Here is a 57,671-nt window from a genome sequence, read left to right as displayed (position 1 = left end):
GCAGCTGAAAAATCATGATACTTCCACGAGAATTACAAAAGATTTGATATCAACCTAAACACTTGTAGCATCATTAATAATTATTACAAAATAACTGAACACGTGGGGAACACACTAATAACAGTGTAAGAATAGTTCAAAAATCGCTTTAAACGAACGATTAATAATTATCAATTTGCCGCTTGTTGCTAAAAGATAATAATAATGTTGTAAGTACGCGAGTATTTGATTACCAATATAAAATAATAATAGGCTGTTTTGTAGGATTCTCGCAAAAATTATCTATATTTGACTGTCATTAATCGTTGGTTTAATGACATGGGGATGGCATGCAGCCTTTCTATTGAAAAACAGTAGAGTTCGCCTCCAAGTTGGTTGCAATTTCGTACAAAAAAGGACATGTTACATACTCACGGCATTTCATTTATAATGCCGTGGGCATGTTCTGTCAAAACAATAATTGTCTACACCCCGAAATCAGGAATCTCCGGAACGATCCGAAAGCCGTTTTCCCGGGCAACCTCACCGCAGAAATGCTCACAACCGTTTGTTATAGCGACGAAACGGGCTGCAATAGATAAATTATATTGAAAAGCTTGATCGAAAACGACCTGTGATAATGCCACGGAAGGAGCTTTGCACTCCACGATAAGATAGGGATTGGCTTGACGATCGTAACACACCACGTCAAAGCGGCGCTTCATCCCGCATACTTGTATTTCCTTCTCCACGGCGATCAATTGAGCGGGGTAATGCTTACACGCTACCAGAAAATGAATAAAATGTTGTCTTACCCATTCCTCCGGGGTCAGCACAACGTAACGCTTTCGGATAATATCGAATATCCAAATCTGTCCGTTCTGCTTCTTCACCTTGTAATCAAAAGAAGGAAGGTTCAAACTTTTCATTTTATTCCACGCTTTTAGTTGTCCGTACTTTCAAAAAACTGCTGTCCCCGTAACTCAGGAAACGGAAATCACGCGCTAACGCGTAGTCGTACACTTTCCGCCAATCCTCACCGATAGCCGCCGCAACGAGCAACAACAGGGTACTTTGCGGTTGGTGGAAATTAGTAAACATCGCCGAGATCACCCGATAAGTATAACCGGGCACGATAATAATCGTGGTCTTCGCTTTCAATAATTCCGTGTCGTGCTCGTCAAACCACGCCAACAACGCTCCCATGGCTTCCCGTACACTATAAGATGCCGGTAAAGAATAGACTTCCCATTGTTCCAAAGAATTGAAATCATCGACTCCCGTCAACCGCTTTACCCCCATCCAGTAAAGGCTTTCCAGTGTCCGCACGGAAGTTGTTCCCACCGCAACAATCTTTTCCGGGTGATGGTACAAACGCGATATGACTTCCCGACGCACGGATATATGTTCCGTGTGCATATCATGCCCGCCGATAGTTTCGCTTTTCACCGGGCGGAAAGTCCCGGCTCCCACGTGCAGTGTCAACTCTTCTATCGCGACTCCTTTCTCCCGCAAAGCATCCAGCACAGGGACACTAAAATGTAACCCGGCTGTAGGGGCAGCAACCGAACCCTCATTCTTGGAATAAACCGTCTGGTAACGGATTTTATCATCCTCCCCGGAGTCCCGGTTCAAATAAGGGGGAATAGGTATACGCCCGCAACACTCCAGCACCTCGCTAAAACTAAGCGAAGCATCCCACGTGAACTCGACAATCACGTCATTCTCTTCCCGTGATTTTAGCGTGGCAGCCAACCGGCAATCAACCCCGTTCACTTGATAATGGCAATATATCGTCCCCTCTTTCCATTTTTTCAGATTCCCGACCATGCATTTCCACTCGCATCGCCCGTAAGAAGCGAAACTCTGCACGTAATCGGCGGGCGAATGGGGTTCGAGGCAAAAAACCTCGATGACGGCACCCGTCGTTTTTTGAAAAAGCACACGGGCATAAATCACTTTCGTGTTATTGAATACCAGCATCATGTCCGGTTCCAGCATCGCGGGTACATCATAAAAATGCCTTTCGCCAATCTCCCCGTCCTCGTATATCAACAATTTCGAAGCCTCGCGTCGCTCCAAGGGAAACTTGGCGATACGCCCCTCCGGAAGATCATAAGTATAATCTTCAATTCGAATTTCTTTCAAATCCTCTATGCCTGCCCGAGAATTTTCAGCCGGTATTTTCTTTGTCATTCGGTAATAAAATCTTACTTTTAAGGCAACAAAAGTAAAGATAAAAGGTAAAAACTAAAAGGCAAAAACTAAAAGTTTGATGAAAACAAAGAAAGATATTGTAGACGATTGGTTACCACGTTACACGGGACGTCCGTTAAAGGACTTCTCGAAGCACATTCTGCTCACGAATTTCGATTATTACCTTGAACTGTTCGCGAAAAAATACAACGCCCCGATCTTGGGTGAAGACAAAAATATGCCCAACGTGTCGCACGACGGGATTACCATGATCAATTTCGGCATGGGGAGTCCTAACGCCGCCACCGTGTTAGACCTGCTCACGGCTATCGAACCGGAAGCCGTTCTATTCCTCGGGAAATGCGGGGGATTAAAAACCAAACACCACGTGGGAGATTACGTTCTCCCCATCGCGGCGATCAAGGGCGAAGGTACCTCGGATGATTATCTGCCGCGGGAAATACCGTCACTTCCTGCCTTCAGCATCCAGAAAGCCTGCTCGAAAGCGATCACGAGGCACGGCAAGCAATATTACACGGGAGTTATTTACACCACGAACCGACGGGTATGGGAATTTGACGAGCATTTCAAAGAGTATCTCGTGGGAACCAGAGCTCTAGGGATAGACATGGAAACAGCCACGATCTTTACAGTGGGATTTGCCAATCGCATCCCGACGGGAGCGTTGCTGCTGATTTCGGACAGTCCCATGATTTCGGACGGCATAAAAACCACGGAGTCGGACAAGGCGGTCACGCAAAACTTTGTCCGGGAGCATCTCGATATAGGTATCGAAACGATGAAAAATATCCGGGATAAAAATTATTCGATGAAGCACCTCATTTTTTAAAATTATATAGTACTTTCGTTGGCAAAATGAAAAATATGCTGAAAAGAATATTTTACGTGTTTTCGGGCATCGCGCTCTTGCTCTGCTCCTGCGAGGGGAAAGTAAAAGACAAACAACAAAACGAGAGTCCGGCAAGCACACGAACCGCGGTAAACGACTCTACCGCCACGGCAAAATTTGAAATAAAAGATAAATCTTTCAATTTCGGGGATATGGCGGAAGGCGAGATCGTGACACACACGTTTCATTTCAAAAACACGGGTAAAAAAAGTCTCGTGATCCTGAACGTGGAAAGCAGTTGCGGTTGCACGATTCCGAAGTACGACAAAAAACCAATCCCCCCCGGCGGAGAAGGAAAAATTGAAGTTGAATTCAACTCTTCGGGCAGATATGGTAAACAATACAAAGTAATTAATATCTTTGCAAACGTTCCGGAAAAAGTAGTGGAACTAAAAATAATTGCAAATATAAAAACTCAATAAAAAAGTAGATTTATGAACACAATTTTTATGCTGACATTACAAGAGACAGCTACTCAGGGCGGTGGCGCAAGCATGCAATTCATTTTCCTTATTCTTATCGTGGTTGTTTTCTGGTTCTTCATGATCAGACCGCAGATGAAAAGACAAAAGGAATTGAAAAAATACCGGGATGAACTAAAAAAAGGCGACAAAATCATGACGACCGGGGGAATCTTCGGGAAAATCGTGGAGATCAACGATTTCACCGTGATCATTGAGGTTGAAAGTCAAGCCAGATTAAAAGTAAGCAAGGAAGCTATCGTGAAAGACATGACAGACGTTCCCGCGGCTAAATAATACGATCAGTTACAAGTTACAGGTTGCAGGTTCAAGTAAAAAAACAACCTGTAACCTGCGACTTATAACCTGTAACAACAACAAGTATGCGTGGTATTATTGATAAGATTGTCAATTTCTTTAAATCCCATCACGATCTGCATATAAAACGCAACGTGATCACTTATGGGGTTTGCCTTATTATTGCCACGGTTCTATGGTTTCTCAACACGCTGAATAAAGAGTACACCACGGAACTCACTTACCCGATAAGATACACGGATCTCCCCAAGGGTAAACTACTCGTTTCGGAGCCTCCCAAGAACATGACATTAGAAATCAGGGCGCACGGTTTCACGCTGTTGCGTTACAGCATCGGTACCTCTTTTTTACCCATCGCGATCAACGTGAGTTCGCTCCTTGAGCGCAAAGATATGCTGGAATACACGATCAGCACGGTTGATATTAAAGAGCGAATCAGCGCACAACTCAATTCCGATATCAAATTAATTAACATAAAACCGGAAACCATCACGTTCCAGTTCTCGCAATTCGGAAGCAAGAAAGTCCCTGTCATCCCGCGAGTCGATTACACGCTCAAAAGACAGTACATGTTGAAAAACGACATTTCCGTGACACCCGATCACGTGGATATCAGCGGACCTGCCACGATTCTTGATACCTTGAAAGGAGTGTACACCACGCCATTAAAACTAAAGGACTTATCCAAAGAGGTGACTAAAAGTGTTTCCTTCGAAGAAATTCCCGGAACACAAATCTCGGAGAGCGGGGCAAAAGTGAAAGTAGAAGTGGAGCGTTTCACTGAAGCCAAGAAAAAGGCAACGATAAAAGTGAAAAATTTACCGGATTCGCTATTGATTCGCCTGTTTCCCCAGAATATAGATTTCACGTTTGATATCGGGCTCAGCCGTTACGAATCGGTATCGGATACCAGTTTCTCGTTCTCGGTGGATTACGACCAGATTGCAAGCAACCCGGCAGCCCTCAAAATCAGCGTGGACAAGCAACCCGCGCATATCAAATCTCTCGTGCTCATGCCCGAATCGGTTGAATATTTAATCGAAAAGAAAAAATAAAACCATGCTTAAAATCGGATTGACAGGGGGTATCGGTAGCGGCAAATCCACTATCGCGAAGATAATCGAAATCTTGGGATATCCCGTGTACATCAGCGACCGGAGAGCCTCTTCGCTCATGAACCGGAATCAAGATATCCGGCAAGCCTTGATACAACGTTTCGGGGAGAATATCTATTTGCCCGAGGGTGGATTGAATAAACAACAACTTGCTTCTATCATCTTCAACGACAAGCGTGCCATCACGGAAGTGAACCGCGTTGTTCATCCGGTTGTAACCCAAGATTTCCGCGACTGGTGCTCGGTACAAAAGAGCAAACTGGTATTTTTCGAATCGGCAATCCTCTTCGAATCCAAACTTGAATCTCTTTTCGATTACATTATTTTGATCTCAACGGATATGGAAACCCGCATCCGGCGAGTTGTCGCGAGGGACTCTACCAGCCGGGAGAAAGTGATGGAACGTATCAACAACCAAATGCCCGACAGCGAGAAATTGCCAAAATCGGATTTTGTCATTTACAACAATGACGACGATCGGATCGTAAAACAAATACACGATATCATTCAACAACTAAACAACCCGAATAAAAAACAATAATATATTATGGCAAAATACGGAAAATGGATAGGAGCGGGATTAGGATTCGCGATGGGAGGCCCCATAGGAGCGTTGTTCGGTTTCTTCATCGGATCGACATTTGATACCGCAACCGTGATCACGAATCAACAGCAATCACAAAACCCCGCGTCCGGTCCGACGGGCAGAGGTGATTTTCTTTTCAGCCTCGTCGTGCTGGCGACAGGCCTCATGAAAGCGGACGGGAAAGTGACAAAAGGCGAACTGGAATACGTCAAACGATTCTTCCGTGATAACTTCGGCGCGAAAGGCGAACGGGAAGCCGTGGCAATCATCAAGGATTTATTAAACAAGGAGATCGCTGTAGATCAAGTCGCCATGCAAATACGCGCGAACATGAATATCTACTCGCGTACACAATTACTGTATTTCCTGTTCGGGCTGGCAAAAGCAGATGGTAATGTATGCAACCGCGAAATAGCCTTACTGGATAGAATATCCGATCTTCTGGGCATAGACTCGACCACGTATCAGTCTATCAAAGCCATGTATTACGATGATTCGGATTCGGCTTATCAAGTGCTGGGCATAACACCTTCCGCCACGGATGAAGAGGTGAAAAAAGCCTATCGACAAATGGCAAGAGAGAACCACCCGGATAAAGTCGGGTACATGGGAGAAGACATCCGCAAAGCAGCCGAGAAAAAATTTATGGCCATCAACGAGGCATACGAGAAAATCAAGAAACAACGGGGAATGTAAAACAATTGAAAATGGAGAATTGAAAGTTGAAAATGAATTTTATTCAATTCTCCTGTAATGACACACGAGAAGCCTGCCTGCCTCGTCGTGCAGGTGCATCCCGTTTCCCTCGCAATAGCGGAACATGGAACAATCGGCACATTCTCCTTGACGAGCCCATTCCCTGTCACGGAAAGGAACAAAGCGTTCATTCCACACTTGCATGAAATCATCTCGATAAATATTACCTTGATTATAATTTGCCCGGATGCTGGGACATCCGGAAATAGAACCGTCCACTCGGACAGAAGCAACGGAGATACCCGCGTTGCAATGGTAGAAATAGTCGCGGGCTTTCATTTCATATCTTCCCAGAAAACCTTCACAAGCGAAATTCAGTTGTATTTTGCCTTCTTGACGGGTAGATACAATAAAATCCAGCAACCCGGTAAATTGCTTGTCGGATAATTGTAATTCAGGAACTTCTGCGGCTCGTCCAACCGGAAATATCGTGAATATACGCCAACGCCTCACCCCTATCCCGATAAGAAAATCACGAAAAGCAGGCAACTGCTCTATATTATTTTGATTCACGCAAGTCACGACATCCCAAATAATCTCCTCCTCCCCGGTAAGCATCCGAATCGCCTCGGTCGCCCGTTGAAAACTTAGCGGGTGACAACGGAGCCAGTTGTGAGCATCTTCAAATCCATCAAGACTGACGGTGATTGAATGCATTCCGGCTTGCAATAAAGAATCCAGACGCTGACGGGAAAGATGCAAACCATTCGTCACAATTCCCCAAGGATACTCCCGCCGATACAATTCACGTCCGCAAATCTCCAGATCTTTTCGCATCAAAGGTTCCCCGCCCGTGAATATAATAAACACACGGTGCGTATCCACGTGTGGAGTAATAGAATCTATCACCCGTAAAAAATTTTCTTTCGGCATATCCGCCTGTTCGACGCATGCACGGCAATCACTCCCGCAATGCCGACAGGCAACATTACAACGCAACGTACATTCCCAAAATAAAGTACGCAGCTCGTGCGATTCCTTCTGCTGTTGCCGCTTAGCCCTAAAAGACTCTAATCCTAAACGTTGCCGTAAACCCGGTTTATTACTCATCTGCCTTCTCTTTCAAGGTTACGGTAATCTCTTTCACTACATTTCCCCGGTTCCACTCGTTATCATTCTTATCCCGTTGTAACTCGTCACGTGTAAAAGTTACTTTTAACGTATCCGGCTCGCAGGCAGGCACTCCCGCCAGCGGATTCACATCGTAAAATTGTAATTCATACCGCACGGTATCCGTCGGGAAATCATAAAACCTACGCCCGAAACGCCCTTCCTCGTCGGTATACAAGGTATCACGTCTTTCTTCCGTGATTATCGGATAGTCCGGGATAAAACTCTCCGTGGCAACCTGATAGAATTCCACCTTAGGAATAACAACCCGGACACCCGGCAATGCATGCCCGGCAGAATTCTGTACTTTACCTTTAATAGAGAAGGAAGCTGTCGGGGTTCCATACATAAGAGGTATATCCTCCGGTGAATCGGCAGAACCTCCACAACCGGAAAATCCTAATACTGCCAATAAAGAAGAGAGCAGCCCACTCCAACTTTTATCTAAATAACTTTTTAAGCGTTTCATTTTCCTTACTTTTAATATTATCATTCATCCCGTTTTTCTTCCAGCACAACGGTTATATTTTTATCGGCACGTCCGAAATACCATGAATTGTCATCATCTTCACCCTTTATCAGTTCATCCCGAGAGAAACTAACCTTTAAAGTATCTGCTTGACACGCATCACAACCTTCCCGCGGGTATATATCGTAAAATCGTAATTCAAAATCCTTCCCTCCCGGGTAATCTACACGTTCCCAAAAAAATTGTCCTCTTTGGTCTGTATATAACGTATCGCCATACTCCTTTTTCACGGGCACACCTTCCACTGTATCACGAACCTCATACAAAGGTATTACAATTTGAACTCTAGGCAAGCCCTGTTTAGCACTATTTTCAACTTTTCCCTTAATAACAAAAGTGGCATGAGGAGAACCATACATAGATGCTTCATATTCTTCTTCACAAGCCGTAAATCCAAATACAATCCACAAAGAGGAAAGCAACCATTTCCAAGCACCTGTCATATAACTTTTTAATCGTTTCATATTCTCGTGTTTAAAAGTTTAACCGCAACCCCAGTTGTCCCGTAAAATTGAATGCATTCTCGGAACGAACGGTTTCAATTGTTCCCCTGTAATTAAAATAGTAACACATTCCACCCTCCGCGTAGATCGAAACAAAACGGATTAGCGGATAAGCAATTCCCACGCGTGTATATGTTGTCCACAATATTCCCGGCACACGTATATCTTCATGTCCATACGAGTTTTTAAGTCGCCCCGCGACATTTACCTCTGCCAATACTCCGGCATTGAAATAACAATATGGACGTAACCAATTCGTGAGTCTATAATTTACCGAAACAGGTATCCCGATAAAATGCAGCGATTGTTTTTGAACAACCCGACTACTTGATTCATGTTTCCATTTTGAACGTAAATACGTGTATGTCAATCCGGTTTGAAAACTCCAACGTTCATTTAACGGATAAGACACAGAAAGACCTATGGATACAGGCATTAAATGTTTTACCCGAGTCGACTTTTCCGGTTCATAACGGGGTGTCGATGTTGCCCTGGACAATGGCTGTCTATCGTTATCTTCAGGATCCGTATTGTTTCCCAAATCTTGCGACGGAGCCATATTATCTACATTATTCAAAGAAACGCCTGCCAATCCTAAATTGCCGCTTCCCACTCCAATTCGCCACTTACGTGCCTTCTTCTTTATCGAAGGAGTAACATCACAATCGGCTAATATCATCGCGGATTCGCCCTCGTGTTGCAAAGCCACCAAGTTTCTATTTATCGGACTACACGCTTGTACAAATTCCCGCGATACACTATTTTCCTTGCAAGACACCGGCTTCAATTCCCTTATTCCAGCAGCCTCCGCGACTAATACAATCTTCTTCTCGCTCGTGATTAACGGTACGGGACTCATTTTCTCGTTTTGTAACACGGTAACGGGAGAAAAATTATCTTCACCCTCGTGCCACAAATATAAAATGCTCCCGCTAACCACAAGCAATAAAACCGCCGCCACGGCAACCACCCGGTACACCCGCTTATGGACAAAACGACGACGTGGAAGACGGGCGGCAATCCCTTCCCAAGCGGCTTCCGTCGGGTTATACTTCAAATCGTATAACCGCTCCCGGAAAATATCGTCAAATCGCTCTCTTTTATCCATAATCAATACATCTTTCTGATCATTTCCTGTAAACACTGTCGGGCTCTGGCATATTGTGACCGGGAAGTACCTTCCGTGATATGAAGCATCTCCCCGATTTCCTTATGCGAGAATCCTTCGATTGCAAATAAATTAAACACCGTACGGTAGCCCTCGGGCAATAACCGGATCATTTGCAACATTTCCATTTCCGTCAACGTCTCTAATACCGAAGGTATCGTATCCTCCACATCAATCTCCCCTTCTACTACTCTGGAAAAAATCCTCTCCTTACGAATCCTCTCCAATGCGCAATTGATAAATATTTTCCGCATCCACCCCTCGAAACTACCAACCGCCATATATTCATTCAATCGCATGAAAACCTTCACGAAGCCATCCTGCAATAAATCTCCTGCCGCATCCCGATTCCCGGCATAACGGATACACACGCCCATCATTCTGGGAGCGAAATATTCATACAGAGACTTTTGTGCTTTCGGATTACCTTTCCGGCATTCCTCTATCACCCACGCTTCGTCCATTAGTCACGTTTATTATCCTTTTTCACAAGCAAGATGCACTTTTTTATCCAAACGTTGCACGAGAGTGCGAAAAAATAAACAATTCATTGTTTTTAGTTTTAAACATTGATTCGTATTTTTGTCCCTCATTTAAACACAAAAAGAAAGCAATATGTTGAAAGAAATTTTATCCATCTCAGGAAAACCGGGATTATACAAATTAATTAGCAATACATCGAATGCTTTAATCGTAGAATCATTACTTGACGGAAAACGCTTTCCTGCTTATTCTAATGCGAAAATTATTTCTCTTGAAGATATTTCCATATACACGGAAGATGAAGACATGCCTTTAAAAGAAGTATTCAAACGAATCTACAAAAAAGAAGAAGGCAAGCCGACAATCAATCACAAGGAAGCCTCCAATGTTATCACGAATTACATTGAATCCGTCGTTCCGGAATATGATGCAGACCGGGTTTACGTGTCAGACATGCGCAAAATGATTCAATGGTACAACTTACTATTGGAGAAAAACATGCTAAACCTCGAAGAAGAAGAGGAGAAGAAAGAAGAAGAAAAATAGTTTATAAAGTTTATAAGGTTCATAAAGTTTATGAACCTTATAAACTTTAAGCCTTGCAAAGGCAACTAATTATGGCAAACGATTACTTCCAATTTAAACAGTTCACGATCCGTCAAGACAGATGCGCGATGAAAGTCGGCACAGACGGTGTTCTTTTAGGAGCGTGGGCAGACTTAACCGACACACACCATTTGCTGGACATCGGGACCGGGACAGGACTTATAGCTATCATGGCAGCTCAACGAAACCCGGAATTACAAATAGACGCCATAGAAATCGATCCTGCCGCCTGCAAGCAAGCAAAAGAAAACGTGCAAGATTGCCCGTGGAAAGAGAAAATTCAAGTTTTCCAAGGACGGGTACAAGATTTCAAACAGGATTACCTGTATGATATCATCACGTGCAACCCGCCATTCTTTATCAACTCCACCCAAAACCCGGAACGAAGCAAAACAATGGCACGCCATTGCTCGACTCTCTCGCACGAGGACATATTAAATGTTTCCGAAAAACTACTATCCCCGGAAGGAAAAATTTGTATCATCTTACCGATTCCCGAAGCGGAGCATTTTATAACACTAGCGCAATCGCACAAATGGTTTATTAACAAATTTACAACAATTTGCCCAACCCCGAACAAGCCCCCGAAGCGTAAGCTCATGGAAATTTCCAAGCGACAAAAAGATATTGTAAATAAAACAATTACACTAGAAACCGAACGTCACGTTTATCACGAGAGTTACGCTCGATTAACAAAAGATTTCTATTTGAAACTCTAAATTTGATCGTGTTTTTATTGCATTTCGTTTATCAGATTTAAATCTATATACACAAAAGATTAACGAACTATTAACTATTAAATCATAGAATACCCCCTATCTTTGTAATGTAGAAAACAGATAGAAGACACAGTTTTTTTTCATAAGTTTGTATGTTTAGGTTAGTAGTTAGTAATTAAATAAGAGATCGCCCCATCGGTCTCTTATTTTTTTATTACCTTTAACCGCGTTAAAAATGCAAATCATGTTGTTGTCAAATTTATATATTATTTATGCAAACTACTGTCTCTTTAGGTATTGACATTGGCGGTACCAACATCGCTTTCGGAATCATTGATAAAAATGGGAATTGTCTGGCAGACGGATCTTTATCCACCACGGCATACAATACTCCACAAGATTTCGTTCTGGACTTACATAAAGCGGTAAAAAAAGAACTCTCCAAACTGGACGTTAAACTGGTCGGTATCGGTGTCGGTGCCCCAAATGGTAATTATTTCAACGGTACGATCGAGAACGCAGCCAATCTATCATGGAAAGGCACGATTCCCATGGTAGAATTACTTGTAAGACAATTCAACGTACCCTCCTTTATCACGAATGACGCGAAAGCCGCGGCTATCGGGGAAATGGTGTACGGCGGGGCGAAAGGCATGAAAGATTTCGTGATTATCACGCTGGGAACCGGACTGGGTAGTGGAATCGTGGTGAACGGAAAACTCGTTTACGGGCACGATGGTCTGGCCGGTGAAGTAGGACATACGCTCGTGTGCGGCGGTGACAGGTACTGTAATTGCGGTCGTCGGGGATGTTTGGAAACCTACGCATCCGCTACCGGAATCAAACGCACGGCTTGCGAGTTGCTCGCTCTTGAAAATACCCCCAGCACACTCCGGGACATTCCTTACACGGAAATCACGGCAAAGAAAGTATACGATGCCGCTCAAAAAGGAGATCCCATCGCTCTTGAAGCTTTCAAAATCACCGGGGAACAATTGGGCAAAGCATTGGCAAATCTGGTTGCTATAATCAGCCCGGAAGCCATATTCCTGCAAGGCGGCGTGGCAAACGCCGGTGAATGGTTGTTCAAGACCACGCAGGAACAAATGGAAGCCAATATGTTGTATGTATTCAAGCAAAAAGTAAAAATACTTCGATCGTCACTACCCACGAATGCCGCCATTTACGGGGCATCCGCGCTTGTATGGAATGAATTAAACGCCTAGAAACGAATATCATGAAAACACGACTCCTTCTACTCCTGCTTTGTTTTACCGGGTTCTTTACATCCTGTCGAAAAGAAAAAGAAACACGAGTAACGGACTACGTTGATCCATTTATCGGGACTGCCGGACAAGGACATTGCTTCCCCGGTGCGGCAGTACCTTTCGGGGGGATTCAACTGAGCCCGGATAATCCGCGCAGCGGTTGGGAGTGGTGTTCCGGCTATCATTACAGTGATAGCATCATATCCTCGTTCTCACATTCACATTTAAGCGGAACCGGAATCGGCGATTTGCAGGATATCCGACTTCTACCCGTCACAAGACGCCCGCAACCGGGAGAAAAAGCCATCGACTTCATCACTTCCGGGTACGCCAAATACTCTCATGCCAACGAGACAGCCGAACCCGGATATTATAGCGTAACTTTCGACAACGGTATAAAAACCGAATTATCGGTCACCAACCGTTGTGGAATGCACGCCTATCAATACCCGTCTAATGCTGTCCACGGGCTGACACTGGATTTAACCACGGCAAGAAATTGGGATCGCACGGTAATGACCTCTATCAAGAAAATCAATAACCGCACGATACAAGGCTATCGAAAATCCACCGGTTGGGCACGGGAACACAATGTCTATTTTTTCATGGAATTCTCGCAGGATGTTGACATCTGGGCGGGTGTTGACACGTTGCAATTATTGAGAAACGGACAAAAAATCGTTTCCGATAAAGGATATGCATGGATTGATTTCGGTACGGTAACCAACAAAATATTGGTCAAAGTCAGCATTTCATCTGCAAACTGCGAGGGAGCCGCGGCAAACCTTGATCAAGAACTCCCGCACTGGAGCTTTGATAAAGTGCGCAGAGAAGCCAAACAACAATGGAAACGGGCTTTATCGCGTATCAAAGTCGAGGGCGGCACAAAAGAGGAAACACGCACATTCTACACGGCTCTCTATCACGCGTACCTTGCCCCTTATTTGTTCTCTGATGCACACGGGAATTATAAAGGACCGGACGGAGAAATTCATAGCGTGGGGAAAGAAAATCAATACACGGTATTCTCCTTGTGGGATACATTCCGGGCATCACACCCTCTCTTTACCATTACTCAAAAAGATCGGGTGAATGATATGATCAACTCTTTCATCCGGCATTACGAGATTCACGGGTTGTTACCTAACTGGGAACTAATGGGTAACGAGAGCCACTGCATGATAGGCAATCACGCCATTCCGGTTATCACGGAAGCCTATTTAAAAGGAATCCGGGGGTATGACGTGGAAAAAGCATACGAGGCGATGAAAGAAACATCCCTTTCCAAAGGACACGGACTGGGACTTTTCCGGGAATACAATTATATCCCGTGTGATCTGGAAAAAGAATCAGTATCCAAAACCCTTGAATTTGCTTATGACGACTGGTGTATCGCGCAAATGGCAAAAGCCTTGGGGAAAGAAAACGATTATCTCTTTTTCATGGAATCATCTAAAAATTACAAGAACCTCTTCGATCCTTCAACCGGATTGATGCGGGGCAAATTAGCGGACGGCAGTTGGAGAACTCCTTTCTCCCCTTTCTCGTCCACGCATCGCAACGACGATTACACGGAAGGAAATGCTTGGCAATACTCGTGGTTTGTTCCCCATGATATCGACGGCTTTATCTCTTTACACGGCGGCAAAGAAGCTTTCGCCCGAAAATTAGACAGCTTGTTCACCCTGCCTTCCGTCATCGAGGGCAGCAACGCTTCTCCCGACATCAGCGGATTAATCGGACAATACGCCCAAGGAAATGAACCTTCTCACCACGTGGCTTATTTGTTCAATTACACGGACAAACCATACAAGACTCAATACTATATAGACAAAATTCGCCGGGAACTTTACACGGATCGTCCCGACGGTCTGTGCGGTAACGAGGATTGTGGTCAAATGTCCGCGTGGTATGTATTCTCTGCCCTAGGATTCTATCCGGTCAATCCTTGTGACACCAAATACCAGTTAGGGACGCCCTTATTCAAGAAAGTAATTATCAAACTCGGGCAAGATCGCCGTTTCGTGATAAAAGCCAATAGGGAAAACGATCAATACATTTACGTGAAAAGAGTTTTATTGAACGGAGACCCCTTGGATCGCACATGGATTACGCATGATGAAATCATAAACGGCGGCGAACTGGAATTCGAATTAACGGATTCTATAATTGCCGATTAAATCTACCTTTGTCAAACCTCTTAAAGATTGAGAAACTCACATTTTCAATTTTCAATTATAATGAAGAGCATTGGAGTAATTCTGGCCGGTGGTTCCGGTCGACGATTAGGCAGCGAACTCCCGAAGCAATTTATCACCATTGCAGGGAAAACAGTATTGGCTCATACACTCGGAGTATTCGAGCAAAACGAACTTATTGACGAAATCATTATTGTTGTCCATAAAGATTACTTGAATGAAACTCAAGAGATTGTTACCAAGGAAAGATTTGGCAAAGTAAGAATGATTATCCCGGGTGGCAAAGAACGTTACCATTCCACTTTAGCCGCCTTAAACGCCTATCAAGACACGAATTGCAAATTCATCATTCACGATGCCGTGCGATTATTAGTCACCCAACAAATGATCAGTGACACGATTGAGGCTCTCGACAATTGTGAAGCCTGCACGACAGCCATTCCTGCCACTGATACCATTTTGCAAAGTGATGCCACGAAACAATTCGTGAACGCCATCCCCGATCGTTCTACCCTATTTCAAGTACAAACGCCACAAGGCTTCCTAGCAAACACGTTGCGAGGAGCTTATAATAAAGCACTTACAGATCCCTGTTTTTTCAGCACGGACGATTGTGGTGTCGTGAAACGCTATTTACCGGAGATTTCTATCAAAATTATCCAAGGCTCACCTTCTAATGTTAAATTAACCTATAAAGAAGATATTTCTTTGATCGAACGATGCCTTTTAGGCTAGAAAGAGATACATTTGTCGCTGAAGATTAATAATAGACGTGCATAAATCGGCGACATGAGGATTTTTTTGGTATGTATCCTTGTAACCCTGTTTTCTTTTTCAGGCCAAGGACAAAAACGAGATGTAGTTTATAACGCATCTTTATCGGGATTCGCTTCCACACAGAAGACATTACCCTTTTGGGCTGTCAGCAATCGGCATGGACTTATGCCTAACGGGAACGGAACCTTATTGGAACTAGGGTTCTATTCCGATTTCACGAACAAACACAAGATTCAATTCGCCTATGGGGTATCCGCGGGGGGATATCTCTCCAGTCCGGGAAATAAAATTATTTTAGACCAACTTTTTGTAAGTGCCCGCTGGCGTAAACTTCGGCTCGATCTGGGCATGATTCAACCGGAAGAAGAATATAACGGTGTTTCTTCTACCAACGGGGATTTTGTCCGTTCCGGAAATTCCCGAACTTTCCCGGGTTATAACCTTAGAAGTGATTTTATAGATATTCCCGGCACAAAAGGAATCATCGCTTTCCAATTTAATTGGGCTGATTATATGATGACTGACAATAGTTACGTGAAAGATATTCGCTTGCACAACAAATCTCTTTACGTGAAAATCACCCCTCATCGCCGTTGGGAAATCATTGCCGGATTGGAACATTGGGCACAATGGGCAGGCAAACATCCCACTCTAGGAAAACAACCCGGCTCTTTCAGTGATTACGGCCGCATCATTTTTGCCGATGGCGGCGGTGCGGGAGCCACAACCAGCGATTCTATCAATGCCTTGGGAAATCATTTGGGACGGGAACATCTAAGAATTAATTATCTTGCCGATAATTACATATTATCATTTTACCACGATATCCCTTTCGAAGATGGCTCGGGGACAGATTTTCGCTCCTTCCCGGACGGAACTTATTGTTTCTATTACGGTTCAAAAAATCCGCAACAATGGATATCCGACGTCATATATGAATTCTATTATACCAAATATCAATCCGGCTCTCGCCATGACAGACCTGCAACACCGGAAGAAATAGCGAAACAAGACCCGAACAGTCATTTCTACGGGAGGAAAGTACTCGGAGGATGTGATAACTATTTTAATAACGGTGAATACGCCAACGGATGGACTCTATACGGACAAGTTATCGGCAGCCCGTTCATGACACCCGGTTTAAGCGATAACCTTACTAGAATCATCAATAACCGTATCATTGGACACCACGTCGGGATAAAAGGTATGGCATGGCAAACAACTCCTTACAAATTATTACTCTCGTATTCAAAAAACTACGGAACATACGGAAACAAATTCAATAAAGATCAGTTCTCCGGTGCATTGGAAGTGACTCTTCCTTTCCACAAATTACCGTTTACAATAGAAACAGGCTTATACAGTGACTTGGGCAAACTTTTCAAAGACAATTTCGGCTTCACGATCAAACTCAGCCGCAAAGGAAAGCTTATCAAATAGAAGGCTTTTCTTCTTGGGGAATATCGTTTTCCAATTGGGAGAACATATCCCCGTAGAAATAAAACATGGCAAGAAATATCAACATCAATGCCCGTGAATTTGCCCACGATAAAGTGACACACGAATTACTGACAACAAGAAAGACCAATAATACAGATAGAATTAAAAACGAGAATTTCTTTCTTTTAATCATTTGATAAAGTGGTGCAAAAAACAAAAAGATCATAACAGCTAAACCTACCAATCCTGCCGTAATCCAATATTGAAGGAAAGTATTATTCACATTATTAAAAACCGCAATATTCAAATCCGAAGCTTCATACCATGCCTTTATTCGATGTTTTGTAGTTACACCTAATCCCCACAAGGCAAACTCATCCCAGTGCCTGAAACTCTCCTTTATAAACGCAAGCCGCGGAGCAACTGTTCCGCCTACAAACTTCCCTTCACGTACATTTTGCACCTCAATTCCCACTTCATGTATCCGTTCTTCATATTTATTTAAATCCATCAATAAAGTTAAGCTCAACACGAAAACCAAAGCACCGCCAACAAACAAAAATTGTCGCTTGAAAGAAAGTTTTCGAAACAAATAAAAATTCATCACGATAAAACCTAACAAGAAACCCAATATAGCAGATTTAGTGACGGTAAAGGATAAAAACACCACAAGTACCCCAAACATACACAACAAAAGTCCTCTCTTTTTCCACGCCTTTTCTATTATTAGTAAGAAATAGACAATCAATGCAGAAACAGCTAAAAGCATCGCTTGAACTTCTAACCAATATTTACTCCCTAATACATATCTATTTTCACCGAAACGGTTGTTATACAAATATTCCAAGGCCTCACCCGGAGATGTAAATAGTTTATCTCCAACCACAAGAAATAATATATATATATTTAGCAACAGGCAACCCGAACAGAAATACAAAAGGAATTTTTTAATCAGGCCGAGAGTAATCCATTCTCGCCACGTCGCAACCCACATCGGAATTAACACGAAATTAAGTATTAAAACCTCAAACGTCCCATAACTAGGCTTCGCTATCGGATTCCCTTTCAATAATACAGCCACGGTGTGTACTATAAAATAAAGCAAGAATACAACATTCACCCCGATATACAATCGTTCCGCCAGTAAAGTCTCCCACACTTTGCTTTTCCGCTTCCATAACATGAATATAACCAATATCAACAACAGGAAGTTGAAAACATTACCATACAAGGGTATAATACTTCCCAACAGGAAAGCAACAGAAAGAAAAAAATATTTCTGAAACTTCACCATCCAACTCATATTATACATTCGGCATACAAATATACAAGATATATTCTCTTTATAATATCGGGACGATAAAAAATTGCTTCCTAAATGAATCTACCGGGTAATAGCCTTTTCTATTTGCCGAAAAGTATCTCCATAGTAATAAAACATAGAAAGTAATAACACAATTATAAACCGTGAATTATTCAGATCCAACAGGATAGTTGAACCATTTGTTATAATAATGACAACCATCATTGAAGCAATCAAATATGAGAATCTTCTATTTCTTATCATCATGTAAAATGGAGCTCCAAAAAGAAATATCATGATTGCCAAACCAAACACTCCTCCCTGTATCCAATAATGTAAAAATGTATTATGCACATTCCTAAACTCACCAAGCCCTGCATCGGAATTTTTAAACCATTCTTTCACTCTATTTTTAGCATACACACCCAATCCCCAAAAAGCGAATTCATCAACATGTATATACGCCTCTCGAATAAAACCGACCCGAGGCGCTATTGTCCCGCCCGAGTATACGCCATGTTTGATATTCCCCAGTTCTACAATAATTTCACCTGTCCTTTCTTTATACTTTTCCCTAAAGCCATCAAACACAAATACGCCGGAAACAAACAAAAAAACACAAGCTAATAGCGTCAAACGCATTCGCCATGTTCTTTTTTTTAGGATATAAATATTTACGAGTACAAAACCAGCCGTAAATGCTAACAACCCGGCTTTCGTTACAGTAAATGACAGAAAAAACAATAATAACAACAACATCATCCCGCACAAAATTTTCATTTCCCACCGACGTTCAATAAAAATCATTATATATGAAATTAATGCAGTCAAAGCAATAGTAAACGCCTGTGGTTCCAATAATAAACTTCCTCCTAAAAGCGACATTTTATTATCACCGAAACGACTTGTATACAAAAACTCGATAGTTGATTGCATATCCGTAAACGCTTCTTTTCCCACAAGATAGAACACGATATACAAATTCAACAACACACACCCGGCACAAAATAAAAAAAGGAACTGTTTCAATAGTCGAGAAGTCATTATCTCTCTCAATGTTGCCACATAAACAGGTACTAAAATAAAATTGAGTGATATAGTTTCAAATATTCCGAAATAAGCCTTATCATTTACCCCGGCATTCAAAAATATGGTTTGCAAAGAGATATACAACAAGTATACAATAAATACCAAAATATAATCCTTCCCGCTCCTCACTTTTTCGATAAAAGAATTCCAGTTCGAGAATGCGAAGAAGATAGCTACAAAAAGAAGAAAATAATGAAATGTCATCCCATACAATATACCCACGCTCCCTAATAAGCCTCCCATTGCCAGAAAGAATATCTTCTGCACTTTCTTCATATTATATAACTTCAAAGTGGTGATTCCGATACTCGTTCTATAATCGTTGCTTCATAACCATCATTACAGATTCTCTCCCTGTAAGAAGTATTATTTTTAGCTTCATTGACATATTTCCCATTAATATGAATTTTATCTTTTGCCCCACGCAAAAACCATTCATACTCAACGTCCACATGCCCGATATCAATCGCCCAATACCCCAATTTCGCCAGATCATAGCTCAATACAGTTGCCGTTTGTCCCAATGCAACAAGGATTAATTTTTTATCTCCATGCTTGACCGTCATATTCAAAATATCATCGTATTTTTCATACGCATCTTTCGCGGGACACAAAATACGCTGTAACGAACGTACTCCTTCAAAAAGATCATTATTTACACCTAAACGACTATATTCTCCCTCAACCAGAAGCACATCCTGATTCGACCAAATCTGTTTGATTTTTTCCAGATATCCTTTACACACGCTTTTGTCTTTATACGCGAAATAAAAACGTGTAAATGAAGCATCATAATACACTTTTTCAGGTTTCAGATTACGGGCAAAAACATCATGTGCCTTGATAAAATAGCCTAACCAAAAAACTTTCGTGCGTAGATTCAAATTCTCCCGTGACACCAGAGCGTAAGGCAAACAAGTAATATGATTGGGAATTTCGGTAATTAATATTTCTTGCAATCTTTCCGCCAAAGAAGAATTATAACGACAAAATCCATTCCCTTTTTCACGTATAAGATTTAATTCCCCATCACCATACCGACTGACAGAACAATGGTCCCGCAATATTTTATCCAAGGTTTCATCCGTTGATTTTATATCAAGAATAAAACCCAATGCCTTTTGTTTCTTCCGAAAACGTAGTTGATACTTCACAAGTCGGAAACGATGTTCCAAATAATATAAAAAACTTTTCATCACGCTTCTTCTTGTGTATCTTCTTTCAAATATTGGCTTACTCCACATTCACACCAAGTTGCCTTCTCTGCCACTTTGTCAAAATAGTAATTAAAATTCTTTTCTTTATTATCCATGTATTTATCTTCATGCCATAAATGAAATCCAATAGCCGCAAATTTTAACGCTAATTTTTGACGACCAATATTCTGTAAACGTATACTCAAATCATAATCTTCACCACCCCAACCTACATAATATTCATCATACCCATTCACCTGAATTAAATCCTTCTTCCAGAAGGACATATTACACCCCAACCCGGGACGCGTCTTTCGACGAGGAGCAAGATATTTAGCTAGTGACAAGCAACGAATCGAATTCTCTCTTCTCGTCAATCCACGAGAAAAGAATCCCAAAGAAGTGTACGTTCTGTCCTTGCATAACTGCTCCGTTCTAGATTCCATAATATTCACCCGTCCACCTTTTATATAACATCCTTCCTCAGCACATGCAATATGATCTGCAACAAAATAAGGGTTCAAAATAATATCCCCATCGATCTGAATAATATATTCATATTTGGCTTTCGCGATACACTTATTACGACATTGTGCTAAACGAAATCCTTTATCCTCTTGCCATATATGTAACAACGGTACAGGAAAATCTTTCTGGAAGCTCTCGATCAAAATTCTTGTATCATCTCTCGAGCCATCATCACCAACAATAACTTCATCAGGGAGTTGTTTCTGCCTTCTAACACTTTCCAAACACAACGCAAGAGCACATGGTCTATTATAAGTGGATACAATAAGAGATGTTCGTAACATTGATAAATAAAATTAATGTTTCTATTAGTTTACAGCTGATTTTAAACAATCAATAAAGGATCGTTTAATGATATTAACAGATATATCGTTCGCTATTATTCTTGCAAAAGTGTAAACACTTAATTACTAGCGCATAAAAAATATCAACCAAAACGAGGATAGGATACAAAAATGCTGTATATTTGTATCCTATTAAACGATCGTTTATTAACAGCAAAAGTGTATGAAAACCTACGTGATTGGCTTCTATCTCGAAAAATTATACTACTCTCCGCAATTTGAACCCGTTATCAGAGAACTTATCAAACGTGAAGTTCCCTATGTCGTGATTATTCCAAAGACGAGAGATCGTGATGAGATAAACCAAAGGGAAGAATCTATCAATTATTGCAAGCAAAATAACTTCACTTATATACTTGAAGAAGAAGATTGTTTCTGTAACACGCTCGTGTTCGGGAATACTCCTCACCATATACATACACAATTCGATAAATCCGCTTTTATTAATCATGGAGTATGGGGCGGTAAGACTATGAATATCGAACCGGGACTTAATGAAGTCGATGTACGTTTCCTTGATGGCAAATTCTTGGAAGAATACTTGATCGAACTCTACCCCGAGAAAAAATCAATCTTTTATGTTTCCGGTTATTCCAAACTGGACAACTATTTCAAGTTGACAGACGATGACCGGAAAAGATTTCTTCAAGAACGCCACTTGGATACCAACAAAAAAACAATACTTTACGCCCCGACATTCTATCCCTCTTCCGTATTGAAAATGGGAAAGAAATTCCCCGAGGACTTTGCCGAATACAACATTATTTTAAAACCGCATTCGCATCTTTTCCTGCGTAAAAAATACCGGAAAGATTTGCACTTGTTACAAACATGGGCAACCTCGCCCAACGTGTATCTGGCAAATTTCAACGAAACCAATATTCTTCCGTTTCTTCATGCCGCAGACTTATTGATTTCCGATATGTCAAGTGCGGTATTTGAATTTTCGGGGGTAGGCAAACCTGCTATTATCAATATGTTTCTACACTATCGCCCGATAGACAGATTATTCCCACACAAGGTGCGCAAACGACTGGATATCTCGAAATTCTACTTGTGGGAAGTCGGGGATACCCCGAAAAACTACAAGGAAATGGTACAATATGTCCGTGAAAACTTAGCAAATCCGGACAAAAATAAAACCAAGCGAGAAGAATTATCCCGTTATGTCGTCGGAGAAGTTGACGGAAAAGTTTCCGAAAGAATAGCGGACAAACTTTTAGAACTGGCTAAAATTTAGATAAAATCGTGTATCTGTCCCGGATAGTTTTTGCCCGGGCAATAATCCGAGCGATCTCATCACTCGAAAAGTGAAGGTCATGCTCCAATTCGTCTGTGATCTTCATTCGGTCAAAGAATAGCCGCAATTTCTCGAAGTCATCATCATCTTGGCGATAATCCCGTTCTAACAACAAATGCCCCCAAGCCACTTGCAACCCGTGTAAAGTCGTTCGCATCGGGTAAAGATCATCAATCGCATGACTGACCAGATGTTCCCCACCACTCGCCGGACGTGAACTATTCGCCAATACCATCGCCAATCCCGAAATCACCAGTCCATTCGCCAGATCCCCGATAAACCGATTCGTTCCGATATCGTCTATCGTGTAAGACATCACGGAATTACCACTGAGAGTTGCCAAAGTCAAAGCGAAATTATTAATATATTCGCCTTTTTCCGCATTCGCCAATCTCCAATCCTTCACGGCACTGGCATTAGACACCAAATCCCCCACCCCTGCCAATAACAATTTTCTAGGCGATCTCCTTATAATCTCAATATCCGCTATAATACCTAACGGAGCCTTTACCCCGAAACTTTGCTTTTTCCCGTTTTGAACAAGCCGAGCGATTGGTGAATAAATGGCATCGTTTGACAACGTGGAAGGTGCTGTAATATAACTTAGATTCAAGTCGTTCGAAATCATTTTCACGGCATCAATAACACTTCCGCCCCCGAAAGCAACCAAAAGTGCATCCTTATTTGTGATATTTCCCATCACCTTGCGGGCTTCTTCATAAGAACCGCCTTGAATAAGCATGATCTCATCAAACGATAATTGCTCTATCTGCTGTTTGTAAAGTTCTTTCAACTCCGGGGAGGTCACTAAAATTTTCTCCTTGAAAAAAATATGATTACGCTGCAATATCTCATCCATATGAATGAAAATATTCTCCCCGATCTCAAGAACTATGGGTACATTTATAATTTTAGAATACATTATTTCGTGCTTCTTATCTTTTCAACCAATTCCGACGTGCTTATTCCTTTCGTGTAAGGTAAATACACCATCTCCACATGATGCTCTTCCAGAAATTCCGGTGTCACCCGAATCTGTTTCAGATACCCCTCTCCATCCCAATCATCACCATGCACGATAACATTAATCCCGTATTTCTTGATATATTCTTTATTATCGTATTCCCGAATGATAAAAGCCTCGTCCACGTAACGACACGCTTTCACGACTTCCAGTCGATCATGCTCGGACAAAAAAGGCCTGCGTTTGTAAGAAGCAACCATATCATCTCCATTAATAGCCACGATCAAACGATCACCTAACGCCCTCGCGCGTCTTAGCAACTCGACATGACCGAAATGAAACAGGTCGAAAACCCCTATCACGTATACATTCTTCATATTATTCATTTTACTTACCACAATTACGGCACCAAAGATAATGAATAATACGGTATCTAAATATCCTTCATCATTTTTCTTAACATGGAATCCAACCGCCCCCACACCTGATCTTCGGTAAGACGATCGAATATCTCTTTATCCGAAAGCATACCCCTTTCCGATTCAGGCATAAAATCCAAAGGACTCACCCCTTGATAGCGTTCGTCACGGGAAGGCAGCCACTTTTGCATGTTCACCCAAGGCGGGTATATAGCCAGACCGGGAACTCCGCAAGCCTGCGCCATATGACGAGGACCGCCTTCATTCCCGAAAAAGAAATCAGATAACGAGATCATGGCTACCAACTTCCGCAATGTATCAGCTTCCACGTTCACGAAGATATGCTTGTCCTGTCCCATTTCATCAAATAAACTTAAAGCATCCGCTTTCTCTTCTTTCGAGTAATTAAAAATCAATTGAGCATCGTATTTCCAGACCAAACGGGACAACACTTCCTTCATCTTCCGGATATCCCACTTTTTATCCACCACGCGGGTAAAAGGGGTACATAATATAACCAAACGGGAAAAATCAATCCCTTGCTCGATCATGTATCTTTTAAATTCTTCCTTTTCTCCTTCCGTTACTTGCAAACGAAAATCCGCATCATACACCAAAGGTGCTTCTTTCTCCAGCGGCTTTACCAACAACAAATTACGGGATACTTCGTCCAAACTTTCGTTTTGATGATTCCTTATCCGGTAGTTATGAAAGAAAAGATTATAATATTTCCGCGTACCGATACGATATTTTGTTCCCGGAGAGAGAATACTAAACCATAATGTTTTCAACGTGGAGCGAGTATCTATGATCACGTCATAATGTTCTTCGCGCATCAACCGGAAGACTTTCTTCACGTACGTGAAAAAATGATCGTTTTCCCGACTGGAAAACGTGATTACCCGGTCAACATCCGGGTGATCTTGAAATAAAGGTTCCAGATAATCATTCACGACATAATGGATCTCCGCCTCGGGAAAACTCTTCCTTATCGTGCTGCATATCACAACAGATAACACGGCATCGCCTATCCGCCGGAAGCGAATCACCAAAACTTTTCTTACACGCATCGTGAAATCTCTTTTCCATATAATACAGGATTCAATTCCGGATCGTTATACATTTTCATCTGCTTGTAAACTTTCATGTATTTTCTCCCGGCTTCAATATCCTCCAGTAACAGATCGATTGCAACAATCAAATCACGTTTCTGTTCCAATAATATATGCATTTTATTCTCACATCTACGCACGTGCCCTTGACTCACGTCTACCCGTTGCGTTTCCTGTTCCATGTGATATATCTTCAAACACAAAATAGATAAACGGTCTAAAGCCCAAGCCGGACTTTCCGTGTTTATCGTGGCATGAGGCAACAAGATCACATTTTCATACTTCTTCCAAAAATATTCATCCAGCAACTCCACCAAATCCGTACGTTTTTGATTCGACTCGTCAATTCGACGCTTGATTTGCAAAGCAAATTCAGGCTCAATATCCGGATCACGTATGATATCCTCCAAGTGCCATTGAATAGCATCAACCCAATTCTTTTGGAACAGATAATACTCTATAGATTCTAACTTGTATGGATTCTTGATGTCGGCATCCGTGCTATCAGCCACATGATAACACAAGGTTGCCCTCTCAAAAATTTGATAACTTAATTCTGCAAATACCATGTCCCGCTCTTTATGGTTTGTTACATTTACAAATATAGCAAAAAGTATTCCAATTTTGAACAATAAAACACACGATTAGATATTTAACAAATCGAATCTTCGGATTTTACTATTCCAAAATTTGTCCGGACATGTTTTAAACACACGGTATCCTTCCGAATCTTTTTATTTTTTCGCAAGGCACTCTCATTCACATAGCCCCGTGCATGATCCAGATGCAAGCAAATAGCCGAATAACGTATTTGCAATCCCCGGATTCCGGCATTTACCAATCTTTCCCCGAACTCCCGATCCTGTCCCCCGTACTCCATTCTCTCGTCAAAACCATTCACCCGGATAATATCCTCCAGCCAACCGGAAGCGTTACACCCGTTCCATGTCGCCCTCGTCGTTGTCAAGAAATTCAAGAGAAAGGCTTTAAAAGAAGAACGAGTCAATTTATTATTACGGAAAGAATTTCTCATCCCGTGCTGTTTTAGCCAGCGGATATTAAAACAAGCCTGCGACTTGATATCCCGCGAACGAATCTCACGGGAAGTATCCATCGACAACTTGTGATACCCACCTGAAAGAAAGTACCCTTTCTTCCTGAATTTCATGTGCTTCTCAATAAAATCATTCCTCGGGATACAATCTCCATCAGTAAAAACCAAATAATCCGTACTCGCCGCCAAAATAGCTTTATTCAATATTTCACATTTCCGGAAACCTCTATCCTCATGCCACACGTGCTTTAGCGGGTAAGATAGTTGGGGAGTCAACCGTTCCAATACTTCCCGCGTAGCTTTACCGGACCCATCATCCGCGACAATCAACTCAAATTCTTTAAAACTTTGTATATTATATCCCCATAATACTTTTTCTAACCATTCCGGCTGATTATAAGTAGAAACAATAACAGAAACCTGCATTTTCAACACCATATTTTAGTTTAAAAAAATGATCGTTATTTAATTTTCCTCCAAGGCATACGACCACAATTCCATGATATTATGATAGTAACTGATTACTAGCACAAAAAAATAAAAATGGTTTGTAGGAGATACTCCAAAAATTAGTTACTTTTGGCTATCATTAAAGGATCGTTTATTGATATCTATTTATAAACAAACCGGACGAATAAAAAAGTCTAAGATATATTTATTGTATTGATGAAGAAAGAAATAACTTACCTCGACCGTAATGAATACAATTACGGACCGGCACCCGAAATCGGCGAAGTGCTGAAAAACTTTGATCCGAATAAATTATGCTTCTACACCCGCATTTACGACGAGGGTAAAAAAAGCATTCTATCCGATTACATCTCTGAATTGTACGGGATTCCGGAAAAACAAGTAATCCTAGGATACGGGGGTGAAGACATTCTGAAACAAGTGGTACACTGTTTCTTGGCTGGCGGTACGAAACAAAAAACGCTGCTTATTCCTAAATTCTCGTGGTGGTACTACAAATCCATCGCCGACGAAGTAAACGGAAGAACCATTTTTTACCCGTTGTTCGAGGAAGGCAACACTTTCAAGTACGATATTCAAAGTATTCGCGAATCGGTAGAAAAAGAAAAGCCGGAAATGGTGCTTATGGCATCCCCCAATAACCCGACGGGCAACTCTTTGACAAAGGAAGAATTACATGAGATACTTTCTTTCATTCCCCGTGAAACGGTGATCGTGATTGACGAAGCTTACGCTTCTTTCGCGAACAAGGATACCAGCTATATCAAACCGTTGATTGAAGAATTCCCGAATCTTTTGATAATCCGCACGCTATCCAAATTTTACGGACTGCCGGGTTTACGTCTTGGATTCGCTTTCATGGGCGCAGACTTATCCGTGTTCTTGAACTATAGTACGAAATATCTCGGCTACAACCGAATCACGGAAGAAATTGGAGTTGCCGTGTTCAAGGCAAGTGACTACTATCAACATATAGCAGACTTGATGGCAGAAGACCGGGAATTATACATGAAAGAATTAAGCGTGCTTGACGGCTTCAAAGTGTATAAATCAGAAGCCAACTTTATTCTTGTGAAATATCCTATTGCCATGAAAGCTAAACTTCAAGAAGCCTTAAAAGCAAAAGGATTGATTGTCAAATTCATGAACGAGGAAGACATCAATACCCATATGCGTATCACCTTGGGAACTCAAAAACAGAATCGCTTGGTCATAGATACGATCAAAGAAGTTATGCTAAATTCTAAATAATTCCATATACAGAACCACATGACAGACCGGTCATGTGGTTCTGTTTTTTAAAGAAACGTATGAAAGCTGTTATCCTCGCCGCGGGAATTGCTTCCCGATTACGCCCTCTCACGAACGACCGCCCGAAATGTTTGCTAAAAATCGGCAATCGCACCCTACTGCAAAGAGCTATTGACGGTCTGTTAGTCAACGGTATCGATGAAATTGTGATTATCACGGGCTATTTAAAAGAAATGATCGAAAATTTCGTGCAAACGACCTATCCGAATCTCCCCGTGAGATTCATTTACAATGAAGTCTATGCGTCAACCAACAATATATACTCGTTATGGTTGGCCAAACCGGAAGTTCTGCAAGAAAAAGAAATCATCCTGCTGGACAGTGATATTCTGTACGACCCGCGTATGATCAAAACTTTACAGGACGCCCCGTATAATGACTGTCTGGCATTAGACAGCCATAAACTGGGCGAGGAAGAAATCAAAGTCATCGTGAACGAGGAAAATCAAATCACGGAAATCAGCAAAACCTGTTCCATCGAGAAAGCTATCGGCGAATCTATCGGTATCGAAAAAATATCGAACGCTTATCTTTCAGCTCTCTACACGGAATTGGCACAAATGATCGTAAACGAGGGACTGGATAATGTATTCTACGAACTTGCTTTCGAACGCCTGATCACGCGAGGACACTATTTTTATCCCGTGGACACGAGTAACTATTTCTCCATGGAACTCGACACCGTGGAAGATTTTCAAGACGCTATCAATCGAATACCTAAACATCTACAGTAATGCGCATCGTATTATTCTGTGAGCAAAAATACGCCATCAATATTCTGCAACCTATTGAGGCAGAGGCAAACAAAGAAGGAGAACACTCCATTTTGTGGTTTGTTCAAGAAAAAAACATCCCCGAATTTCCGTTAAAGGACGAAGTAAAATGGACAAACAGCATCCAAGAGATTTATGATTTCTCCCCCGAAGCCATCTTTGTCCCCTGCAATATCGTGCCTTATTACCTGCCGGGAGTGAAAATACAAATATTCCACGGTTATGCGACCGAAAAGAAAGACCATTGGGTCATACGCCGCTATTTCGACACGTATTTTACCCAAGGTCCCTTATTCACGAAAGGCTTCACTGCTCTTGCCAAGAAATACAAGGATTTCGAAGTCGTGGAAACAGGCTGGCCTCGTCAAGATTGGATTTACGAAAATCTTCATACTTTCGATGCCGAGAAAAAAGCGTTGCTGGAAAAACACGGTAAAAACAAACTCGTGCTGTATGCCCCGACTTTTTCACCGTCACTGACCTCGCTGCCTTTCATCAAAGAAGGGTTAGTAAAATTGGCAAAAGAGAAAGACGTGCTATTAATCTTGAAATTCCACCCCTTGACAAAAGCCGAGTGGATGCAGGAGTACAAAGAGCTTGCCGCGCAACACGACAATATGCTTTGGGTAGAAGATCACAATATCACGAAATACCAGATCATGTCCGACGTGATGATCAGCGATACCTCTTCCACCGTTTACGAGTTTCTACTACTGGATAAACCGGTTATCACCTACAAGACCATAGCGAAAGACATCTATTGGCTAGACATACAAAACCCGGAAGAACTCCCCGAGGCTTTGGAAAAAGTATTACACGACGAAGAATATATCGCCAAACGCAAATGGATCATTGAAAATTACGATCCCTATCTCGACGGAAAAGTCGGACATCGGATGCTTGAAGCCGCACGGGATTATATCACTCGCCACGGGGTGCCAGCAAAACGGAAATTAAATCTTTGGCGAAAATACACGAGTATCAAGAAATTCGGGAAAATTAAGAGGGCATAAAACGCACTTTAGTCCATAAAGTCCGTAAAGTCTATAAAGTCAGAAGGTCAAAAATATACCCGGGAACAATCCAAATCATTTTTTTTCGACTTTAGGAACTGGAGGTTCGACCTTATGGACTTTACGGACCTTACAGACTAGAGGGTGCGTTAGAACGCACCTTATTTCTTTTCTCTTTCCGCTTACGCACCCGTTCATCATGAGCATGAGTCCATTCCTTGAGCAAACGAATCATCTCCTTGGAATCCGAATGAGTCAAACGGGCATATTCATCTGCGATAATCTCGATCATATCATCCGTAGCATTCAACCGATAGAAATTCTTTAGCCCCACGAATGGAGATATATGCATGAATTTCACCCGATTCAAATCAACCAAGCTAAATTCCACACCATTACTCGTGCGCTTTATTAACGTGTTGCCCGGGGAATGATCCACGAAATAGACTGATTGTGAATGAAAATAATGTGTAAATCGGGTAAACTCTCTCAATATAAATTCCAGATCAGCCGGACGTTTCTCCCGCAAATCCCGAAACAAATAATCATAGTCCACCTGCAAAGAAATATAATAACTCCGGGTAACCCCCCATGCGTTCCGTTTCACGATATACGCCACCGGTTCGGGCGTCCCGATACCTTTTTCCCGGAACAAATTGGCATATTCATAAGAACGTTGAGCCTTTCCTTTCCGGATATACGCGTAAGCAAATTGGTTGATTACATTCGGCACCTTGAATGATTTCACATTCACACGCACCCCTTCTACATCCAGTATTTTGATTACATTCCGGTTATCCTCGATCACCTCCCCCTCTACCTCGAATCGACGGGGAATATCAAGAATGGCTTTCTCCAGTGATTTGTATTTCGGGTTGATCCGGTAATCCATTACTTTATCCGCTCGTAATCAATAAAGGTGTAATCAAACTCGTTCTTCTCGTCCGACGCGTGAGCTTCCCGGAATACTTCTTTCCATTGATTCGGATCCACAGAAGGAATTAACGTATCCCCCTCGCACTCCTGATGCACGACAGTAAGATACAATCGATCCGCCTTACCCCACAATTCCTTGTAAATAGTACCTCCTCCGGTCACGAAAACCTCATCTTCCCCCTTTGTCAATTCCAAAGCCTCCTCCACACTCCGAACGACCTCACAACCTTCCGCTTTATAATCCGGGTTCCGTGAAATCACGATATTTCTCCGGTTAGGCAATGCCTTCCCCACGGACTCGTAAGTCTTGCGTCCCATCAAAATCGTGTGTCCCGTTGTCAACGCTTTAAAACGTTTCAAATCAGCCGACAACCTCCACACCAACCCATTATCCCTACCGATAACATTATTCTCTGCCGCAGCTACTATAATTGATAAAACCATTCTAATTTTACATTTTAAATTTACGATTTTCTCCCACTAACCCATTTTTAACCGTAAATGATTTCATTTTCAATTTTCCACTTTCAATTTTCAATTAAACAGATATCGCCCCCTTTATATGCGGATGCGGATCATAGCCTTGCAACTCGAAATCCTCGTATTGAAAGTCAAAGATACTTTTCACCTCCGGGTTGATTACCATACGGGGCAAACGACGAGGTTCACGCGATAATTGCAATTTTACCTGTTCAATATGATTCAAATAAATATGAGTATCACCCAACGTATGCACGAACTCACCGGGCTTCAAACCGCAAACCTGTGCGATCATCATGGTCAGCAGGGCATAAGAAGCGATATTAAAAGGTACCCCCAAAAATGTATCCGCACTCCGTTGATAGAGTTGACAGGAAAGCTTACCGTCCGCCACAAAAAATTGAAACAAGGCATGACAAGGCGGCAATGCCATGTTCTCGATATCTCCAGCATTCCATGCACTAACGATCAGCCGCCGCGAATCAGGCGTATTCTTTATTCCTTCCACGACTTGCGTGATCTGATCCAAGAAAGTTCCGTCAGCTTTAGGCCATGAACGCCATTGATAACCGTAGATATGTCCCAAATCTCCGTTCTCGTCAGCCCATTCATTCCAAATCTTCACGCCATGTTCTTGCAAATACTTCACGTTCGTGTCGCCTTGCAGGAACCACAGCAATTCGTATATAATAGATTTCAAGTGTAATTTCTTCGTGGTCAACAAGGGGAAACCCTCTTCCAAGTTGAAACGCATCTGGTGTCCGAACACGTTGATAGTCCCCGTACCCGTGCGGTCTTCTTTTACAGTCCCCTCTTTCAAAATTCTATCCAACAAATCTAAGTACTGCTTCATAATAATTGAAAATTGAAAATTGAAAATTGAAAATTGAAAATGCACATTCCAACTTTCAATCGGATGATTGAACAAAGATAGCTTTTAATTTTAGATTTTAGATTTCAGATTTCAGATTTTCTTATCACCATCAACCCATGCCGAATAGGAAGTAATAGATTTTCCACCCGGGGGTCAGCTTGTATCATATCGTTAAAATCCAGAATACCTTTCGTTTGGGCATCCGGTTTCACATTAGGATCGGCGACTTTACCATCCCACAACACGTCATCGGCAATGATTAACCCTCCCACCCGGACTTTATCAAATACCAGACGATAATATTCCGAGTATTCCCTTTTATCCGCGTCAATAAACACCAAATCAAAAGTTTCATTCAAACGGGGAATAATTTCGCAAGCATCTCCCACGTGAAAAACGACACGTTCCTGCAAGCCGCTTTTCTCGATAAACCCTCGCGTGAAATCCTCCAATTCGTCATTCACGTCAATCGTGTGCACCACGCCCCCTTCCGCCAAACCGTATGCCATAGAAATCGCCGCGTACCCCGTGTAAGTCCCAATCTCCAACACCCTTCGGGCAGCAAGCATCTTGCACATCATCTTCAAGAATTGCCCTTGCAGGTTTCCCGACAACATCCTCGGGCGCAACACTTGCAGATGAGTCGCACGGGACAACTCGGCCAACACGTCGCTCTCCGGTTCGCTGTGTGCCAAAATATATTGCTCCAATTCCGCATTCAGTTCCAACATACCGACCTCCTACTTATACAATAAAATCGATTGCTTTTCTATATCAAATACATCTTTCGCCACTTTCAACAACACCTCCGGGGTAATCTCATCCACTTGGGTATAAATATCTTCCAGACTGTCCACCTTATCGTAAATCAGGAAACTCTTCCCGATAGACAACATCAGATTCTCGTAATTCTCGGAAGAAATAGCCAACTGCCCAACCATTTGCGCCTTCGCGCGCTTCAATTGCACGGGTCCCAACTTCTCCTCGTACAAAGAGCGCATCTCCTTCTTGCACAAACTCAAGCACCATTCCGCATGCTCCGGGTCGCACCCGAAATAAATCATGGCAATCCCCGTGTCCGAATAAGGCGTGTAGGAAGCCTCGATATTATAGGCAAGCCCGTGACGTTCCCGTATATTCAAATTAAGACGAGTGTTCATTCCCGCCCCACCCAACAGATTAATCAGTAAAGACAATGCCAACCGGTTATCCTGCGTGTAATCATAAGCGATATTCCCGATAATACAATGACACTGGTGCGTATCCTTGTCCAGCTCCACGAACCGGGGTGTGTAAATTTCAGGCCTCACCCGCATCTGCAAGGAAGGACCGCTCTCGTAACCGGCAAAATACTTCTCCACCAGACGTACCAACTTGTCAAAGGCAATATCTCCCACCGAACTAATCACCATGCGATTCGGGAAATAATTCCGTCGCACGAAATCAAGTACCATTTCACGGGACATTTGTTCCACGGAAGCCTCGTCGCCCAAGATATTCCGCCCAATCGGGTAACCGGAATAAACCAGCTCCTCGAAATCATCGAAAATCAATTCCCCGGGATTATCCTTGTACGAGTTAATCTCCTCCAGCACAACATCTTTCTCCTTCTCTATCTCCTTCTCCGGGAAAACGGAATGAAACACGATATCCGCAAACAACTCCAATGCCCGCTCGTAATCTTTCGCCATAAACGTGGCATACACGCATGTATCCTCCTTGGTCGTGTACGCGTTCAACTCCCCCCCCACGTCTTCCAGACGACTCAATATATGATAGGCCTTTCGCTTCTCTGTTCCCTTGAAAATAACGTGCTCGATAAAATGAGCCATCCCGAACTCCCCCGCCTGTTCATCCCGGCTTCCCACGTTAATAATCAGCCCGCAATAGGCGGCTTTATTCGGAACATAATTATGGATCAAGCGCAATCCATTTGGAAATATATGTGTTTGATACATTTTACTGAATAAAAAGACTTCCCCCCGACATATTCAAATTCACTCTTCCCGAAAACTTCTTATCGCCGACAAAACCTGTTTCCAAAACAGCATTTTTATTCGTCGTCGGTTTGGTTTCCAAAACAACGCCTTGCGGTAACTCAACTTTCAAATTCTTATTCCTGTTGATTTCAAGCGCATACCCGCACCCCTCCATGAAAGTCAAACCCACCTTTGTTGAAGAACTCTTTACCTCTACCGAAGAGAATGAAAGATTGATATTCCTCACGTTCAATTCTCCCCAACGCGTATCCATCCATAGGCTACCGCCGATATCCTGCACCTCGTATTTCGTGTAAAAAGAATTCCCGCTCAAATTCTCGATCATCCCCAAGTAACAAGTACCCCCGGAAGTCTTCAGCGTGAGATTATTCGCTTCCATCAACTGCAACCCCGTGGAATTACAATCCAATTTCATATCCGTACCCTCACCAATCTTTACCTTACAGGATTTGAATTCACCATTAAACACGGCTACTTTCTCCACTTCAAATTCCCCCTTGGATTGCTTCACAGAAAACTCGCCACCCAACACCGTGTTTGCCTTAAAATTTCCCGACACGATCTCTACACTCAAATCTCCCGTGAAATCGCTCATAGAGATGCCGCCATCCGTACTTAATAAACGCACCTTCTTTCCTTTCGGAACTTTAATATGATAATCCACGCTAACCGTAACGCCGGAGAACGTCTGTTTCAAACTCATATCCTTTTTAAACACGGTTTCCACGTTCAATGCCGCTCCCCGTTCCTTGGCTGTTATTGCGATATACTCAAGTATTTCATCCACCTTGGCTTTATTCTTTGCCTCCACCCACACGCTCGCGGTAATAGCAAACTCCTCTCCTTCCTGACGTATATCGATATTCCCGTAACGATTGGACACGATCAATTCATTAAAGGAAGCCGCCGGAAAACTCTGTTTAAATTCCTTGGTTCCCTCTTCCGCCCGTGCGTTCAAGACAAACAAAACAGCTATCGTGATAAATAATATTCTCTTCATTCTATTGTGATTAATCAAACATCTTTTCTTCATTCTCTTCTATCGCCTTGTATTTCGCCGCCAGATAAGCAATCATCCGGCTAAACGATTCCATAGCCATGGCTGTCTGCGAATTTATCTCTTTTTTTTGTAAACGCAACATCAAATGTCCATAAAGAGCATGAAGTGCCAATTCCACATCGGACACCTCTTCCGGCAAATTCGTTTTCCGGCGGTAATCCAACAAATTGTTCGCGGTCATCATGAACAACTGCTTGTATTTCATATCTTGCGATTCATGCAACAGGTAGTAATGCAACTCCGTCAATTCATTCACCATATTTTTGACCACTTGTAGATGCCCTCCTTTTACCACCTCTTCCCTCTTCATCATCTCAATCAAGTTATCATACCACTCCCTAATCTCCTTCCGGGTGTCCTCATCTACTTGAAACTGGCTGACCACATTCCTGTCCACTTGCCGAATATCCATCTGCATCGCTCTCAGCATATCCTCCACCTGCCACATATACAAAATATATTCAGCCACATTACTCTTTCTTTTTTCCCGCGCAACTAACATACTAATTTGGGATTTATGATTTATGATTTATGATTTATGATTTATGATTCAAAGACATTAATCTTCAATCCAAAATCATAAATCTAAAATTTTAAAGTTCTTTAAGTTTATCAATCAACCTGCGGTCCCGTTTTGTCGGACGTCCCGTTCCTCTATCACGGGATTCAAATTGCATGTGAGTACCTCGCAGGATATCCAACCTTTCCTGTGGAGTGGTTTCTTCCACGAAATCGACCGCCAATTGTGCAGACATCCGTTTATCCGTTACTTGCTTCACCAGATATTCCCTTTCAATCGGGGGGACCCGCACCTTTACCGTGTCCCCGGCTTTCACTTCACGAGAAGCCTTCACGTGCGCATCCCCGATAGACACGTGTCCCTTTCCACAAGCCTCGGCAGCCAATGAACGGGTCTTGAAAATCCGGACTGCCCATAACCATTTATCTATTCTAACCTTCTCCACTGTCTATACCTTTAAATTACAATACTCAAGTTGTAAACTTACGATTTAAAATCATAAATCTTAAATCTCAAATCGTAAATTATTAAACAGACTCATCGTTTTATCCACCCCGATAAAAACAAAATTTTCAATCACCTCGCCACAATGTTTTAACATGGCGGGCAGGCGCTCTTCCTCTTCATCGCTCCATTCCCCCAACACGTAATCCACCTGTCTTCCCTTGGGAAAATTATCACCGATACCAAACCGCAAACGGGTATACGCCTGTGTTCCCAACAATTGGTTGATACTCTTCAACCCGTTATGCCCCCCGTCACTACCTTTACTTCTCAGGCGTATTGTCCCGAAAGGCAAAGCCAAATCATCGACAATGATAAAAAGATTCGATAAATCAATCTTCTCCTTCTGCATCCAGTAACTCACGGCTTTCCCGCTAAGGTTCATATACGTGTTCGGCTTCAACAGTACCAGAGTCCGCCCTTTCAACTTCATCGTGGCAACAGCCCCGTAACGCATATCTTCAAAAACAGCATTGGACGCCTTGGCAAAGGCGTCCAACACTCTAAATCCGATGTTATGTCGTGTATTCTGGTATTCGGGACCAATGTTCCCTAATCCCACAATAAGATATTTCATCTTTCTACTCTTTCAAACAATTATTGAGCGTTTTGTGCAGCCCTTGCAGCTCTTGTCAACTTCACTTGAGCCACAACCACACTCTTCGCATTCACGATATCGATACCTTCGATGTTAATATCCTGAACCTTGATAGATTTACCAACACCCAAAGAAGTCACGTCAAGCGTAATTTCATCCGGCATATCCTTCGGAAGAGCTTTCACCTTCAATTTACGGGTAATCAATACCAACTTACCTCCGGCTTGAACTCCGGCAGCGTGTCCCGTGGTCTTAACAGGTACTTCAATCACCACCGGTTTATCCTCAAACGTCTGGTAAAAATCAATATGTAACACTTTATCCGTCACCGGGTGAAATTGGATATCTCTCATCACGGCGTCATAGGTTTTACCCTCAAGAACGAGCTTTACCAAATACACGTTAGGAGTATAGAGAAGTTTCTTTAAATCCCGGTCTCTTACAGCGAAATGAACGTTAGCCTCACCACCGTAAAGAACACACGGAACTTTTTCTTCGTTTCTTACCGCTTTAGTAGCTTTCTTACCTAAATCGTTTCTTACTTCTCCTTTTAATTCAAATACTTGCATATCATTTAAATTGTTGTGCTACTCAAACACGGATTGTTGCCCCGGGGTTCTAAGCCATATCCGCGCTCCCATCACACGTTTTAAAATTTCCCCCGTACTTTAAATGCGCCGCAAAGGTATAAATTATTTCTCGAAACCACAAATCAGGGCGAACACGTTCGCCCGGTTTATAAAGTTGAGCTTTCAGCTCCTAAAGTTTATAAAGTTCATAAGGTTTATGGACCCTAGCGGGCGCTCTGTCCATGGCAGCAAAGCTGCCGGTAAACCTTGTCCGAAGGACGCCCGTTACTTTATAAACCTTATGAACTTTATAAACTATTCCATTTTACAATGGGTATAAATAAGGGCAAATAAATCTTATTAACCCCGAAAAATTTTTTTGTTTCAATTATAGGTTTTACTTTTGTGCCATTATTAACAACAAAATTTTTTAGAAATGGCTTACGTTATATCTGATGATTGTATTTCTTGTGGAGCATGTGAATCAGAATGCCCGGTAGGAGCAATCTCTATGGGTGATGACCACTACCAAATCAATGCTGATACTTGTATCTCATGCGGGGCTTGCGCTGGTGTTTGTCCTGTAGGAGCTCCGAAAGAAGCTTAATCATCATAAAAAAAGGAACATCAATGGCTGTGTCGGAATCGATGCAGCCATTTTTTTTATATCATAACCTAAACAGAACCCACAGTATTCCTAAGGTTTTACCACCTCTTGCCCCTTACCCCACCCTTGCATCCCTCTCGCACCATCGCCGCCCAAGGGTGATGCAACAATCACGCAAGAGGCCTGCAAGCCGGATAAGATAGTATAACCCTAGGAATACCAGAGGTTAATGGTAATAGAACACATAAATAGTGAAATATTCTTTTACCCGTGTACAACCAAGTCCATGCGCACGTCCAACGCATCGACAGGCACTTCCTCCACGAACTGGAAATCGAAACAAATGCCGACCTTCTTTGCCGCGCGGGTTTCTTTCAATATCTTGTCATAGTATCCTCGTCCCCGTCCCAAGCGGTTCCCTTGACGGTCAAAAGCGACACCCGGCACGACAATCATATCAATGGAATCGTAATCCGTGTACAATTCTCCCACGGGTTCCAGTATCCCGAAGGACTCTCCCGCTTTCAAAGACTCCATACCCTCGAACACCCGCAATTCAAGCACATCCCCTTTCACGCAAGGAAGCAAAATTCTTTTCTCGCCCGCCCATTTGACCACGTAATCATGAGTGAACACCTCGTCATCCATCGACCAATACGCCAAAAGGGTACGAGCCTCCTTGAAAAAAACATTTTGTTCCAGTTCATCCCAAATCGGACGGGACATCTCGACCTTCTGTTCCGGGGAATATTGATTTTTTAAAACCTTTATCTGCTTACGCAACTCTTTTTTATCCATTATCAACAAAGTTCATGAATAACTTATTTATTATCTTGTGCAAAATTCGTACTTTTGTGACAAATAACAAAGTGAGCTGCCAAAGAGTTATCATTTTAATTTATCAACCATCCCCGCAAGGGATATAACGTGCAGGATACAATGAAAATAGCAATACCTCAAATAAACTATCATATCGGCGACATCTCCAAAAACAGGGACCTTATCATTGCCGCCATACAAAAAGCAAAATCAAAAAAAGCAGACCTGGTCGTGTTTCCCGAACACGCGATATGCGGTGCATACCCGCAAGACCTGTTCGAGAAAGAATATTTCGTGAATGAATGTCGCATCAGTATCGAAAAAATTGCCGGACAATGTACAAATATCGCCGCTCTAGTGGGTTGCCCCAATCTTGATTTGGAAGACGGGGTACTTTACAACGCTATGTTCTTCATGTATGACCGTGAAGTACGGGGCGGAGTCAACAAAACCGTGCTAAGCGACTACGATATTTTCGACGAGAGCCGCTATTTTATCGCGGACGAATCGAATTCTCCCTTGCGGTACATGAATCAAAACATCCGTGTCCTTTTCGATGAATACGAATCAAACGTTATCGAAAAGCCCGACACGCTAATCATTCACGTGGGACCCACACCGTTCACCACGGAAAGTTACGCTTATCGCAAAGAAGTATTCTCTTCCATCGCCCGGGAGCACAAATGTCCCGTGATAGCGTTAAATCACACGGGAGCCAACAGCTCTATCATATTCGACGGGAACACTCTCGCGTTCAACAAGAAAGGCATGCTTGTAGCCAAAGGAGCCGCCTTTGACGAAGATTTCATACTCATCGACACCAACGCTTTGGAAAACCTAGCCCCGGTAAAAGAGGCTGCACAGGATTCTATCGCACTGATTCACGACGCTCTCGTGGCGGGCATCAAGGATTTCTTCCGGAAGAACGGGTTCAGCAAAGCCGTCTTAGGTCTTTCCGGCGGAATTGATTCCGCACTCGTTGCCGCATTAGCCGTCGAGGCACTCGGGAAAGAAAACGTGTTAGGCATACTGATGCCTTCCCGCTTCTCGACCGACCATTCCGTGAAGGATGCCGTCGATTTGGCAAGGAATCTGGGAATAGCACATGAAACTCTCGCGATAAAAGAGATATACGACACGTTCCTTTCCACCTTGCAACCCGTCTTTAAAGACGCACCGTTCAACGTGGCGGAAGAAAACCTGCAAGCCCGTATCCGGGGAACACTCGTGATGGCAATCTCCAATAAATTCGGGCATATTTTGCTCAACACCTCAAATAAAAGCGAGGCTGCTGTCGGCTACGGCACCCTATACGGGGACATGTGCGGTTCTCTTTCCGTGTTAGGCGACGTGTATAAAACCGACGTGTACAAACTGTCCCGGTATATCAACCGGGAACGGGAACTCATACCCGAAAACACCATCACGAAAGCCCCCTCGGCGGAACTCCGTCCCGAGCAAAAAGACCAAGACTCGCTCCCCGAGTACGATATTCTGGACGCAATTCTAAAGTTATACATCGAAGACAATCAATCCAAGCAAGATATCATCAAACAAGGATTCGCACCCGCGCTCGTGGAGAAGACTCTTACGCTGGTAAATCGCAACGAATACAAGCGGGCGCAGTGTCCCCCGATTCTCAAGGTAAGCAAGAAATCCTTCGGAAGCGGGCGTCGGATGCCACTCACCGCTAAATTGTAAACGACCGACAAAGAACAAGCCATGAGAACGATTAAAGACAAAGAACTACATAAAAAATATTGCAACATTTGCATTGACAGTCCCAACTCTCTTTTTGCCAATCTTGACGAAAGCAGCAAAAGTATCATTCGCCAGACCACCATCTGCAAAATGTACCGGAAAGGCGACCTGATATACGAGGAAGGCAATAAACCTTTCGGGTTACTTTGTCTTATCACCGGAAAAGCCAAGATTATGAAAAAAGGAATTGCCGGCAGGGAACAAATCGTTCGCATGGCAAAGCCCGTGGGTTTCATCGGCTATCGGGCTTTCTTCGCCGAGGAAAACCATATCGCCTCGGCTGAAGCCCTTGAAGATTCTATCGTCTGTATCATGAAAACCGAACTGGTATTCGGTATCGTGCGCAGCAACTCGGATGTTGCCATGAACGTTATCCGGGCACTTGCCACGGACTTGGGATTCTCCAACCGTCGCACGGTAACCCTCACCCAAAAGCACATCCGCGGACGTCTGGCAGAAGCTCTGCTCGTGCTGAAAGATACTTACGGGTTCGAGGATGACAACAGCACGTTGAAAATCTGCCTCTCGCGAGAAGATATCGCCAACTTGTCGAACATGACCACCTCCAATGCCATCCGCACGCTATCCAACTTTGCCTCGGAAGGTATCGTGGAACTCTCCGGCAAGCAAATCAAAATCACAAACTTGGACGCCCTAGAGAAAGTGAGCGAGATGGGATAAACACCGGCTCACCGTTTCGTACTCGAAGCCCCGGCTCAGGGCAAAACGAATGAGTTTAGCTTTTCGCTTATAAGGATCCTCGTCCTTTATACTCTTGTTCTTCTGACGCAACAACTCCATACAGGTGGCATCCGTATCTTCCTCCGGTAACGCGGCAAGCGCTTGCCCTATTACACTATCCGCAACTTGTTTCCGGCGCAGCATTTGCGCTATCTTCAATTTTCCCCAGCGATTAAAACGAAACTTATCCCGGGCATAGGCCTCGGCAAAACGGGCATCATCTAAAAATCGATTCTTCACCAGAAATGCCATAATCTCCGCGATATCTTTCTCCGGCAACTCCCAACGCCGCAATTTAGCCAACACGTCGGCACTGCAATATTCTTTCTTACTGCATTGCCCCGCCACTATATTTAAAGCCTTCTTCGCATCCACTTAATCAAATTTAAAATCTAAAATCAAGAAATCGTAAATCATTGAATCACTCCGTCCATCTCGCTTTCACCATCCTGTCCTTGTCATGAATATCTTTCCGCAACTCCACTTCACGGTATCCCATACCCGAGAGTAAATCAACCATCTCTTTGCCGAAAGCCTCATTAATCTCGAAAAACAGGAGTCCCCCCGCTTTCAAACGCGAACACCCGAATTCCGCTATCACCCGATAAAATACCAACGGGTCCTCGTCCGTCACGAAAAGCGCCCGATGCGGCTCATACCCTAACACCCGCTCGTGCATCAAAGCTTTCTCCGAAACCCGCACGTAAGGGGGATTACTCACGATAACATCAAAATCCGACCAATCCCACGTTTTATGCCGCAAAATATCCCTTTCATAGAAATGCACCTCTACCCCGTTTGCCCGGGCATTCTCTCCCGCCTGACGAATTGCCTCCGCGGAAATATCCACTCCATGCAATTCCAAACCCCGCAGCATTTTACCCAAAGTTATAATAATACACCCGCTTCCGGTGCCCACGTCGAGTACTCGCGCACCCTCGGGCAAACCGCTTTCAGCAACCCACATCACCAACTCCTCCGTTTCCGGACGCGGAATCAATGTTTCGTTATTCAACCGGATATCAACACCCAGAAACTCGGTTTCACCCAACACGTACTGCACCGGTTTGTTCGTTTTCAACTCCTCCACCATCGCCACAAAATTATCTACAAACCTTTTTTCCAATAATTCGTGTTTATTAAGATGTATTTCTATATTTGTACAATGCAATATTTTACACAAAAGATACGAGCACAAGTATTTTATTTCGCGTTCGTTGTATGTATCTTTTAATGCTGTTAATGCGTATTGCTGTAAATTAAATATTGTGTTCATGCAAACAAAGATACGGTTTAATTGAAAATTGAATATTTAAAATTGAAAATAATTTGGGAAATTGGGCAAACATAGTGATTAATCTGGGCATCGTGCTATACGCATTCGCAATACTGGCGATAATTTACACGATTATACTGGAAAACAGGAATCCAGTACGCACCTTGGCGTGGATACTCGTGCTCGTGCTTGCGCCCGGACTCGGATTACTTTTCTATATCTATTTCGGCATGAACTATCGCAAGGTCAAGATGTTCTCCCGAAAAGGATTAGGCGACTTCAAGTGGTTGCAGTACATGAGCGAAGACCAGAAACAACGCATCCAGAAAGCCGAACTACTAAAGAAAGCCGACATGGAAGCCGTGAAGCCCTTGATGACCTTGCTCCTCAATAACAGCAAAGCACTTCTCTCCCGCAACAACACGGCAGAGATACTGAACAACGGGGAAGAAACTTTCAGTTCTATTTTCAAAGCCATAACCAAAGCTAAAAAATACATCCACCTTGAATATTATATCATCGAGAAAGGAGAACTCGGCGACAAATTGAAGAGCCTGTTAATCCAAAAAGCGAAAGAAGGCGTCGAGGTCAGAGTGATTTTCGACGACGTGGGTTCATGGCAATTACCCCAAAGCTATATCCGTGAAATGCGGGAAGCGGGCATACAGATTTACCCGTTCCTTCCCGTGCGTTTTCCCTTGTTCACCAACAAGGTCAACTACCGCAATCACCGCAAAATCATCGTCATTGACGGTGACACCGGATTCATCGGCGGTCTGAACTTCGCGGACCGTTACCAACACGGGTTGCCCGGCATCGGTATCTGGCGCGACACCCACCTAAAAGTCAAGGGAGAAGTCGTTACTTCGCTTCAAGTCGTGTTCCTTTTCGACTGGTACTTCGTGCGGCAGGAACTTTTACTGAACAAGGCGGAATACCTCCCGAACAAAAAGGCGGACGGCAACGTGGTGATTCAAACCGTGGCTTCCGGACCCGACAGCGACTGGACTTCCATCCAACAGGCTTACTTCACGCTTATCAACATGGCGAAAAAATACGTTTTTATCTCCACGCCTTATTTCATGCCGGGGGAAACTACCATCAACTCGCTGAAAACTGCCGCCATGAGTGGAGTAGATGTCCGTATCATGATACCGTATAAATCGGATTCCCTACTGACCTACTGGTGCACCCGTTCCTATATCGAAGAACTGTTGGAAGCCGGGGTCCGGGTATTCCAGTATCGCAAAGGATTCAACCATAGCAAAGTAATCGTCATGGACGGGCTCGTGTCTTCCGTCGGTACCGCCAACATGGACATCCGCAGCTTCGAGCAAAACTTCGAGGTCAACCTCATCCTCTACGACCGCAATGTCAGCCGCCAACTCGGGTCCGACTTCCTCAACGACTTGAAAGGAAGCCACGAAGTCAGCCTCCATCAATGGAAATTCCGTCCGAAAAGAGATAAAATCCGCGAATCCCTCGCCCGTCTTTTCGCCCCATTACTCTAATTGAAGCCCATTCATGCGCCTACACGCACGCTATAAATTTTCCCCTATAAAATCTGAAATCTAAAATCTAAAATAAGTAGCTTTGTTGGCGTATTTTCAATTTTCAATTATGAAAGAGATTGCCGACATCATACAGGGAGAATTACGACAAGGTATTCCGGTCGAAATCACGGAATACAGCATTGACAGCCGTTCTATCATCACCCCGGAACACACGCTGTTCTTTGCATTAAAAGGGAATAACCACAACGGTCACGACTATATACAAACACTTTACTCTGACGGAATAAGGGCTTTCGTCATCAGTGAATACCGGGCGGAATTCGACCATCTTCCGGAAGCGAATTTCAGCCTAGTCAAAGATGTCCTAACAGCCCTACAACAACTGGCCGCCTATCATCGCAAACAATCACGGGCGGAAGTAATCGGTATCACGGGAAGCAACGGCAAAACGGTCGTGAAAGAGTGGTTGTATCAATTATTGGCTAACGACCACACCGTGTATCGCAGCCCCCGGAGTTACAACTCGCAAGTCGGCGTACCGCTCTCTTTGCTAGGAATCGACACGAAAGCAGACATCGCCATTATCGAGGCAGGTATATCCCAAAAGGGAGAAATGCAACGACTCCAACATATGATTCGTCCGGATATCGGGATATTCACACATCTGGGTGATGCCCACGACGAGAATTTCTCTTCTCGGGAAGAGAAACTGGCGGAAAAAGCCCGCTTGTTCGCCACGTGCCACTGGATAATCGGACAAGCGGGAGATGCCATGCAATTCATCCGCACACAAGTACCTTCCACCACTTCATTCTTCACGTGGAGCGAAGAAATTGAAGCCGACGTACAAGTGCAAACCGTGAATATGGCTCCCGACCGCCGGGAAGTGAAAGTTACACACGGGCAACAGTCGTTTATTCTTGACATCCCGTTCGCCGACATCGCTTCACTCGAGAACTGCATGAATGCGGTCTGCGTCTTACTGCTGAAAAAATACGCTCCCGAAGTCATCGCTTCCCGGGTAGCACAACTCTCGGCAATAGCCATGCGCCTTGAAATCAAGGAAGGCATCAACAATTGCACGCTCGTGAACGACTACTATAACTCGGACCCTTCCTCGTTTCAGTTAGCCTTAAACATTCTGGCCACACAAGACGCCTCGAAAGAACGGGTAGTCATCCTTTCCGATTTCATGGATTCCGGCAAAGAAGCCGACGATTTATATCCTTCCATTGCCGAAACACTACGACAAGCCAATGTTTCGCTATTTATCGGTATCGGTAAACATTTAAGTGACCACCGCCATGACTTTGCCCCCAATTCCCGCTTTTACGAGGACACGGAACATTTCCTGCGCCAAGAAGAACGGGAGAATTTCAAAGATCAGGTCATTCTGATTAAGGGGGCACGGGTATTCCAATTCGAGTTTATCGCCGGATTCCTGCAAAAACAATCCCACGGTACGATACTGGAAGTCGATCTGGACGCCATGGTTCATAACCTGAATCATTTCCGTTCCCTGACCGACGCGCACATCGCCGTCATGGTGAAAGCGTTCTCGTACGGAAGCGGCTCCCGGGAAATTGCCTCTCTATTGCAATACCATCGAGTGGACTATCTCATGGTGGCATTCGCGGACGAGGGCATTGAATTACGTGCCGCGGGAATCACCATTCCTATCGCCGTGATGAATCCCGAACGGGAGGCGTTCGACAATATGATCATGTTCAACCTCGAACCGGAAATATATGCCTTGGATATTCTTGAAGACTTCAACCGTTCACTGGCAAAACACGGCATCAAACGTTTTCCCGTGCATATCAAACTGAACACGGGCATGAACCGCTCCGGTTTTGACGAGAGAGATTTACCCCGGTTGTTGGACTTCTTCCGCTCGGAACGCTCCGTCTATATCCGGTCGATCTTCTCGCACCTCGCCGGAAGTGACGAAACGATACACGACAAATTCACGCTCGGTCAAATCCAGTTATTCGAGCGTATGACGGAACATATACAAGCCCGATTCGATTACAAGATATGGCGTCATATCTTGAACTCCGCAGGTATCGAACGTTTTCCGCAATACCATTTTGACATGGTGCGCCTCGGCATCGGACTACACGGGATCAGTGTCACCAATGCCCCCCTCCAACCCGTGAGCAGTTTCAAGACATACATCTCCTCTATCCGGGAAGTACCGGAAGGACAATCCATCGGGTACGGTCGTAAAAGCTTTACCACCCGTCCCTCCCGTATCGCGGTCATTACCGTGGGATACGCCGACGGTCTGAACCGCCACTTGAGCAATCGTGTCGGACACGTCTTCGTGAAAGGAAAACGGGTACCCATCATCGGGAATATCTGTATGGATACCTGCATGATCGACGTCACCGACACGGATGCCACCATCGGTGATGAAGTGGAAATATTCGGGAAACACCTCCCCGTCACCGAATTGGCGGAACAACTGGGAACCATCCCTTATGAAATTCTCACGGGTATTTCCCACCGCGTAAAACGGGTATATTACAAGGAATAAAAACAAAACCCTTCCCAATGTTCTCTTTTAGAACCGGGAAGGGTTTTCCGCTGCATGTTTACGAGAAACTATTATTTTTCATAACGATCTCCCAAATGGTCGATCAATACAATATCCAATTCTGACCCTCGCACTTCACGAGCGATAATCTTTCCTTCTTTATCAAGGATCAAACAGAAAGGGACTCCATTCACTTTATATTTTGTTACCACGTCACCCGACCATCCCTTATTATCATTCAACTGTATCCATTTCATACCTTCCTCTTGAAGAGCCTTTTTCCAATCTTTATCCCGTTCATCAATCGAAACACTGATCATATTCAACCCGTCATTCCCCTTTCCATAGACATCGTACACGTGGCGCAAGTGAGGTATTTCTCCCCGACAGGGACCGCACCAAGAAGCCCAAAACTCCACCATATTGTATTGCCCGGGCTTCACGTAATCGGACAACTTCACCTCCTTGCCGTTCTCGTCCAACAAGTTAATATCCGTGTATTTCTCTCCAATAGCTGTAGGATAGAGAGTTTCAATGAACTCTTTCAATTGCTTGTACGCCGGAGTTTCATGCAAGGAAGCATCAATAATTGCCAACAAATTATCCATATCCGCTTTCGAGAGAGTCCCGCCAAATACTATATTTTGTGCGACATCTACCGCCACGGGCGAATTAGAATGGGTTTTCACAAAATTCATCTGCATTTGTTCCATTCCCTTGTGAGCATCCTGCATCTCCCGCACCAAAGCGATTCCCTCGCGGGTGTTAAACACGCCGTCGAGAGCCGGGAGATGGTAAACCTTCAAGTACTTATTCCATGCTTCATTATGCTTTACCCCGTACGGCTCCAATTCTTTCTGGAAGCCCATATACAAATCATGCGCAGGAGAACCGGTAATAGTCACCATTCCTTTCACTTTCCTCTTGAAACTCAATCTTGAAGGCAAAGAATCAATAGAGGGGCTATCGTAGCGAATATTCGTATTATCTATGAAGATATCCGTTCCACGTAAATCTTTCTCATAATCCTCTTTCAATTCAGGCGACAGATCAATCCATAACTGATAACGCACAGGAACATCCACTTTCCCTTTCAATACAAATTTACCATCTTTCACCACGGCAGAATCCACCGGGGTATCCCAATCATATAAATATGCCTTTATCCCGTCAGGAGTTCCCGGTACTGAACCGGAAATTCGGTAACCAACCTCTTGTTGACATGCAACAAACAAACCTAAACAAATAATCCCATACAGTATTTTCATTCCATTCATTTTTCAAATTTATTACTTAAAAATTCCATCAATATATTGATCTCCTGTATCTTATTTCTCATTCGCAACAACATTACCGTATTTGTTTTAAATCAAAAATAGGAAAACCCGTTCTTGCATCTAGTCAATAGTTACCGTTAACCAGGATTTGCCAAAAGTTTCCAAGTCAAGCTTCAAATTCTCTTTATAGTACTTTATCGTTAAATCATATTTCAATTTAACCAATGGATAATTATCCAATGCATTTTGTCTTTCCTCTAAAGGATTATTAACAATCCACGTCGCATAAGTTGTCATATCAAGAAACTGATATTTATCGGAGCCGGATTTAATCATTCCAAAAGGATCCACAAAACCATTGCTCATGAGAAAATCCATATTCAAATCACCATCTTCCGTGAACAGATTATCAAATACTTCTGATTGCTCCTCGTCCGTTGTATAATCATATAAATATTTTCCGGCACTTACATTTGCAAATTCACTCGGCACAGGCAAATAGTTATGAAAATATGTTGATGTCCTCGTTTCAAAATAAGCAGAAGTTATACTATATTTCCACAAATCCAATTGCTCTCCGATTTCATCAGTCATATCCCCCCAATAAATAATTCCCTGTTGAGCTTCATCCGTGTAAGCAATAGTCAATGGCCAAGGAAGATAATAGTCGTCTTGCACAAGATTACACTTTACCAAAACATGGCGTTTAGAAATACTTTTTGCTAAATCCTCCGGCAAAAGATCGAGAAACTTTATCATTAACTTCAAAAAAGATTCCGAAGTCATCTCGTCCGCAGCCTGCATCGGATAAATATCCGGGTTATAATATTCGGCATAATACTCAAACATAGCCGTCTGAGTCCACCCCACCGGAGTTCGTAATGCTTCGTCACCGGCCAAAGTATAATAAGTATGCAAATCATACTTCTGATACAAACTATAACACAGTTTCTGCGCCTCGGAAGGTCCGTCAGCAATTGCCGGGATTGGTCCGTCATACTCGTATTCCGATTTCAAAGAATCTTCGTCATGACATGCAATGAATGAAACGATCATTCCTAATAACAATATATATTTACTTTTCATATCTATAGTATTTATCTAGGATTAATACCTATTTCAGGATTAACATTCAGCTCTTTTTGAGGAATCTGCAACACATAACGAGGATCATTTTCTATCAATGACGCTTGCTGTGTTCCATAACCTCTACGCTCCATGACCGGACGGGTTGTACGCCGCAGATCGAACCAACGGTGTCCCTCGAAACAGAGTTCCAACCTTCTTTCCAACCAAACTCTATCAAGAATAGTGTTCTGTGTATAATCTTCCTCCCGCAATTCATTATAATCTTCTGCAATGTATTTTGCCTGTCGCAATGTATTTAAAGCGGCAATTGCATTTCCGAGTCCGCCACTCTTATGAGCGTAAGCCTCTGCCAAGATCAGATACATTTCTTCAGTCCGGATTACACGCGAATACCCTGTAGATCCGTTTATTTCAAACGTAAAATTACCAATAGGATAATCTATATATCGATTCTTGGCAAAAATATATTTGTACACCATTCCATCGTCACCAAACTCCCGGACTTGTCTTATAAAATAATTTTGACGTATATCACCATCCTCATACAAATTATGCAAATCCTCATTAACAGCAAAAGCAGTCATGTAACTACGCGCCGCAAAAGCCATGATATTTTCGGTAATTCCGCTTACAAACAACACATTCGAATTATCCACGGCTAAATAATCTTTCCCAGCCATTTGATCTGACATATAATAAGCACTTAAAACATCGCTGGCATTTATCGACGGATTTTGCAGATATGCCACATTCAAATCAAATAAACTCGAATTCTCCTTTAACACGAGATTCGCTTGTTCAATCGCCAAATCCCATTTCTGCATGTACAAGTAAACTCTAGCCAGCAAAGCTCTGGCAGAAAGAGCATTAAAACGGAGTTTCGTACCTCTGTCATATGGATTTTCCTCCATTAAACGAATACCTTCTTTCAAGTCTTCCTCTATAAGTACATATACTTTTTCCACCGTGCTACGCAAATAAGGCTTTCTATCCACATCTGTTGTCAAGTTAATAGGAATTCCCGGATCGGTCGCACAAGTTGACGGATTATATGCAGGAGCATACAAATTAACTAAATTGAAATACGAATAAGCCCTCAAAACATAAGCCTCCCCCTTCAAATTTCCCTGCAACTCTTTTGTTTTTTCCTCGTCTGTATTAATACCGGTTGCCTCATCTATATTTTCAAGCACCACGTTGGCATAATAAGCACTACTATAAAATGCTTCAAATGCTTTATCTCCATCCGGCATCGATGTTTCGTGACTGCTACTCCACGTGTAAGCACTCGCGTAAATATCAGCAGCACGAGTATTACTCAATGTAGCAGAAAACTCCGGAACCAAAGTCGCATCATCAGACAAAACGTCCAAATACGGCATAATTTGTTTCGAAATATATCCCCTGTTCAGCAATTGTTCGTAATCATCAATGGTCGTCGGCTTTAATTTATTCTGTGGTATTTCGTTCAGATAACTATTACAAGCACAACACAATACCCCCACCAACAACAAATTATATAAACTATTTTTTCTCATAACTCTTCGCTTTAAAAATTAACGTTCAAGCCAAATGTAAATGTTCGGGGCAAAGGCAATGCTCCATAACCATTTGTCGTGTAATTTACGGTCTCCGGATCATATCCTTTCAATTTTTTATTCGCCACCACAAACAAATTCTGGGCTTGAAATTTCAACGCAACATTTCCCATAGTACGACCGCCCAATACAATCTTATCCAACCACTTTCTAGGCAACTGATACTCCAGCATTAAATTCCTAAAACGCAGATAATCTCCCGGCACGACAGCCTCTTGACTCTTGTTATACATATCGATCACATATACATCTTCAGTTCCGACAGTTACGTAATTACTTCCCGTGTTCAAACGAGGAATTGTTTTCCCTGTGTTATCCTGCCCGGGACGCCAACGGTTCATAATGGATTTGTTTGCATTCTGTTCTCCGTCCGGATAGTTATCATAGGCTAACTGGGGTAAACGAACCACATTCTTCAAGCCGAAAGCAAACAACATGGATAGACTCAGATTCTTATAGCGAAGATTGGTGTTTATTCCTCCCGTCAAAATCGGATCACGCTCGCCTTCGTATTTTAAACCCGCCACATCCATCGGAATACTCAGGAATTCAGCATCATCCACACCGTAAATATTCCCGTCTGCAGCATAGAACGTCGGGGTTCCTCCCTCATCCAGTCCGGCAAAATGATACGAGAACATGGCATTCATCGCTTTTCCTTCCATCACATCACCCGGGGTATATGTACTTCTCACCAAATTTTTTGCTTGAGGCGTCACGTAAGATTTTGTTACCTTATTTTTCACGTATCCTAGGTTTAACGCCAATACCCAATCCCAATTATTCTTCTGTATTAACCTACCGGTCAGAGATATATCCACACCATGATTACGCATGTCTGCATAATTCACGTTACGTCCGCTAAAACCGGTTACAGAAGAAACATCCAAATAGGCAATTAAATCTTCACTCTTGTCCAAGTAATAGTCTACATCCAGCATTAACCTGTTCTTAAATAGTCCTAATTCCAACCCAATATTCAATGAAGATGTCGTTTCCCATTTCAAATCACGATCAGGAGCCTGTTGTATTTCCATTTCCAATAATCCGGTATTAGGATTAGGCGGTAAAGCAGAAGCTATTAATAAAGGACTACTGTCTTCCACGATATTCCCTCTCAACCCGAATGAAGCACGCAATGCCAAATTACTTAACCAATCTTCCTCTTTCAAGAAATCCTCCTCGCTTACTGTCCATTTCCCAGATACAGACCATAAAGGTAAATACCTATATTTCGGATTGGAACCAAAAAGATTTGACCCGTCAAAACGAATATTACCATTCAACACATAACGATCTTTATACATCAAAGACAAAACGCCGTAATAAGAAATATTCGATCTTTCCAACAAATCACGAGTAACCTTATTTCGTTTCAAATGCCCCGTTGTTGAACTTAATGAAGGCTCATAAAAAATTTCCCCTCTATCTTTATAATAGCCATAAGAATTTGTTGCCATCCCTTTATATTTCGTTGTCCGAAATTCTTGTCCAAGCATTACATCAATATTCAAATCTTGAACTAATGTCCCACGATACTCCAAGCTATTGCGGACTAAAGAAGTTCTCTGTTCATAAACAGTCTCATTAAATTCTCCTCCATTAGGCAATACGGAGTTTTTAATCAAATCTTTATCAGAAGTATCTCCATAATTATATCCTCTGATTTGAGCTATATAGTTACTGTATTCTGTTGCATAATCTATAGCCGTGGAATGGGAAGATGAATAACTGTACAATCCTTTATATTTCAAACCTCGGTAAAGATTAACTGATAAATCAACGATCCCCTTAACATCCGTCTGTGTACTTTCGCTGTGAGTGTTATTCAGTTCATTCAACACGTTGAACAACAACATTCCTCTTTGGGTACTCTGGTAATAATACAAACCGGAATCATCCCGTTCCGGAATTGCTCGAGAAGCAGAAACAGCATATTCAAAAGGATCAATAGCACTATGATAATTCTCCCGATCTCTACGACTCAATTGTAATAAAGCCCCTAAGTTTACACCTTGAAACAACTCACTATTTATTTTCAACATTCCATTATAATTCTGATAATTAGTGGATTTATCCACCCCATCTTCTCCATTATAACCTAAAGAAATATAGTAATCTGTCTTTTCCGATCCTCCGGAAATACTTAAATCATGAGTCTGAGTATATGCATTACGAAACAATATTTTAAACCAATCTGTATTTCTTTTTTCCATTGCCCGGGTTTCCCGATTCAAATCCTCTATTGACACATCTCCTAGGGCGTAAGCTTGCAATAATCCTTCCAAACCGCAAGTTCCCATGATCCAGAGTCCGTCTTCCGAGTATTGTCTGGTTAATTCGATCCTTTCTTTTGAATTCAATAAATCAAAATCATTATAACTCGGGCGAATACTTACCGCTGATGTATGTTGGTAGGAAATATTAAAACTATTTCTTTTACCGCGTTTAGTAGTTATTACAATAACCCCGTTGGCAGCACGAGTACCGTAAATTGCAGTTGCCGAAGCATCTTTTAACACCGTGATAGTTTCTATATCATTAGGACTTACACCACCAATAACAGTATTAAACATATTCATCACATCCGGACTATTCAAATCTGCAGCAGAAACAGGTACAGAATTTTCCAGAATAACACCATCCAATACCCATAAGGGTTCTGCATTTCCGGATATCGTTGAAGAACCTCTAATCCGAATCTTCGGAGCCGCACCCGGTCCTGCAGAAGTATTCACAACAGACAATCCCGGAACAACACCCTGCAACATCTGTTCGATACTGGATGCCCCGATAGTCTTCAAATCACTGGTTTTTACCGTCACCACGGAACTGGTCAAATTCCGTTTCTCGATCTGTTGATACCCCGTCACGACAATTTCACCCAAACTCTCGGCTTCATCTTCCATCATGATATTCAGACTCTTGTCGCCTTTCTTGAACATGACATCCTTGGTCTTCATTCCGATAAACGAGAATTGCAGTTTTACACTGTCTTGTTCTGCAATTTTCAATTGAAACTCACCTTTCTCGTCCGTCGCACATCCCAACTGGGTACCGACGATAAGCACCGTTACACCCGGAACCGGCTCTCCTTTCGTGTCTTTCACGACACCTTTTATTTCCATAAACTTCTCTTGCTGTTGTTCCGCAGGAACACCCACGTAACGAACCATGATAATCTTATCCCGGAACGTGTACGTGAAACCGGTTCCTTTAAAAACACGGTCTAACACGGAAGTCACCGTTTCATCCTTGGCTTTTACGGTCAACTTGTCCAAGTTCACCGTCTGCTCGTTATTGAAAATAAAATGCAGGTTAGTCTGTCGTTGAATCTCACTGAACAACATGTCTACCGATACCTCCCGCAAGTCAAGATTCACTTTTTCTTGTTGAGCAAGGCTCTTGGCTGAAAGAGTGAAGGTGAAGCAACACATGAATAAAATAAAAATTTTCATAATCTTCCACATTTTTTGCCCGCGAGGTAAATAAACCCGAGAACATAATCGTTTTTTTTCCATACTTTTGTACTTTAATGTTAGTATTCTCAATAGGTAATGCTCGCAACATAAGCCTATTGTGTAATTATCATTTATGACGGGAAGTGCTCGCAACACTTCCCGCTGTTTTTATTCCGACACGATAACCGTGCGTCCTTTCACTGTAAAGTTTACTCGCGTAACCCCCGAAATCGCATCCAAAATAGTGGATATATCTTCATACCGTCCCAAATGCCCTGTAAAATGCAGGCTTCTCAAACTAGACGTTTGGTAAAACACGTCCACATCATACCACAAGGAAAGCGTGGTCATGATATCCTCAAGGCTCATTTTCTCGAAAGCGAAAACCCGATCTTTCCAAGCCACGTAAGGACGAACATCAACACCATTAATATTCATCGTCTGCTCCTGACTGTTATACAATGCCATTTGCCCCGGGCTCACCTCGTATTCCTTCCCGGAAACCGGTGTTTCTATCCCGATCTTTCCTTCCACCAAAACAGTCTGCACCTTTCCGGTGTAATGAGTATTCACGTTAAACGAAGTACCATAAACCTTAATCTTCACGTCATCCACCACAACGTAAAACGGACGTTCTGCATCTTTCGCCACCTCAAAATATGCTTCCCCGGAAAAAGCAACCTTCCGCGAATCCGCACCAAAAGCAACCGGATAACGCAATGTACTTCCCGAATTCAGATACACCACTGTCCCGTCGGATAAAGTCACCGTGTATTCCCCGCCGCGAGGAACCTCCAACACGTTATACTCTGTTTCTCCCGCCGCAACCTGTTCCGGATACACCATTCCCGAGGCATCACTCTTCACGGCAACTCCTTTGGCAACATCCAATTGCTTTTCCTGTTCGGTTGACAATTCTATCACCCGGTTATCATTCAGGCGAAGAATAGCTTTCCCCTTGCCCGGGGTAATCTCGGCGATTTCTACACTTTGCTGCTGATCCGAGGCTGTATAGTTTCTCATATAATACGCGGCACCGATAATCATTAACGGTACCATCACGGCAGCCACAAACTTGTACCACGCCAAGCGATGCGATCTGTTTATCTCGATTTTCCCTTTCCGAACGACACTTCCCCATGCCAAGTCTTTATTCACATTCTCGAAAGTACTAAAATTCTGTCCCACGTTTTGCCCCTCACGGATTTCTCGCATGAATTTTTCCCGTGAAGGATCCTGCCGCAACCATTCCTCCAACTTCACCTCTTCCTCCTTCGATAAGCCACCCACGAGGTAAAGTTGAATAAGTCGTATTATATTATCATCGTAATGCTTCATATCTCTGATGTTATTTTACACCAAAGACGACAACAGCTAAAAAAAGGAGTATAAAAAAATGAAGTTTTTTTCAAAGAAATTTCCAAACTACATGCAACCGGCTTGAAATAAAACATATAACAGATACGCTGTCCCCAATTTCTCACGGATATAACTCATCGCATTCCGTTTTTGAGTCTTCACGGTCAGCTCTGATATTTGGAGAATTTCAGCAATCTCGCTATTCTTTTTCCCCTCCAGATAATACTTGAATACTTCCCTACACCGTTTAGGCAGTTCGTCCAGCACCTGATAAAGACGACGGAACACCTCATCCTTCATTAGCTCCAACTCGGGCTCTTCCCCGGGTTCCGTATGCCGAAGCGTGTATTTTATATATTTTCCCTCCACTTCTCGATGTTTCAGGAAATCCAAACAAGCATTCTTTACCGAATTATACAAGAAATTCTTGAAACCGTAATAAGAACTGTAGCAAGTGTCCCGTTCCCATATTTGCACGAACAAATCCTGCACTATATCCTCTGCCTCTTCCTGTCTTTCCACCCACTTCATGGCATACAAAACGAGATAACGATAGAAGCGGTCAAACAACTCTTTAAAAGCCTTAACCTCCTTCCGGTTTAACTGTTCTATCAATAACTCGTCCCCTAGCATACTAAATAGTATATTTTACACAGTTTTTCTGTGTCGAAAAATAGTAAAAAACTATCTTTGTACAAAATTTATATTAAAAAATAACAAGTCTATGAAACAAGGAATAACTCTTATCGCCTGCATGGTATTGCTCTTACAAGCGAACTTCTCGTGGGCTCAATTCGACAAGTATTTCCACAACAAAACATTACGCATGGATTATGCCCATTGTGGCGATAGTCAGAATGAAGAAATTTATTTCGAGGAACTTCTCGAAGAACCCTACTGGGGTGGTTCTAAGGTTAATTTAATTGACACCATGTTCTACGGGAATTACTACGTGAACGTGTACGACGCAGCCACCAACCAACTTATCTATTCCCGCGGGTACTGCACCCTTTTCGGCGAATGGCAAACCACCGACGAGGCGAAGACAACACGCCGTTGTTGTCTGGAAACTGTCGTAATGCCCTTCCCGAAAAATGACGTTCGCATCGAGATATGCAGCCGGAACAAGAAAGGCAAACTCGTGAAGAAATTCGAATACACCGTGGATGTTGACAGCTATTTTATCAAAAAGGACCGTCGCTTACAATACCCCGCGTTCGACGTGCTCTACACCGGCAATCCCGCCCATAAAGTAGACATCGTACTTCTTCCCGAAGGATACACTGCGGAAGAAATGGAACAATTCAAAGCAGATTGCCAACGCTTCGTGGAAGGGTTATTCAGTTTCTCCCCTTATAAAGAAAATCGCAACCGCTTTAACGTCCGTGCCGTACTCGCCCCTTCACAGGAATCCGGCGTTGACATCCCCGGTGAATACATCTGGAAAAACACGGTATTGAATTCGTCATTCTATACCTTCGATTCCGAACGGTATATCATGACTTACGACCACAAAAGTCTGCGGGACCTTGCCGCCAATGTGCCTTACGACTTTATTTATATCATAGCCAATACCCAGAAATACGGCGGAGGCGCTATTTACAATCACTACGGCATCAGCATCAACGGTAACCTGCACGCCGCCAAAGTTTACGTCCACGAGTTCGGACATCTTTTTGCCGGTCTGGGCGACGAATATGTCGAAATCGGCAGTTCTTACAACGACATGTACCCCAAAGGCGTCGAACCTTGGGAACCCAACTTAACCACCCTTGTCAATTTCAACAAAAAATGGAAAGACATGCTCGACAAAGATACCCCGGTCCCGACTCCTATCGATCGCCAAAACCTGAAAAAACTCGGTGTCTATGAAGGCGGCGGTTACGTTGAAAAAGGAGTCTACCGTCCCGTTCCCGACTGTCTGATGAACACCCTATCCGGCAACGACTTCTGTCCGGTTTGCACCCGTGCGATTAAGAAGCAAATAGATTTTTATACTCGATAACACCGTTATCACATTAAAACTGTACCTTCAAAGGAACAATTTATGCCCAAAAACGTTCTTTTGAAGGTACAATTTTATATATTTG

Annotated in this window: 57 protein-coding genes; 22 read left to right on the top strand and 35 right to left on the bottom strand. The window is 42.9% G+C overall.

Annotated elements, in window-relative coordinates:
* Positions 1 to 464: 464 nt before the first annotated feature.
* Positions 465 to 908 (bottom strand): type I restriction enzyme HsdR N-terminal domain-containing protein, encoded by a 444-nt coding sequence (locus L0M98_RS15210; RefSeq protein ID WP_186978140.1) that lies wholly within the window; start codon positions 906 to 908, stop codon positions 465 to 467.
* Position 909: 1 nt separating this feature from the next.
* Entirely contained in the window at positions 910 to 2,175 is a 1,266-nt protein-coding gene (locus L0M98_RS15205) for an S-adenosylmethionine:tRNA ribosyltransferase-isomerase (protein WP_227216714.1), read from the bottom strand.
* 79 nt (positions 2,176 to 2,254) lie between these two features.
* Between L0M98_RS15205 and L0M98_RS15200 the strand changes: the two genes are divergently transcribed.
* The 6 genes from L0M98_RS15200 (at position 2,255) to L0M98_RS15175 (ending at position 6,261) form a co-directional block, all read left to right on the top strand.
* Complete coding sequence (locus tag L0M98_RS15200; RefSeq protein WP_227216715.1) at positions 2,255 to 3,025, top strand: AMP nucleosidase; 771 nt, start codon at positions 2,255 to 2,257, stop codon at positions 3,023 to 3,025.
* Between the two features lie 35 nt (positions 3,026 to 3,060).
* The gene (locus L0M98_RS15195; RefSeq protein WP_099294761.1) at positions 3,061 to 3,507 is read left to right on the top strand and encodes a DUF1573 domain-containing protein; all 447 of its coding nucleotides are present in this window, start codon (positions 3,061 to 3,063) and stop codon (positions 3,505 to 3,507) included.
* A 12-nt stretch (positions 3,508 to 3,519) separates the two neighbouring features.
* Complete coding sequence (gene yajC, locus L0M98_RS15190; RefSeq protein ID WP_227216716.1) at positions 3,520 to 3,843, top strand: preprotein translocase subunit YajC; 324 nt, start codon at positions 3,520 to 3,522, stop codon at positions 3,841 to 3,843.
* Between the two features lie 86 nt (positions 3,844 to 3,929).
* Positions 3,930 to 4,919 (top strand): CdaR family protein, encoded by a 990-nt coding sequence (locus tag L0M98_RS15185; RefSeq protein WP_227216717.1) that lies wholly within the window; start codon positions 3,930 to 3,932, stop codon positions 4,917 to 4,919.
* A 4-nt stretch (positions 4,920 to 4,923) separates the two neighbouring features.
* Positions 4,924 to 5,520, top strand: coding sequence for a dephospho-CoA kinase (coaE, locus tag L0M98_RS15180; protein ID WP_099294146.1), 597 nt, complete (start codon positions 4,924 to 4,926; stop codon positions 5,518 to 5,520).
* Between the two features lie 6 nt (positions 5,521 to 5,526).
* Complete coding sequence (locus L0M98_RS15175) at positions 5,527 to 6,261, top strand: TerB family tellurite resistance protein (RefSeq protein WP_227216718.1); 735 nt, start codon at positions 5,527 to 5,529, stop codon at positions 6,259 to 6,261.
* A 39-nt stretch (positions 6,262 to 6,300) separates the two neighbouring features.
* Here L0M98_RS15175 and L0M98_RS15170 read toward each other — a convergent pair whose 3' ends face one another.
* From L0M98_RS15170 to L0M98_RS15150, 5 genes are read right to left on the bottom strand one after another with little or no spacing between them, the layout of a single operon-like run.
* A complete protein-coding gene (locus L0M98_RS15170; RefSeq protein ID WP_227216719.1) occupies positions 6,301 to 7,371 on the bottom strand; it encodes a TIGR04133 family radical SAM/SPASM protein in 1,071 nt (356 codons plus the stop codon).
* Positions 7,364 to 7,900, bottom strand: coding sequence for a radical SAM-associated putative lipoprotein (locus tag L0M98_RS15165; RefSeq protein ID WP_176555154.1), 537 nt, complete (start codon positions 7,898 to 7,900; stop codon positions 7,364 to 7,366). Before L0M98_RS15165 ends, L0M98_RS15170 begins: the two co-directional genes overlap by 8 nt.
* A 20-nt stretch (positions 7,901 to 7,920) precedes the next feature.
* On the bottom strand, positions 7,921 to 8,424 hold the full coding sequence (locus L0M98_RS15160; RefSeq protein ID WP_227216720.1) for a radical SAM-associated putative lipoprotein: 504 nt from the start codon (positions 8,422 to 8,424) through the stop codon (positions 7,921 to 7,923).
* A 10-nt stretch (positions 8,425 to 8,434) separates the two neighbouring features.
* The gene (locus L0M98_RS15155) at positions 8,435 to 9,571 is read right to left on the bottom strand and encodes a porin family protein (protein ID WP_227216721.1); all 1,137 of its coding nucleotides are present in this window, start codon (positions 9,569 to 9,571) and stop codon (positions 8,435 to 8,437) included.
* Between the two features lie 2 nt (positions 9,572 to 9,573).
* A complete protein-coding gene (locus L0M98_RS15150) occupies positions 9,574 to 10,095 on the bottom strand; it encodes an RNA polymerase sigma factor (protein WP_227216722.1) in 522 nt (173 codons plus the stop codon).
* A 151-nt stretch (positions 10,096 to 10,246) separates the two neighbouring features.
* On the opposite strand from L0M98_RS15150, the gene L0M98_RS15145 reads away from it, so the two are divergent.
* The 6 genes from L0M98_RS15145 (at position 10,247) to L0M98_RS15120 (ending at position 17,122) form a co-directional block, all read left to right on the top strand.
* Complete coding sequence (locus tag L0M98_RS15145; protein ID WP_186978153.1) at positions 10,247 to 10,660, top strand: DUF5606 family protein; 414 nt, start codon at positions 10,247 to 10,249, stop codon at positions 10,658 to 10,660.
* Positions 10,661 to 10,731: 71 nt separating this feature from the next.
* Complete coding sequence (locus L0M98_RS15140; RefSeq protein ID WP_227216723.1) at positions 10,732 to 11,439, top strand: tRNA1(Val) (adenine(37)-N6)-methyltransferase; 708 nt, start codon at positions 10,732 to 10,734, stop codon at positions 11,437 to 11,439.
* Positions 11,440 to 11,711: 272 nt separating this feature from the next.
* Positions 11,712 to 12,665, top strand: coding sequence for an ROK family protein (locus L0M98_RS15135; RefSeq protein ID WP_099294164.1), 954 nt, complete (start codon positions 11,712 to 11,714; stop codon positions 12,663 to 12,665).
* Positions 12,666 to 12,676: 11 nt separating this feature from the next.
* Positions 12,677 to 14,887, top strand: coding sequence for a GH92 family glycosyl hydrolase (locus L0M98_RS15130; RefSeq protein WP_227216724.1), 2,211 nt, complete (start codon positions 12,677 to 12,679; stop codon positions 14,885 to 14,887).
* Between the two features lie 60 nt (positions 14,888 to 14,947).
* Entirely contained in the window at positions 14,948 to 15,640 is a 693-nt protein-coding gene (gene ispD, locus L0M98_RS15125; protein ID WP_186978159.1) for a 2-C-methyl-D-erythritol 4-phosphate cytidylyltransferase, read from the top strand.
* A 54-nt stretch (positions 15,641 to 15,694) separates the two neighbouring features.
* On the top strand, positions 15,695 to 17,122 hold the full coding sequence (locus tag L0M98_RS15120; RefSeq protein ID WP_227216725.1) for a capsule assembly Wzi family protein: 1,428 nt from the start codon (positions 15,695 to 15,697) through the stop codon (positions 17,120 to 17,122).
* On the opposite strand, the gene L0M98_RS15115 is transcribed toward L0M98_RS15120, so the two are convergent.
* The 4 genes from L0M98_RS15115 to L0M98_RS15100 all read right to left on the bottom strand — a co-directional run bounded on the left by L0M98_RS15115 (position 17,115) and on the right by L0M98_RS15100 (position 21,522).
* Positions 17,115 to 18,008: an O-antigen ligase family protein gene (locus L0M98_RS15115; protein WP_227216726.1), complete on the bottom strand. Its 894-nt coding sequence runs from the start codon at positions 18,006 to 18,008 to the stop codon at positions 17,115 to 17,117. The genes L0M98_RS15120 and L0M98_RS15115 overlap by 8 nt on opposite strands.
* 498 nt (positions 18,009 to 18,506) lie before the next feature.
* The gene (locus L0M98_RS15110; protein WP_227216727.1) at positions 18,507 to 19,790 is read right to left on the bottom strand and encodes an O-antigen ligase family protein; all 1,284 of its coding nucleotides are present in this window, start codon (positions 19,788 to 19,790) and stop codon (positions 18,507 to 18,509) included.
* A gap of 11 nt (positions 19,791 to 19,801) precedes the next feature.
* Positions 19,802 to 20,710 (bottom strand): SP_1767 family glycosyltransferase, encoded by a 909-nt coding sequence (locus tag L0M98_RS15105; protein ID WP_227216728.1) that lies wholly within the window; start codon positions 20,708 to 20,710, stop codon positions 19,802 to 19,804.
* Positions 20,710 to 21,522: a glycosyltransferase family 2 protein gene (locus L0M98_RS15100; RefSeq protein WP_099294179.1), complete on the bottom strand. Its 813-nt coding sequence runs from the start codon at positions 21,520 to 21,522 to the stop codon at positions 20,710 to 20,712. Before L0M98_RS15100 ends, L0M98_RS15105 begins: the two co-directional genes overlap by 1 nt.
* A gap of 223 nt (positions 21,523 to 21,745) precedes the next feature.
* Between L0M98_RS15100 and L0M98_RS15095 the strand changes: the two genes are divergently transcribed.
* Positions 21,746 to 22,822 (top strand): CDP-glycerol glycerophosphotransferase family protein, encoded by a 1,077-nt coding sequence (locus tag L0M98_RS15095; protein WP_227216729.1) that lies wholly within the window; start codon positions 21,746 to 21,748, stop codon positions 22,820 to 22,822.
* On the opposite strand, the gene L0M98_RS15090 is transcribed toward L0M98_RS15095, so the two are convergent.
* The 5 genes from L0M98_RS15090 to L0M98_RS15070 all read right to left on the bottom strand — a co-directional run bounded on the left by L0M98_RS15090 (position 22,812) and on the right by L0M98_RS15070 (position 26,869).
* On the bottom strand, positions 22,812 to 23,804 hold the full coding sequence (locus tag L0M98_RS15090) for an iron-containing alcohol dehydrogenase (protein WP_186978171.1): 993 nt from the start codon (positions 23,802 to 23,804) through the stop codon (positions 22,812 to 22,814). The genes L0M98_RS15095 and L0M98_RS15090 overlap by 11 nt on opposite strands.
* Complete coding sequence (locus tag L0M98_RS15085) at positions 23,804 to 24,223, bottom strand: adenylyltransferase/cytidyltransferase family protein (RefSeq protein WP_099294185.1); 420 nt, start codon at positions 24,221 to 24,223, stop codon at positions 23,804 to 23,806. Before L0M98_RS15085 ends, L0M98_RS15090 begins: the two co-directional genes overlap by 1 nt.
* A 56-nt stretch (positions 24,224 to 24,279) precedes the next feature.
* Entirely contained in the window at positions 24,280 to 25,335 is a 1,056-nt protein-coding gene (locus L0M98_RS15080; protein ID WP_227216730.1) for a glycosyltransferase family 9 protein, read from the bottom strand.
* Positions 25,326 to 25,946, bottom strand: a complete 621-nt coding sequence (locus L0M98_RS15075) for a DUF4254 domain-containing protein (RefSeq protein WP_186978175.1) — start codon at positions 25,944 to 25,946, stop codon at positions 25,326 to 25,328. Before L0M98_RS15075 ends, L0M98_RS15080 begins: the two co-directional genes overlap by 10 nt.
* An 83-nt stretch (positions 25,947 to 26,029) precedes the next feature.
* A complete protein-coding gene (locus tag L0M98_RS15070; RefSeq protein WP_227216731.1) occupies positions 26,030 to 26,869 on the bottom strand; it encodes a glycosyltransferase family 2 protein in 840 nt (279 codons plus the stop codon).
* A 228-nt stretch (positions 26,870 to 27,097) separates the two neighbouring features.
* Here L0M98_RS15070 and L0M98_RS15065 point away from each other — a divergent pair, with 228 nt between their 5' ends.
* The 3 genes from L0M98_RS15065 to L0M98_RS15055 are packed head-to-tail and all read left to right on the top strand — an operon-like array spanning position 27,098 to position 29,999.
* The gene (locus L0M98_RS15065; RefSeq protein ID WP_227216732.1) at positions 27,098 to 28,153 is read left to right on the top strand and encodes a pyridoxal phosphate-dependent aminotransferase; all 1,056 of its coding nucleotides are present in this window, start codon (positions 27,098 to 27,100) and stop codon (positions 28,151 to 28,153) included.
* Positions 28,154 to 28,212: 59 nt separating this feature from the next.
* Positions 28,213 to 28,947 carry a phosphocholine cytidylyltransferase family protein gene (locus L0M98_RS15060; protein ID WP_227216733.1) on the top strand — a complete coding sequence of 245 codons (735 nt, stop codon included), beginning with the start codon at positions 28,213 to 28,215 and terminating at the stop codon, positions 28,945 to 28,947.
* On the top strand, positions 28,947 to 29,999 hold the full coding sequence (locus L0M98_RS15055; protein WP_227216734.1) for a CDP-glycerol glycerophosphotransferase family protein: 1,053 nt from the start codon (positions 28,947 to 28,949) through the stop codon (positions 29,997 to 29,999). Before L0M98_RS15060 ends, L0M98_RS15055 begins: the two co-directional genes overlap by 1 nt.
* 130 nt (positions 30,000 to 30,129) lie before the next feature.
* On the opposite strand, the gene L0M98_RS15050 is transcribed toward L0M98_RS15055, so the two are convergent.
* The 10 genes from L0M98_RS15050 to L0M98_RS15005 form a co-directional block, all read right to left on the bottom strand.
* Positions 30,130 to 30,891 (bottom strand): hypothetical protein, encoded by a 762-nt coding sequence (locus L0M98_RS15050; RefSeq protein WP_227216735.1) that lies wholly within the window; start codon positions 30,889 to 30,891, stop codon positions 30,130 to 30,132.
* Positions 30,891 to 31,379, bottom strand: coding sequence for a dihydrofolate reductase (locus L0M98_RS15045; RefSeq protein WP_227216736.1), 489 nt, complete (start codon positions 31,377 to 31,379; stop codon positions 30,891 to 30,893). Before L0M98_RS15045 ends, L0M98_RS15050 begins: the two co-directional genes overlap by 1 nt.
* Before the next feature lie 94 nt (positions 31,380 to 31,473).
* On the bottom strand, positions 31,474 to 32,268 hold the full coding sequence (locus L0M98_RS15040; RefSeq protein ID WP_186978186.1) for a thymidylate synthase: 795 nt from the start codon (positions 32,266 to 32,268) through the stop codon (positions 31,474 to 31,476).
* A 104-nt stretch (positions 32,269 to 32,372) separates the two neighbouring features.
* A complete protein-coding gene (locus tag L0M98_RS15035; protein WP_227216737.1) occupies positions 32,373 to 33,020 on the bottom strand; it encodes an O-methyltransferase in 648 nt (215 codons plus the stop codon).
* Positions 33,021 to 33,029: 9 nt separating this feature from the next.
* Positions 33,030 to 34,211 carry a M16 family metallopeptidase gene (locus tag L0M98_RS15030; protein WP_227216738.1) on the bottom strand — a complete coding sequence of 394 codons (1,182 nt, stop codon included), beginning with the start codon at positions 34,209 to 34,211 and terminating at the stop codon, positions 33,030 to 33,032.
* 37 nt (positions 34,212 to 34,248) lie between these two features.
* Positions 34,249 to 35,289 carry a hypothetical protein gene (locus tag L0M98_RS15025; protein WP_186978192.1) on the bottom strand — a complete coding sequence of 347 codons (1,041 nt, stop codon included), beginning with the start codon at positions 35,287 to 35,289 and terminating at the stop codon, positions 34,249 to 34,251.
* 10 nt (positions 35,290 to 35,299) lie between these two features.
* Entirely contained in the window at positions 35,300 to 35,851 is a 552-nt protein-coding gene (locus L0M98_RS15020; protein WP_227216739.1) for a DUF4924 family protein, read from the bottom strand.
* A 91-nt stretch (positions 35,852 to 35,942) separates the two neighbouring features.
* A complete protein-coding gene (locus tag L0M98_RS15015; protein WP_227216740.1) occupies positions 35,943 to 36,314 on the bottom strand; it encodes an RNA-binding S4 domain-containing protein in 372 nt (123 codons plus the stop codon).
* 60 nt (positions 36,315 to 36,374) lie between these two features.
* Complete coding sequence (pth, locus tag L0M98_RS15010) at positions 36,375 to 36,950, bottom strand: aminoacyl-tRNA hydrolase (protein ID WP_227216741.1); 576 nt, start codon at positions 36,948 to 36,950, stop codon at positions 36,375 to 36,377.
* 20 nt (positions 36,951 to 36,970) lie between these two features.
* Positions 36,971 to 37,540, bottom strand: a complete 570-nt coding sequence (locus L0M98_RS15005; protein ID WP_099294211.1) for a 50S ribosomal protein L25/general stress protein Ctc — start codon at positions 37,538 to 37,540, stop codon at positions 36,971 to 36,973.
* A 436-nt stretch (positions 37,541 to 37,976) separates the two neighbouring features.
* Between L0M98_RS15005 and L0M98_RS15000 the strand changes: the two genes are divergently transcribed.
* The gene (locus L0M98_RS15000) at positions 37,977 to 38,147 is read left to right on the top strand and encodes a DUF362 domain-containing protein (protein WP_099294215.1); all 171 of its coding nucleotides are present in this window, start codon (positions 37,977 to 37,979) and stop codon (positions 38,145 to 38,147) included.
* Positions 38,148 to 38,411: 264 nt separating this feature from the next.
* Here the strand turns inward: L0M98_RS15000 and L0M98_RS14995 are convergent, their stop codons facing one another.
* On the bottom strand, positions 38,412 to 38,945 hold the full coding sequence (locus tag L0M98_RS14995; RefSeq protein WP_227216742.1) for a 5-formyltetrahydrofolate cyclo-ligase: 534 nt from the start codon (positions 38,943 to 38,945) through the stop codon (positions 38,412 to 38,414).
* Between the two features lie 141 nt (positions 38,946 to 39,086).
* Between L0M98_RS14995 and L0M98_RS14990 the strand changes: the two genes are divergently transcribed.
* Together L0M98_RS14990 and L0M98_RS14985 are read left to right on the top strand one after the other, a co-directional pair.
* Entirely contained in the window at positions 39,087 to 40,667 is a 1,581-nt protein-coding gene (locus L0M98_RS14990; protein WP_227216743.1) for an NAD+ synthase, read from the top strand.
* A 21-nt stretch (positions 40,668 to 40,688) separates the two neighbouring features.
* Complete coding sequence (locus L0M98_RS14985; protein WP_099294221.1) at positions 40,689 to 41,408, top strand: Crp/Fnr family transcriptional regulator; 720 nt, start codon at positions 40,689 to 40,691, stop codon at positions 41,406 to 41,408.
* Here L0M98_RS14985 and L0M98_RS14980 read toward each other — a convergent pair.
* Both L0M98_RS14980 and prmC read right to left on the bottom strand, forming a co-directional pair.
* Positions 41,382 to 41,843 carry a regulatory protein RecX gene (locus tag L0M98_RS14980; protein ID WP_099294223.1) on the bottom strand — a complete coding sequence of 154 codons (462 nt, stop codon included), beginning with the start codon at positions 41,841 to 41,843 and terminating at the stop codon, positions 41,382 to 41,384. The two genes, L0M98_RS14985 and L0M98_RS14980, sit on opposite strands and share 27 nt — an antisense overlap.
* A 46-nt stretch (positions 41,844 to 41,889) precedes the next feature.
* Positions 41,890 to 42,744, bottom strand: a complete 855-nt coding sequence (gene prmC, locus L0M98_RS14975; RefSeq protein WP_227216744.1) for a peptide chain release factor N(5)-glutamine methyltransferase — start codon at positions 42,742 to 42,744, stop codon at positions 41,890 to 41,892.
* Between the two features lie 53 nt (positions 42,745 to 42,797).
* Here prmC and cls point away from each other — a divergent pair, with 53 nt between their 5' ends.
* Both cls and L0M98_RS14965 read left to right on the top strand, forming a co-directional pair.
* Positions 42,798 to 44,255 carry a cardiolipin synthase gene (gene cls / locus L0M98_RS14970; protein ID WP_227216745.1) on the top strand — a complete coding sequence of 486 codons (1,458 nt, stop codon included), beginning with the start codon at positions 42,798 to 42,800 and terminating at the stop codon, positions 44,253 to 44,255.
* A 109-nt stretch (positions 44,256 to 44,364) separates the two neighbouring features.
* Complete coding sequence (locus L0M98_RS14965) at positions 44,365 to 46,797, top strand: bifunctional UDP-N-acetylmuramoyl-tripeptide:D-alanyl-D-alanine ligase/alanine racemase (protein ID WP_227216746.1); 2,433 nt, start codon at positions 44,365 to 44,367, stop codon at positions 46,795 to 46,797.
* 71 nt (positions 46,798 to 46,868) lie between these two features.
* Here the strand turns inward: L0M98_RS14965 and L0M98_RS14960 are convergent, their stop codons facing one another.
* The 6 genes from L0M98_RS14960 to L0M98_RS14935 all read right to left on the bottom strand — a co-directional run bounded on the left by L0M98_RS14960 (position 46,869) and on the right by L0M98_RS14935 (position 56,214).
* Positions 46,869 to 48,065, bottom strand: a complete 1,197-nt coding sequence (locus L0M98_RS14960; RefSeq protein ID WP_227216747.1) for a TlpA disulfide reductase family protein — start codon at positions 48,063 to 48,065, stop codon at positions 46,869 to 46,871.
* 129 nt (positions 48,066 to 48,194) lie between these two features.
* On the bottom strand, positions 48,195 to 49,160 hold the full coding sequence (locus L0M98_RS14955) for a hypothetical protein (protein WP_186978225.1): 966 nt from the start codon (positions 49,158 to 49,160) through the stop codon (positions 48,195 to 48,197).
* 11 nt (positions 49,161 to 49,171) lie between these two features.
* Positions 49,172 to 50,701, bottom strand: a complete 1,530-nt coding sequence (locus tag L0M98_RS14950; protein ID WP_186978227.1) for a RagB/SusD family nutrient uptake outer membrane protein — start codon at positions 50,699 to 50,701, stop codon at positions 49,172 to 49,174.
* An 11-nt stretch (positions 50,702 to 50,712) separates the two neighbouring features.
* Entirely contained in the window at positions 50,713 to 54,219 is a 3,507-nt protein-coding gene (locus L0M98_RS14945) for a SusC/RagA family TonB-linked outer membrane protein (RefSeq protein WP_227216748.1), read from the bottom strand.
* Between the two features lie 171 nt (positions 54,220 to 54,390).
* Positions 54,391 to 55,560, bottom strand: coding sequence for a FecR family protein (locus L0M98_RS14940; RefSeq protein ID WP_227216749.1), 1,170 nt, complete (start codon positions 55,558 to 55,560; stop codon positions 54,391 to 54,393).
* 87 nt (positions 55,561 to 55,647) lie between these two features.
* The gene (locus tag L0M98_RS14935; protein WP_227216750.1) at positions 55,648 to 56,214 is read right to left on the bottom strand and encodes an RNA polymerase sigma-70 factor; all 567 of its coding nucleotides are present in this window, start codon (positions 56,212 to 56,214) and stop codon (positions 55,648 to 55,650) included.
* A gap of 91 nt (positions 56,215 to 56,305) precedes the next feature.
* Between L0M98_RS14935 and L0M98_RS14930 the strand changes: the two genes are divergently transcribed.
* Positions 56,306 to 57,586, top strand: a complete 1,281-nt coding sequence (locus L0M98_RS14930; protein ID WP_227216751.1) for a M64 family metallopeptidase — start codon at positions 56,306 to 56,308, stop codon at positions 57,584 to 57,586.
* Positions 57,587 to 57,671: the final 85 nt, after the last annotated feature.

The sequence above is a fragment of the Butyricimonas sp. DFI.6.44 genome (assembly GCF_022132345.1).
GTDB lineage: Bacteria > Bacteroidota > Bacteroidia > Bacteroidales > Marinifilaceae > Butyricimonas > Butyricimonas muris.
This window is presented reverse-complemented; position numbering and strand designations above follow the sequence as displayed.

What these genes read in the sequence shown, in the direction of transcription:
- L0M98_RS15210 (WP_186978140.1), bottom strand. Translation starts at nt 908, where the DNA reads ATGAAAAGTTTGAACCTTCCTTCTTTTGATTACAAGGTGAAGAAGCAG.
- L0M98_RS15205 (WP_227216714.1), bottom strand. Translation starts at nt 2,175, where the DNA reads ATGACAAAGAAAATACCGGCTGAAAATTCTCGGGCAGGCATAGAGGAT.
- L0M98_RS15200 (WP_227216715.1), top strand. Translation starts at nt 2,255, where the DNA reads ATGAAAACAAAGAAAGATATTGTAGACGATTGGTTACCACGTTACACG.
- L0M98_RS15195 (WP_099294761.1), top strand. Translation starts at nt 3,061, where the DNA reads ATGCTGAAAAGAATATTTTACGTGTTTTCGGGCATCGCGCTCTTGCTC.
- yajC (WP_227216716.1), top strand. Translation starts at nt 3,520, where the DNA reads ATGAACACAATTTTTATGCTGACATTACAAGAGACAGCTACTCAGGGC.
- L0M98_RS15185 (WP_227216717.1), top strand. Translation starts at nt 3,930, where the DNA reads ATGCGTGGTATTATTGATAAGATTGTCAATTTCTTTAAATCCCATCAC.
- coaE (WP_099294146.1), top strand. Translation starts at nt 4,924, where the DNA reads ATGCTTAAAATCGGATTGACAGGGGGTATCGGTAGCGGCAAATCCACT.
- L0M98_RS15175 (WP_227216718.1), top strand. Translation starts at nt 5,527, where the DNA reads ATGGCAAAATACGGAAAATGGATAGGAGCGGGATTAGGATTCGCGATG.
- L0M98_RS15170 (WP_227216719.1), bottom strand. Translation starts at nt 7,371, where the DNA reads ATGAGTAATAAACCGGGTTTACGGCAACGTTTAGGATTAGAGTCTTTT.
- L0M98_RS15165 (WP_176555154.1), bottom strand. Translation starts at nt 7,900, where the DNA reads ATGAAACGCTTAAAAAGTTATTTAGATAAAAGTTGGAGTGGGCTGCTC.
- L0M98_RS15160 (WP_227216720.1), bottom strand. Translation starts at nt 8,424, where the DNA reads ATGAAACGATTAAAAAGTTATATGACAGGTGCTTGGAAATGGTTGCTT.
- L0M98_RS15155 (WP_227216721.1), bottom strand. Translation starts at nt 9,571, where the DNA reads ATGGATAAAAGAGAGCGATTTGACGATATTTTCCGGGAGCGGTTATAC.
- L0M98_RS15150 (WP_227216722.1), bottom strand. Translation starts at nt 10,095, where the DNA reads ATGGACGAAGCGTGGGTGATAGAGGAATGCCGGAAAGGTAATCCGAAA.
- L0M98_RS15145 (WP_186978153.1), top strand. Translation starts at nt 10,247, where the DNA reads ATGTTGAAAGAAATTTTATCCATCTCAGGAAAACCGGGATTATACAAA.
- L0M98_RS15140 (WP_227216723.1), top strand. Translation starts at nt 10,732, where the DNA reads ATGGCAAACGATTACTTCCAATTTAAACAGTTCACGATCCGTCAAGAC.
- L0M98_RS15135 (WP_099294164.1), top strand. Translation starts at nt 11,712, where the DNA reads ATGCAAACTACTGTCTCTTTAGGTATTGACATTGGCGGTACCAACATC.
- L0M98_RS15130 (WP_227216724.1), top strand. Translation starts at nt 12,677, where the DNA reads ATGAAAACACGACTCCTTCTACTCCTGCTTTGTTTTACCGGGTTCTTT.
- ispD (WP_186978159.1), top strand. Translation starts at nt 14,948, where the DNA reads ATGAAGAGCATTGGAGTAATTCTGGCCGGTGGTTCCGGTCGACGATTA.
- L0M98_RS15120 (WP_227216725.1), top strand. Translation starts at nt 15,695, where the DNA reads ATGAGGATTTTTTTGGTATGTATCCTTGTAACCCTGTTTTCTTTTTCA.
- L0M98_RS15110 (WP_227216727.1), bottom strand. Translation starts at nt 19,790, where the DNA reads ATGAAGAAAGTGCAGAAGATATTCTTTCTGGCAATGGGAGGCTTATTA.
- L0M98_RS15105 (WP_227216728.1), bottom strand. Translation starts at nt 20,710, where the DNA reads ATGAAAAGTTTTTTATATTATTTGGAACATCGTTTCCGACTTGTGAAG.
- L0M98_RS15100 (WP_099294179.1), bottom strand. Translation starts at nt 21,522, where the DNA reads ATGTTACGAACATCTCTTATTGTATCCACTTATAATAGACCATGTGCT.
- L0M98_RS15095 (WP_227216729.1), top strand. Translation starts at nt 21,746, where the DNA reads ATGAAAACCTACGTGATTGGCTTCTATCTCGAAAAATTATACTACTCT.
- L0M98_RS15090 (WP_186978171.1), bottom strand. Translation starts at nt 23,804, where the DNA reads ATGTATTCTAAAATTATAAATGTACCCATAGTTCTTGAGATCGGGGAG.
- L0M98_RS15085 (WP_099294185.1), bottom strand. Translation starts at nt 24,223, where the DNA reads ATGAAGAATGTATACGTGATAGGGGTTTTCGACCTGTTTCATTTCGGT.
- L0M98_RS15080 (WP_227216730.1), bottom strand. Translation starts at nt 25,335, where the DNA reads ATGCGTGTAAGAAAAGTTTTGGTGATTCGCTTCCGGCGGATAGGCGAT.
- L0M98_RS15075 (WP_186978175.1), bottom strand. Translation starts at nt 25,946, where the DNA reads ATGGTATTTGCAGAATTAAGTTATCAAATTTTTGAGAGGGCAACCTTG.
- L0M98_RS15070 (WP_227216731.1), bottom strand. Translation starts at nt 26,869, where the DNA reads ATGGTGTTGAAAATGCAGGTTTCTGTTATTGTTTCTACTTATAATCAG.
- L0M98_RS15065 (WP_227216732.1), top strand. Translation starts at nt 27,098, where the DNA reads ATGAAGAAAGAAATAACTTACCTCGACCGTAATGAATACAATTACGGA.
- L0M98_RS15060 (WP_227216733.1), top strand. Translation starts at nt 28,213, where the DNA reads ATGAAAGCTGTTATCCTCGCCGCGGGAATTGCTTCCCGATTACGCCCT.
- L0M98_RS15055 (WP_227216734.1), top strand. Translation starts at nt 28,947, where the DNA reads ATGCGCATCGTATTATTCTGTGAGCAAAAATACGCCATCAATATTCTG.
- L0M98_RS15050 (WP_227216735.1), bottom strand. Translation starts at nt 30,891, where the DNA reads ATGGATTACCGGATCAACCCGAAATACAAATCACTGGAGAAAGCCATT.
- L0M98_RS15045 (WP_227216736.1), bottom strand. Translation starts at nt 31,379, where the DNA reads ATGGTTTTATCAATTATAGTAGCTGCGGCAGAGAATAATGTTATCGGT.
- L0M98_RS15040 (WP_186978186.1), bottom strand. Translation starts at nt 32,268, where the DNA reads ATGAAGCAGTACTTAGATTTGTTGGATAGAATTTTGAAAGAGGGGACT.
- L0M98_RS15035 (WP_227216737.1), bottom strand. Translation starts at nt 33,020, where the DNA reads ATGTTGGAACTGAATGCGGAATTGGAGCAATATATTTTGGCACACAGC.
- L0M98_RS15025 (WP_186978192.1), bottom strand. Translation starts at nt 35,289, where the DNA reads ATGAAGAGAATATTATTTATCACGATAGCTGTTTTGTTTGTCTTGAAC.
- L0M98_RS15020 (WP_227216739.1), bottom strand. Translation starts at nt 35,851, where the DNA reads ATGTTAGTTGCGCGGGAAAAAAGAAAGAGTAATGTGGCTGAATATATT.
- pth (WP_227216741.1), bottom strand. Translation starts at nt 36,950, where the DNA reads ATGAAATATCTTATTGTGGGATTAGGGAACATTGGTCCCGAATACCAG.
- L0M98_RS15005 (WP_099294211.1), bottom strand. Translation starts at nt 37,540, where the DNA reads ATGCAAGTATTTGAATTAAAAGGAGAAGTAAGAAACGATTTAGGTAAG.
- L0M98_RS15000 (WP_099294215.1), top strand. Translation starts at nt 37,977, where the DNA reads ATGGCTTACGTTATATCTGATGATTGTATTTCTTGTGGAGCATGTGAA.
- L0M98_RS14995 (WP_227216742.1), bottom strand. Translation starts at nt 38,945, where the DNA reads ATGGATAAAAAAGAGTTGCGTAAGCAGATAAAGGTTTTAAAAAATCAA.
- L0M98_RS14990 (WP_227216743.1), top strand. Translation starts at nt 39,087, where the DNA reads ATGAAAATAGCAATACCTCAAATAAACTATCATATCGGCGACATCTCC.
- L0M98_RS14985 (WP_099294221.1), top strand. Translation starts at nt 40,689, where the DNA reads ATGAGAACGATTAAAGACAAAGAACTACATAAAAAATATTGCAACATT.
- prmC (WP_227216744.1), bottom strand. Translation starts at nt 42,744, where the DNA reads ATGAACACAATATTTAATTTACAGCAATACGCATTAACAGCATTAAAA.
- L0M98_RS14965 (WP_227216746.1), top strand. Translation starts at nt 44,365, where the DNA reads ATGAAAGAGATTGCCGACATCATACAGGGAGAATTACGACAAGGTATT.
- L0M98_RS14960 (WP_227216747.1), bottom strand. Translation starts at nt 48,065, where the DNA reads ATGAAAATACTGTATGGGATTATTTGTTTAGGTTTGTTTGTTGCATGT.
- L0M98_RS14955 (WP_186978225.1), bottom strand. Translation starts at nt 49,160, where the DNA reads ATGAAAAGTAAATATATATTGTTATTAGGAATGATCGTTTCATTCATT.
- L0M98_RS14950 (WP_186978227.1), bottom strand. Translation starts at nt 50,701, where the DNA reads ATGAGAAAAAATAGTTTATATAATTTGTTGTTGGTGGGGGTATTGTGT.
- L0M98_RS14945 (WP_227216748.1), bottom strand. Translation starts at nt 54,219, where the DNA reads ATGAAAATTTTTATTTTATTCATGTGTTGCTTCACCTTCACTCTTTCA.
- L0M98_RS14940 (WP_227216749.1), bottom strand. Translation starts at nt 55,560, where the DNA reads ATGAAGCATTACGATGATAATATAATACGACTTATTCAACTTTACCTC.
- L0M98_RS14935 (WP_227216750.1), bottom strand. Translation starts at nt 56,214, where the DNA reads ATGCTAGGGGACGAGTTATTGATAGAACAGTTAAACCGGAAGGAGGTT.
- L0M98_RS14930 (WP_227216751.1), top strand. Translation starts at nt 56,306, where the DNA reads ATGAAACAAGGAATAACTCTTATCGCCTGCATGGTATTGCTCTTACAA.